Source organism: Streptomyces beigongshangae (genome assembly GCF_019710745.1).
Lineage (GTDB): Bacteria > Actinomycetota > Actinomycetes > Streptomycetales > Streptomycetaceae > Streptomyces > Streptomyces beigongshangae.
In genome coordinates this window covers 89,380-147,050 of the sequence record NZ_JAHKJW010000012.1, presented here as the reverse complement: position 1 = coordinate 147,050, position 57,671 = coordinate 89,380, and the positions used below count along the sequence as shown (strand labels likewise).

Annotated in this window: 33 protein-coding genes and 2 pseudogenes (2 of these 35 only partly in view); 14 read left to right on the top strand and 21 right to left on the bottom strand. The window is 70.1% G+C overall.

Annotated elements, in window-relative coordinates; all coding sequences use genetic code 11:
- The 5 genes from pucL to KM933_RS12070 all read right to left on the bottom strand — a co-directional run.
- Nucleotides 1–618 carry the 5' portion of a factor-independent urate hydroxylase gene (gene pucL / locus KM933_RS12090; protein WP_221351148.1) on the bottom strand. It extends 408 nt beyond the left edge of the window, so the window shows 618 of its 1,026 coding nt (coding positions 1–618); the start codon lies at nt 616–618; the stop codon falls past the left edge of the window.
- Nucleotides 615–1,064, bottom strand: coding sequence for a hydroxyisourate hydrolase (gene uraH, locus KM933_RS12085; RefSeq protein WP_221351146.1), 450 nt, complete (start codon nt 1,062–1,064; stop codon nt 615–617). The genes pucL and uraH overlap by 4 nt, the downstream gene beginning before the upstream one ends.
- The gene (gene uraD, locus KM933_RS12080) at nt 1,061–1,579 is read right to left on the bottom strand and encodes a 2-oxo-4-hydroxy-4-carboxy-5-ureidoimidazoline decarboxylase (protein WP_221351145.1); all 519 of its coding nucleotides are present in this window, start codon (nt 1,577–1,579) and stop codon (nt 1,061–1,063) included. The genes uraH and uraD overlap by 4 nt, the downstream gene beginning before the upstream one ends.
- Nucleotides 1,580–1,743: 164 nt before the next feature.
- Nucleotides 1,744–2,055 (bottom strand): helix-turn-helix domain-containing protein, encoded by a 312-nt coding sequence (locus KM933_RS12075; RefSeq protein ID WP_221351247.1) that lies wholly within the window; start codon nt 2,053–2,055, stop codon nt 1,744–1,746.
- Between the two features lie 53 nt (nt 2,056–2,108).
- Nucleotides 2,109–2,360: a thiamine-binding protein gene (locus tag KM933_RS12070; RefSeq protein ID WP_221351143.1), complete on the bottom strand. Its 252-nt coding sequence runs from the start codon at nt 2,358–2,360 to the stop codon at nt 2,109–2,111.
- 269 nt (nt 2,361–2,629) lie between these two features.
- Here KM933_RS12070 and KM933_RS39225 point away from each other — a divergent pair.
- A pseudogene (locus tag KM933_RS39225) lies at nt 2,630–3,291 on the top strand (NAD-binding protein).
- Nucleotides 3,292–3,582: 291 nt separating this feature from the next.
- Here KM933_RS39225 and KM933_RS12055 read toward each other — a convergent pair.
- A pseudogene (locus KM933_RS12055) lies at nt 3,583–4,589 on the bottom strand (thiamine pyrophosphate-dependent enzyme).
- Between the two features lie 300 nt (nt 4,590–4,889).
- Between KM933_RS12055 and KM933_RS12050 the strand changes: the two are divergent.
- On the top strand, nt 4,890–5,813 hold the full coding sequence (locus KM933_RS12050) for a hypothetical protein (RefSeq protein WP_221351141.1): 924 nt from the start codon (nt 4,890–4,892) through the stop codon (nt 5,811–5,813).
- Between the two features lie 48 nt (nt 5,814–5,861).
- The gene (locus KM933_RS12045; protein WP_221351139.1) at nt 5,862–6,404 is read left to right on the top strand and encodes a GNAT family N-acetyltransferase; all 543 of its coding nucleotides are present in this window, start codon (nt 5,862–5,864) and stop codon (nt 6,402–6,404) included.
- 368 nt (nt 6,405–6,772) lie between these two features.
- Here the strand turns inward: KM933_RS12045 and KM933_RS12040 are convergent, their stop codons facing one another.
- Nucleotides 6,773–6,976 carry a hypothetical protein gene (locus KM933_RS12040; protein WP_221351137.1) on the bottom strand — a complete coding sequence of 68 codons (204 nt, stop codon included), beginning with the start codon at nt 6,974–6,976 and terminating at the stop codon, nt 6,773–6,775.
- Nucleotides 6,977–7,182: 206 nt separating this feature from the next.
- On the opposite strand from KM933_RS12040, the gene KM933_RS12035 reads away from it, so the two are divergent.
- The gene (locus tag KM933_RS12035) at nt 7,183–7,953 is read left to right on the top strand and encodes an FMN-binding negative transcriptional regulator (protein WP_260333404.1); all 771 of its coding nucleotides are present in this window, start codon (nt 7,183–7,185) and stop codon (nt 7,951–7,953) included.
- 125 nt (nt 7,954–8,078) lie between these two features.
- Here the strand turns inward: KM933_RS12035 and KM933_RS12030 are convergent, their stop codons facing one another.
- On the bottom strand, nt 8,079–8,648 hold the full coding sequence (locus tag KM933_RS12030; protein ID WP_308013357.1) for an LmbU family transcriptional regulator: 570 nt from the start codon (nt 8,646–8,648) through the stop codon (nt 8,079–8,081).
- A gap of 778 nt (nt 8,649–9,426) precedes the next feature.
- Between KM933_RS12030 and KM933_RS12025 the strand changes: the two genes are divergently transcribed.
- On the top strand, nt 9,427–10,620 hold the full coding sequence (locus KM933_RS12025) for an IS701 family transposase (RefSeq protein ID WP_221351134.1): 1,194 nt from the start codon (nt 9,427–9,429) through the stop codon (nt 10,618–10,620).
- Between the two features lie 71 nt (nt 10,621–10,691).
- Here the strand turns inward: KM933_RS12025 and KM933_RS12020 are convergent, their stop codons facing one another.
- The gene (locus KM933_RS12020; protein ID WP_221351131.1) at nt 10,692–12,932 is read right to left on the bottom strand and encodes an MMPL family transporter; all 2,241 of its coding nucleotides are present in this window, start codon (nt 12,930–12,932) and stop codon (nt 10,692–10,694) included.
- Nucleotides 12,933–13,822: 890 nt separating this feature from the next.
- Between KM933_RS12020 and KM933_RS12015 the strand changes: the two genes are divergently transcribed.
- Entirely contained in the window at nt 13,823–14,665 is an 843-nt protein-coding gene (locus KM933_RS12015) for a DUF4097 family beta strand repeat-containing protein (RefSeq protein WP_221351129.1), read from the top strand.
- A gap of 636 nt (nt 14,666–15,301) precedes the next feature.
- Nucleotides 15,302–15,814: a hypothetical protein gene (locus KM933_RS12010; RefSeq protein ID WP_221351126.1), complete on the top strand. Its 513-nt coding sequence runs from the start codon at nt 15,302–15,304 to the stop codon at nt 15,812–15,814.
- A gap of 91 nt (nt 15,815–15,905) precedes the next feature.
- Here the strand turns inward: KM933_RS12010 and KM933_RS12005 are convergent, their stop codons facing one another.
- The 5 genes from KM933_RS12005 to KM933_RS11985 all read right to left on the bottom strand — a co-directional run bounded on the left by KM933_RS12005 (nt 15,906) and on the right by KM933_RS11985 (nt 44,176).
- Nucleotides 15,906–17,102 (bottom strand): NAD(P)/FAD-dependent oxidoreductase, encoded by a 1,197-nt coding sequence (locus tag KM933_RS12005; protein ID WP_221351124.1) that lies wholly within the window; start codon nt 17,100–17,102, stop codon nt 15,906–15,908.
- A 9-nt stretch (nt 17,103–17,111) separates the two neighbouring features.
- Nucleotides 17,112–18,305 carry a cytochrome P450 gene (locus tag KM933_RS12000; protein WP_221351122.1) on the bottom strand — a complete coding sequence of 398 codons (1,194 nt, stop codon included), beginning with the start codon at nt 18,303–18,305 and terminating at the stop codon, nt 17,112–17,114.
- A 112-nt stretch (nt 18,306–18,417) separates the two neighbouring features.
- A complete protein-coding gene (locus KM933_RS11995) occupies nt 18,418–19,617 on the bottom strand; it encodes a cytochrome P450 (protein WP_221351120.1) in 1,200 nt (399 codons plus the stop codon).
- A complete protein-coding gene (locus tag KM933_RS11990; protein WP_221351118.1) occupies nt 19,614–38,069 on the bottom strand; it encodes a non-ribosomal peptide synthetase in 18,456 nt (6,151 codons plus the stop codon). Before KM933_RS11990 ends, KM933_RS11995 begins: the two co-directional genes overlap by 4 nt.
- Entirely contained in the window at nt 38,066–44,176 is a 6,111-nt protein-coding gene (locus tag KM933_RS11985) for a non-ribosomal peptide synthetase (protein WP_221351115.1), read from the bottom strand. The genes KM933_RS11990 and KM933_RS11985 overlap by 4 nt, the downstream gene beginning before the upstream one ends.
- Before the next feature lie 376 nt (nt 44,177–44,552).
- Between KM933_RS11985 and KM933_RS11980 the strand changes: the two genes are divergently transcribed.
- The 6 genes from KM933_RS11980 to KM933_RS11955 are packed head-to-tail and all read left to right on the top strand — an operon-like array spanning nt 44,553 to nt 48,766.
- Nucleotides 44,553–44,882 (top strand): cupin domain-containing protein, encoded by a 330-nt coding sequence (locus KM933_RS11980; protein ID WP_221351113.1) that lies wholly within the window; start codon nt 44,553–44,555, stop codon nt 44,880–44,882.
- 16 nt (nt 44,883–44,898) lie between these two features.
- Nucleotides 44,899–45,438 carry a type 2 periplasmic-binding domain-containing protein gene (locus KM933_RS11975; RefSeq protein WP_221351112.1) on the top strand — a complete coding sequence of 180 codons (540 nt, stop codon included), beginning with the start codon at nt 44,899–44,901 and terminating at the stop codon, nt 45,436–45,438.
- On the top strand, nt 45,435–46,181 hold the full coding sequence (locus tag KM933_RS11970; RefSeq protein ID WP_221351110.1) for an RraA family protein: 747 nt from the start codon (nt 45,435–45,437) through the stop codon (nt 46,179–46,181). Before KM933_RS11975 ends, KM933_RS11970 begins: the two co-directional genes overlap by 4 nt.
- Nucleotides 46,182–46,207: 26 nt before the next feature.
- Nucleotides 46,208–47,179: a quinone oxidoreductase family protein gene (locus KM933_RS11965; RefSeq protein WP_221351108.1), complete on the top strand. Its 972-nt coding sequence runs from the start codon at nt 46,208–46,210 to the stop codon at nt 47,177–47,179.
- Between the two features lie 55 nt (nt 47,180–47,234).
- Nucleotides 47,235–47,510: a chorismate mutase gene (locus KM933_RS11960; RefSeq protein ID WP_221351106.1), complete on the top strand. Its 276-nt coding sequence runs from the start codon at nt 47,235–47,237 to the stop codon at nt 47,508–47,510.
- Nucleotides 47,507–48,766: a 3-deoxy-7-phosphoheptulonate synthase gene (locus tag KM933_RS11955; RefSeq protein WP_221351104.1), complete on the top strand. Its 1,260-nt coding sequence runs from the start codon at nt 47,507–47,509 to the stop codon at nt 48,764–48,766. Before KM933_RS11960 ends, KM933_RS11955 begins: the two co-directional genes overlap by 4 nt.
- 88 nt (nt 48,767–48,854) lie before the next feature.
- Here KM933_RS11955 and KM933_RS11950 read toward each other — a convergent pair whose 3' ends face one another.
- The 4 genes from KM933_RS11950 to ddaH all read right to left on the bottom strand — a co-directional run bounded on the left by KM933_RS11950 (nt 48,855) and on the right by ddaH (nt 53,724).
- Nucleotides 48,855–49,631, bottom strand: coding sequence for a thioesterase II family protein (locus KM933_RS11950; RefSeq protein ID WP_308013356.1), 777 nt, complete (start codon nt 49,629–49,631; stop codon nt 48,855–48,857).
- Between the two features lie 32 nt (nt 49,632–49,663).
- Nucleotides 49,664–52,291, bottom strand: coding sequence for a non-ribosomal peptide synthetase (locus KM933_RS11945; protein ID WP_221351101.1), 2,628 nt, complete (start codon nt 52,289–52,291; stop codon nt 49,664–49,666).
- A gap of 113 nt (nt 52,292–52,404) precedes the next feature.
- Entirely contained in the window at nt 52,405–52,650 is a 246-nt protein-coding gene (locus KM933_RS11940) for an MbtH family protein (RefSeq protein WP_308013355.1), read from the bottom strand.
- Nucleotides 52,651–52,839: 189 nt separating this feature from the next.
- Nucleotides 52,840–53,724, bottom strand: a complete 885-nt coding sequence (gene ddaH / locus KM933_RS11935; protein WP_347355171.1) for a dimethylargininase — start codon at nt 53,722–53,724, stop codon at nt 52,840–52,842.
- A 222-nt stretch (nt 53,725–53,946) separates the two neighbouring features.
- Between ddaH and KM933_RS11930 the strand changes: the two genes are divergently transcribed.
- A complete protein-coding gene (locus tag KM933_RS11930) occupies nt 53,947–55,293 on the top strand; it encodes a lysine N(6)-hydroxylase/L-ornithine N(5)-oxygenase family protein (protein ID WP_221351100.1) in 1,347 nt (448 codons plus the stop codon).
- A gap of 113 nt (nt 55,294–55,406) precedes the next feature.
- Here the strand turns inward: KM933_RS11930 and KM933_RS11925 are convergent, their stop codons facing one another.
- From KM933_RS11925 to KM933_RS11915, 3 genes are all read right to left on the bottom strand, one after another.
- Nucleotides 55,407–56,252 (bottom strand): DUF4097 family beta strand repeat-containing protein, encoded by an 846-nt coding sequence (locus tag KM933_RS11925; protein ID WP_221351098.1) that lies wholly within the window; start codon nt 56,250–56,252, stop codon nt 55,407–55,409.
- Nucleotides 56,253–56,399: 147 nt separating this feature from the next.
- Complete coding sequence (locus KM933_RS11920) at nt 56,400–57,215, bottom strand: ABC transporter permease (protein WP_221351095.1); 816 nt, start codon at nt 57,213–57,215, stop codon at nt 56,400–56,402.
- A protein-coding gene (locus tag KM933_RS11915) for an ATP-binding cassette domain-containing protein (RefSeq protein WP_221351093.1) crosses the window boundary here: on the bottom strand, nt 57,212–57,671 show its final stretch. The gene runs 506 nt beyond the window's last position; only the last 460 of its 966 coding nucleotides appear in the window; its start codon lies off the right edge, out of view; the stop codon is at nt 57,212–57,214. The genes KM933_RS11920 and KM933_RS11915 overlap by 4 nt, the downstream gene beginning before the upstream one ends.

The following is a 57,671-nucleotide window of genomic DNA, read 5'->3' as shown; positions in this document are numbered from 1 at the left end:
GTCCTTGACGTAACCCCGGAACTCGGAGTCCGTCGAGTTCAGCACCACCAGGTCCTCAAGGCCGGACACGACCTCCCACGAGGAGCCGTCGTACGTGATCTGCGCCAGGCGGGTCTCCCGGCCCTTGCGGACGAAGGAGTGTTCCGGCCGCTCGGCGCGGGTGGGTTCCGCGCCGGCGGATCGGACATCGGCGGATCCCGCGCCGGCGGATCCCGTATCTCCCGTATCTCCCGTATCCACGGATGCCGTATCGGTCCCGGAGGCTCCGATGCGCTCCCAGGCGTACTCCTCGATGCGGACGCGCGCGGCCCTGATCGGCTCCTGCGAGGTCACGAAGTGCCGGGCCAGGTGGATGCCGAACTGCTCGGCGGACTCGATGCCGTGCTCCTTGGCGAAGGCGTACACCGTGTTCCTGGCGGTGTCCGTCGGCAGGACGTTCGCGTTGGAACCCGAGTAGTGGGCCTCCTCCATGTCACCGCTCAGGGCGACGGAGACGTTCAGGTCCTTGATGTGGTGGGTGGCGCCGTCGCGGGTGATCCTGACGACGCGGCTCTCGGCCTTGCCGTACTGGTTCTGGGCCAGCACCGCCGGGCGGGCGGGACGGGAAGGAGTGGTCATGCCTGCCAGCTCCCTCGGTATACGGAGTAGCCGAACGGGTTGAGCAGCAGCGGTACGTGGTAATGCTCGCCGGGACCGACGGCGAAGGTGACCGTCACCTCGGGGAAGAACGCCCGCGCGGCACCGCTGTCCCGGGGCGCGGGGCCGTCCTGCCGCGCAGCGGCCCGCTCCTGCTCGAAGTACGCCTCGTGGTACGCCCCGAAGTAGGCCTCGACGGCGAAGTCGAGCCGTACGTGCGTGGTGCCCTCCGGCAGGGCCGGCAGGTCCTTGCACCGCCCCTCCGCGTCGGTCGCGGAGCCGCCCAGCACCTGCCAGTCGTCCCCCTGCCCCTCCCGGGCGGACCCGCCACCGCGGGCCGCGAGGCGGACGGCGACGTCCGCGGCGGGACGGCCCGCACTGGTGTCCAGGACGTGCGTGGACACGGAAGCGGTGGTGTCGGTGCTCATACGGGGGCGTCCTCTTCGACGAGTCGGGCGAGCCGGATGCGGTTGATCCTGCCCAGTTCGGTGCGCGCGATCTCCCGCTCCCGCTCCGGCGTGTTGCCGATCCGCTCCTTGACCGCGTCGCGCATCCGCTCGCCGGTGAGGCCGGTCGCGCAGATCAGGAAGACATGGCCGAACCTCTCCTGGTACTCCAGGTTCAACTGCAGTGTCTCCGCCCTGAGTTCGGCAGGGACGTCCGTCATGCCGCGCTGTTCGCGGGACGAGACCGGGTCGCCCGGCGCGGGCCGTCCGATCGGCGGATGCCCGGCCAGCGCCTCCGCCAGGTCGGCGTCGGTCAGGCCGGCCGTGACGGCGTCGCTCCACGCGAGGAGTTCGTCCGCGGTGGCGTAAGGGCGCCGGGCGAGCAGTCCGCCCACCCATGCCGTCGAGGTGCACAGCTCGCGGAGGGCCGCGTGGGCCGCGCGCTCCTCCACAGCGTTGAACCGGGCGAGGCCGCCGGTTGTCGTGCTCGACGTCACGGGGTGCCTCCGATGCCTTGTGCTGGACGGCTGGACGGCTGCGGTCAGCTAACGCCCCCGGAAACACCGCGTCAACACTTTGTTGAAAAATCCGGGCGGCAGACCCGGCGAACGGAAGGGAAGGGAAGGGGACGGAATCGTAGTTGCGGCCGCTTGTCAGCCGCTCAGATGCCCTTCTCGCGGTTCAGGTAGTTGTAGATGGTGAACCGGCTGACCCCGAGGGCGACCGCGACGGTCTCCACGCCGTGCCGCACGGAGAAGGCTCCGCGCACTTCGAGCATCCGTACGACTTCCTGCTTGGCCTTGCGGTCCAACTCGGCCAGGGACTTGCCGTGTTCGCGTTCCAGGGCGGCCAGGATGCGGTCCAGCGAGTCGGCGAGCCGGGGCAGCCGGACGGCCATGACGTCCGCGCCCTCCCAGGAGAGCACGACGTCGTCGGGTCCGGCCTGGCCGGGCGACAGCATCTCAGCACCCATGGCGTCGACGAGCGGCTTGACGGCCGAGATGAAGGGGTCCTCCGCCGATTCGGTCACCGCTCCCCCTGCCCGATCACGTTGATCTGCAGGGAGACCCGGGTGGCGCCGGCGTCCAGGGCATTGCGCAGCAGCGCGTCGACCGCCGTGAGCACCGGATCCGCCCCGCCCTCAGCGGTGTTGCCGAACGGGCCGACCTCCACCGCGTCCAGCTCGGCAGACTCCAGGACCTCGCGGGCGGCCAGCGCGTGCGGCGGCACCTCGTCGAGGTCGAACGGCTCCGTCGTGAACTCCACCCTCAACCGCACCGCGCCCCCATGGCATCGCTCCGACCCGTGTCTCCCGACGGCCGCGACCCGGCCCGGCCGGCCGCAAGGCGACCCTAGCCCACCGGGGAGCCGCCTTCCGGCCACCGACGGGCCCCTCCCCCGCTCGGGTGCCTTCCGCGCCGACCCCTCTTGACAAGGTCCGCCCGCGCGGACAGCCCTTCCATAAGATGGAGAAAAACTTCCATTATACGGAATCAATCATCGAACCGGCCACGGAGCCACTCGTCACGGAGGGAGCGTCCACCCTCATGCCAGGTCTCTCGGCGGAGGCAGCCGCAGCGCACCGCTTCGACGTCAACCTGTCGATCCTCTTCACGGAACTCCCCCTGCTGGAGCGCCCCGCGGCCGCCGCCGCGGCGGGCTTCACCGCGGTCGAGCTCTGGTGGCCCTGGCCCGGCTCCCCCACCACCGGCCGGCCGAGCCGGACGCTCCGAGGACGGCGATCGAGGACGCGGGCGTACGGCTCACGGGCCTGAACCTCTACGCCGGACGGCTGCCGGGCCCGGACCGGGGCGCGCTGTCGATCCCCGGGGAGGAGTCCGAGCGGTTCCGCGCGAACATCGACGTGGCGGCGGACTTCGCGGGATCGCTGGGCTGCGGAGCCCTCAACGCCCTGTACGGCAACCGCGTCGACGGCGTCGACCTGGAGGCGGCCCTCGACGTCCTGAACGGCGGGCTCACCGGCTCGACCGTGCTGACGCGCAAGAGGGACGACTTCCCTGACCGCGACTTCGGGCCGGGCTTCCGGATCGACCTGCACCACAAGGACATGGGCATTGTCACGGACGCCGCCCGCGGGCGGCGTGGTCGCCCAGCTCGTCGCCTCCCTGCGCGCCCGGGGGGGGACGGCGGCCTGGACCACTCCGCCCCGCTGCGCGCGGTCGAACGCCTCTCCGGCACCCGGGTCTGACGCCCTCCCCCGGGTCCGACTGCCGGACCCGGCCGCCGGTCCCGACCGTTGAGCCCTTGGGCGGATGTACGTTCACGGTTGTACGCCCGCGTGCGTAGGACGGCTACGGAACCCTCAAATCAACCTCTGAACATGGTCCGAGGGCTTCAACTCCCCGTGGTGCAGGGCACATTCTCTACCACGAGGGGCCCGCCGGCACGGGGGCGGCGGGCCCCACACGGGGGAGCACGGGGGAGCCGGGTCCGGTCCGGCCTCGGCTCTGTCCGCGTGGCCGGCGCCGCCGGTCCGCGGTCAGATCTCCAGGGCCTTGACCGGCGCCTCCAGGGCCCTGATCGACGTGGGCGCGTGGCCCGGTTCGGTGGCGATCTCCTCGAACTCCACGACCTCGCCGATGTCGTTGGTCGTGGACATCGAGATGTCGGTGACGCGCTCCAGGACCACCTCGACCACCACCGGGACCTGGAACCGGGCCGCGAGCTTCTTCGCCCGCTCGAAGGCGGCGCCCAGTTCACCCGGGTCGGTGACCCGGATCGCCTTGCAGCCGAGTCCTTCGACGACCTTGACGTGGTCGACCCCGTACACGCCCAGTTCGGGCGAGTTGATGTTCTCGAACTCCAGGTTGACCTGGAAGTCGATGTCGAACGCCCGCTGTGCCTGGCGGATCAGGCCCAGATAGGCGTTGTTGAGGAGCACGTGGACGTACGGGATCCGGTGCTGGGCCCCGACGGCCAGTTCCTCGATCATGAACTGGAAGTCGTGGTCGCCGGAGAGCCCGACCACCTGCGCCCCGGGATCGGCCCTGGCGACGCCGGGCGCGGCCGGGACGGTCCAGCCGAGGGGACCCGCCTGTCCGCAGTTGATCCAGTGGCGCGGGTGGTGGACGTGCGGCGGCTGCGCGCCGGCGATCTGCGCGAGGCCGATGGCGGTGACGTAATCGACGCGATGTCGACGGCCTGGAAGTCCCCCTTGTGGAGCACGGAGGTCGGGGCCTGTCCCGTGACGCACAGGATCGGGACGGAGTCGCCGGTCGCGGAATGCAGACCGGTGATCATGTCGGTGCCCGCGGGGCCGGAGGTCCCGATGCAGACACCGATGTTGCCGGGCGCGGTGCGGGTGCAGCCCTCCGCCATGTGGGAGGCGCCCTCGACGTGGCGGGCCAGGGTGTGGCCGATGCCGCCCGCGGCCCTGAGCTCCGCGTAGAAGGGGTTGATCGCCGCGCCCGGCACACCGGACGCGTGGGTGACGCCCTCACGCTTGAGGATCTCGACTGCCGCGCGGGCAGCGGTCATACGAGCCACTGAGTACTCCGGCCTCGACTGTCGGATCCGGGCTCCCGTCGCGCCCCGCGAAAGCACCGGGCTTCGCCTTGATTCCGCTTCGATTTCGCACTGATTCCATAATACGGAAAGTAAATTCTACTATCTGGAAATAATGCAGGTCGGGGTGCGGGGGGCGTCAAGAGCGGGCGACCGGTGTGCGGGCGGGGCAATCCCGGGGTCTCCGATCGATTCGCTGCCGGAGGGGGGAGTTCCGGAGGACGATGGAGGAGCCGTCCCCGTGTGGTGCCGGCGTCACGGTGTCGTGTTCTGGAGAGGGTCATGGCCGAGAGCGTGCCGGTGAGGTGTCCGGCCTGCCGGCGGGAGCACGTCTACGCGGTGCCGACGTACCCGTGCGCGTGCGGTGCGCCGGTCGTGCCCGTGCTGGATCCGCGGGCGCGCCCCGAGTCCGTCACCCACCACACCTGGGACGAGGACTGGGTGCCGATCCCCTGCGGTACCTGCGGACGGGCGGACCAGTGGCCCCGGCCGGAACTGGGGTGCCCGTGCGGGACGGTGCTGCGGGTGCCGCTGGCCGATGCGGACGGGGACGCGGATGCCGGTACCGCCACCGGCACCGGGGCCGGAGCCGGCGAACGCGTTCCGCAGACGGGGACGAAGACCGGGGACGCCTCGGACGCGGCCTCCGGGGGCGCGAACGCGGATCAGGATCAGGATCAGGACCAGGACCAGGAGCGGAGTACGGATCAGGATCCGGAACGGAGTACGGATCGGGACCCGGGCCACCGTTCGCCCCCGAAGCCCCGGCGCCTGCCCGCCGCCCTCGCCCTCCCCCGTACCGAACCGGCGTCCCGTGCCGCGTCCCGTGCCGCCTTCCAGCCGGTGACCATCCGGACGGCCCGGGACGCGGTGACCGCCGCCGCGCTGTACCTGCGCTGGCTCGGCTACCAGGACATCCGGCGGGCCGACCAGCGGCCGCCCTCCGGGATCGGTCTCGCCGCCCGCGGGATCGTCGCCCAGGTCGACCCGACCGTGCGCCCCGCCTCCCCACGGGACGTGGAGTGCCTCTGGCTGACGGCGATGACGGAGTCCGCGGGCTGTGTCTACTTCTCGCTGGCCGGCTACGAGAAGGACGCCCGCACCTGCGCCGACTCGCTGGGCGTCCCCCTGTTCGTGCTGGACCTGACCGGCACCCCGCAGCCGGCGAACAGCCTCGCCGACGAACTCGTCGCGACCGGCGCCTGAACACCGCGATCCGGACCAACTCGCCCTGCCGGGAGCATAATTGACTCCATGACCGTCAGAGCGGCCACTTCCGCCGACCTCCCCCTGCTCCAGGACATCGAACGTGCCGCGGGCGAGCCCTTCCGCATCTTCGGGATGCCGGAGATCGCCGACGACGAGCCCCCCGCGCTCGATCTCCTGCAGCGCTACCGGAGAGCGGGGTACGCCTGGGTCGCCGAGGACGCGGCCGGCCCGCTTGTCGCGTACCTGATCGGTGAACCCGTGGACGGCGCCTTCCACATCGAGCAGGTCTCCGTCCACCCGGACGCCGCGCACCGGGGCGTGGGCCGCACCCTGATCACGTACGCCGCCGAGCGCGCACGCGGGCAGGGACTGACCGGTCTCTCCCTGACGACCTTCGCCGAAGTCCCCTGGAACGCGCCCTACTACAAGCGGCTCGGCTTCCGGGTCCTGGCCGAGTCCGAACTCACCCCGGGACTGCGGAGGATCCGGGCCGCGGAGGCCGAGCACGGCCTGGACCGCTGGCCCCGGGTGTGCATGTACCTGCGGGTGGAGCCGCGTCGGCAGCCCGCCCGGCGAACACCGGAGTAAGCACTCCGGCGCAAGGACTCCGGGCCCCGGACTCCGCGGTCCTCGCTCTCGTCCGCGCCCCCGCCCCGCCCGCGCCTCCGCGCCGGTCCCTGGATGCGCGGATGTGCGGATGTTCCGTATTGGGCGGGCCGCGGGTCGGCTCCTACCGTGAACCCCACCCCCCGCAGGTCGACGCACCGCCCCGGTGCACCCCACCGGCACCCCGAGGAGAACCGTGCCCGGGCCCGCCCCCGCCAGGAAGGCGGTCGCCGCCCCCTCCGGCCCGTCGTCCCGAACACACCCTGAGCGCGTGGACGCCTCAGACAGAAGCCGGGGGCGTCGCGGGCCTCTCCGAGCGGCCCGCAACGCCCCCTTTCCACGCGGTCGGCTCACCTGGCGCCGCGCTGATGGTGGTGCAGCGGTGCGGCGCTGTCGGGGTCGAAGCCGGAGGCGTCCTTGCCCCGCACGGCGGATCGGCAGTCGCCCGGCAGCACGCAGGACCGGCAACGCACGGCGCAGACCGAAGAGGCCGTCCCGGACGCGCACCACGACAGCGACGACCGCCGGCGGACGGTGGCTGCTCGGCGATCCATGGATCCTTTCTTCATACGCGCCTGTTTCCTGCCCGTTCTCCACGAGCTCCTTCCCCGGATCGAAGGGGACTGTTTTTGTTTTGCGGTACCCGCTGTGCGTAGGAACTCACCACGAACCGCTGCGCCCCGGCCCTCCCCTTTCCGCTGTGCAAGAGATTTCGAGTCGAGCCCTCCGTTCATTGCGCCGGAGACGACGGAGGGCCACGATGGAGAATCTCACTGTCCCGCCAACAGGACAGTACGGTGGATTCGTCAATCATTCGCCACATCATTTCCGCGCCTCAGGGCTGCAAATTCACTGGCGTTGCCACACGACGAAAGGCGAGTGCTATATGTTCGTCCCCGGACACTATCGAGAATCAGACGTCTCGTGGATGGTCGATCTTATGCGCGAGAACCCGCTGGCGCTGATGGCCAGCAACGGATCTTCCGCCGACGGACCGTTCGCCACCCACCTTCCCGTCATCACCGACCCCCGCTGGGAAGAACTCCCCGCCCCCGACCTGGCGGGCATGCCCCTGCTGGGCCACATGAACCGTGCCAACCCGCACTGGGCCGCGTTGGACACCGGAACGGTCATCCTGCTGACGTTCACCGGACCGCACGCCTACGTCTCACCTGCCGTCTATGGCGTCACGCCGGCCGCCCCGACCTGGAATTTCACCTCGGTGCACGTTCACGGAGTGGTGGAGAGGATAAATTCAACAGAGGATACGCTGGGCGTCGTGCAGGCGACGGTGCGGGCCTTCGAAAAGGAATTCGGCGAGGGCTGGGACATGAGTGAATCCGTCGATTATTTCCGCAAGATAGTCCCCGGCGTGGGGGCTTTCCGCGTCCGGGTGACCAAGGCCGAGGGGATGTTCAAGCTCAGCCAGGAGCAGCGTTCCGAGGTCCGCGAGCGGGTGGTGCGGTCCTTCGCCGCGCGTGGCTGCACCCGGCACGCACAGACAGCGGATCTCATGAGCCGTCTGCCGTGACGGTCTTCGGCATGTCGCGGGGTCCGCACCCCTGGCTTGTGCGGACCCCGTGACTTCCACCGCCCCGGACGGGCACCTCCGCCTGCCCCCGACGCGGCCGTACATCACCGGCGCGCGTGAACCGGTCATTCGGAGGGCGGTTGCCGCTCGGCCTCCTGCAACACCCGCGCGGCGGCGGCATCGAGCGTGGCCGTCACCCACTCCCCCAGCTCGGTGCCGGCCTGGGCCGCGGCCTTGTGCCACCACTGCAGCCGGTTGTCGGGCACGGCAAGCTGACGCGTCGCCGCCCCCGTGCGCGTCTCCTGCGGGGTGAGCTGACGCCGGGCCCGAATGGCGTTGCGCAGTTGCTTCGTGCTCCACTTCATCCGCTCGGCGCGGTCGAGCCAGGTCTCCTGATCGTCGACGGGCATCGACGCCAGTTCCGCGTGGTGCTGGAAGCTGAGCGCGGACCGACGCCGGTGCAGCTCGAACCGCCGGGAGACCCAGGCGTAGTTGCGCAGCGTCTGGTACTGCAGTCCGGCCGCTCGGATGCCGCGCTCGTAGCGGTCGGCGTAATGGTCCTTTCCGTACACGAGCCAGTCCCCGAGCCACCAGGACGACGAGTTGAGCAGCCCGGAGAGCTGACGCCCGGCGCGTTCCCACTCCTCGAAGGCGAGCCCCGCAGGTATGTGCAGCCCCACCTTTGTGGTGAGCACCTGACCACGCCGGGACCCTGTCCCGTTGGCTCTTCGGGTTCCCGATACTGCTTCGGCATTCCTGTCGAACGCGAGCGCCTTGGACTCTTCGTAATCCTCTACCCGATTCGCCATTACGCCTCCGTTTATACGCGCGTATCAGCCGAGCGGTCCGCGGTGTCTCCCCAGCGAAAACGGAAAGCATTCACCCCGTGTCTTGCGCAGCCATACCGAAAGCAGCGGTCATCTTCTGCAGATAGTCACGGCCGAACCGAATAGGACCGGACATTCCACCGGTTTCCTCAGAGGTCGGAACGGTCGACCGCCGCCCTCCCGAGTAGATCCCCGGCATCGATGCAAGTGCAAGGATCTTGGCGCCATCGACTACTACTTTGCAGAGTCCGAACGACCTTCAGGGCAATGGTCTGGTCCACTGATTGGCGTGATTGATGACATCCGCCGGGCGCTGCGGCACCCGGGCGGCCACCGCAAAGGATCACGATCCGCCGGGAATGCCGCCCTGCCCCTCTCCACCACAACCTCGGGCAGGACGCCGCATATCCCAAAAATCCGCAAGTCGCAGCCGTACGACCACGGTGCCCGACAACCGCGGCAACGAGGAGGCGAGCCGTACGCCACTGGAAGGTATGAGCGAAATCCAGCCGTCATCGCACCGCGGGACCACATGCCATCCGAGGCGCCAGAACAAGTCAGCCAGCCTACCCAGTGGCGCCACGCCGGAGGGCGACCTAGACTCTCCCCGCACAGCGCTCAGTAACGTCGGGGGAGTTATTGTGGCATGAATGCGACTCAAGCGCATAATTTGCCGCCTTCACGAGGGGCGGCCTACGCCATCGGTTCGGAATTATCTCTGGACCATTTCAGTAACACGATCTTCAAGAGCTTACGCCGGACCGATCAGCGTAGGTGGGCGCACACCTATCTGAAGGGACTGCTCGTCACTCCGGGCAAGAAGTCGGTGCGTCGACTCGCCACCGCCGTCTCCCGCGATCCGTCCGTCGTGCAGTCGCTGCGCCAGTTCGTCAGTCTCAGCCCGTGGAGTTTCGACGAGGTCATGGAGGAACTGACCCACTGGGTGGCGGGCCGTCACCCCGAGCCCGTGTGGTCCATCGGCCGGGTCGTCCTGCCCAAGCGGGGCAACCGGTCGGTGGGTGTCCACCGCTACTTCGACCTGCCTTCGGGCCGAACGCTCAACTGTCAGCTGGGGCTGGGCTCCTTTCTGAGCGCGGGCGGCGCCCAGGTCCCCGTCGACTGGTGCCTGTACCTGTCGACGGCCTGGACGCAGGACCCCGAGCGGCGCAGGGAAGCGCGTATACCTGACTCCGAGGAGTACCGGCCGCTGTGGGCGCACACGCTCCGGCTCGTCGATCGGCTGTCGGCCCGGACGAACTCCATGTCCTCCGTCGTCCTCGTCGACATGAGCGACGAGCCCGGCGTGCGGCACCTGCTGCACGGACTCCTCAAGCGCCGACGTGACTTCGTCGTCGCGGTGCCGCCGCACCTGGCGGTGCTGCCCGCCGGCGGGGGCGCCCCGGCACCGGTGAGCGCGAGGGCCTGGGTCTCCGCACAGAGCCCGGAGACCGCTCTCGTCCACCTGCCCGGGAAGCAGCAGCGCACCGCGCACCTCCAGACGTCCCTCGTCCACCTGCCGGGGGGTTCTCAGAGCAGTTCCCCCGGACCTCCCTACCGACTCTTCACCGAGGTGGACTCCGCCCGCGCCCCGGGCCCGCTGTGGCTCACCAGCCTGGCCCACCACACCCTCGCGGAGGCGGGCTCGATCGCCGCGTCGCACGCCGGGACGATGACCGTGATCGGTTCCATGGAACGGGATTTCGGGCTGCTGGACTTCGAGGGACGTTCGTTCCCCGGCTGGTACCACCACATGGCCCTCGTCTCTGCCGCGTACACCTACCGGCGCCTGTACGGGTTCACCGCCGAGCCGTCCCGCAACACGGCGCAGCGGATGCTGTAGCGACGCGGCGCGGCTTCCCCCCGCTCGCGGGGGCCGGTTCCGCGACACGGCGGTCCGGCCCCTGCCGGGCGTCAGCGGCTGTACTCGTCCTCCCGGACCGTGCGCCGGTTCCGCGGGGCTGCGAGCTGACGCGACAGCCGCTCGCCTTCGACATCCATGTCGGGCAGCATCCGGTCGAGCCACTTCGGCAACCACCACGCGCGGTCGCCGAGCAGGGCGAAGAGCCCCGGAATGATGGCCATACGGACGACGAAAGCGTCGAAGAGGACCGCCAGAGCGAGCCCGAGGCCGACCATCCGTACGAAGTCGTTGTCCTCCATGATGAATCCGGAGAAGACGCTCGTCATGATGAGCGCCGCCGCGGCGACCACACGGCCTCCGTACCGGAAACCGGTGACCACCGCCCGGTGGGTCGACTCCCCGTGGACGTAGGCTTCGCGCATCCGGGACACCAGGAAGACCTCGTAGTCCATCGCGAGGCCGAAGACGACGCCGATCAGGATGATCGGCATGGTGCTCATGATCGGGCCCGGTTGGTCGACCCCCACGATGTCGGCGAACCAGCCCCACTGGAAGATCGCCACGATGGCACCGAGCGCCGCGGAGACCGAGAGCAGGAATCCGAGAGCCGCCTTCAACGGCACGAGGAACGACCTGAAGACGAGGATCAGGAGCAGGAAGGCGAGACCGACCACGAGGCCGAGATAGGGCAGCAACGCGTTGTTGAGGGTCTTGGAGAAGTCGATGAACATGGCTGTCTGCCCGCTCACCAGGACCTCGGCGCCGTGGGTGCGCCCGGCACCGGCGAGGTCGTCGCGCAGGTTCTTGACCAGTTGCTCCGTCTTGCCGTCCGTCGGCCCCGTGTCCGGAATGACGTTGATGATCGCGGTGTCACCCGCTTTGTTGGGGGTCGGCGGGCTCACCCGGGCGACGCCGGGCTCGTCGGACAGCCTGGCGGCCACGTCCTCTCCCACGGACTTGGCGTCGTCGGCCTCGACGGTGACCGTCAAGGGGCCGTTGAAGCCGGGACCGAAGGAGTCCGACAGGATGTCGTACGCCTTGCGCTGGGTGGTCTCGGGAGCCATGGTGCCCTCGCCGGGCAGGCCGAGTTCCAGCCGCGTCGCGGGAGCGGCCACGACACCGAGACCGAGAATCCCGAACAGCAGTACGGCGACGGGGCGGCGCAGGACGAAGCCCGCCCACCGGGCACCCAGGTTCGGCCGCTGTCGGGCAGCTCGTTTCGCGGCCTTGCGGCGCTGCCGCTTCGACAGTGACTTGCCCTTGGCCTGCTTGCGGTCCCGCCGGTTCAGCACCCTGTACGGGGCGAAGCCGAGCAGCGCCGGCACGAGGGTGACAGCGATCAGGACGGCGACCGCGACGGTACCCGCCGCGGCCAGACCCATTTTGGTCAGGACCGGGACGTTGACGACGGTGAGGCCGACGAGGGCGACGATGACGGTGAGGCCGGCGAAGACCACGGCGGAGCCCGCGGTGCCCACCGCCCGCCCGGCGGCCTGCTCGCGCTCCCGGCCCTCGGCCACCTCGGTGCGGTAGCGGGAGACGATGAACAGGGCGTAGTCGATCCCCACGGCCAGGCCGATCATCATGGCCAGGGTGGTGGTGGTCGAGGACAGACCGAGCGTGCTGCCGAGGGCGCCGATCACGGAGACGCCGATGCCGACCCCCACGACGGCGGTGAGCAGCGGCATGCCCGCCGCCACCAGCGAGCCGAAGGTCACCAGCAGGATCACGGCGGAGACGCCGATGCCGATGATTTCAGCGGTGCCCTCCATCGTCTGCTCCACGGGGACCGCATCACCGCCCATCTCGACCTCGAGTCCGTCCGCGCGGGCTTCGTCGGCCGCCGCGAGAAGGGCGTCATGCGCCTCGTCGGACATTTCCGCGGCAGCGACGTCGTACGTGACGACCGTGTAGGCGGTTGTGCCGTCCTCGCTGACGGCGTCCGCGACGAAGGGGTCCGAGGTCCTGACGACCTGCGGAGCCTTCGACAGGTCGGCGACGAGAGCGGCCACCTTCTTCTTCGTCCCGGGACCGGAGACCTTTTCGTCCTCCGGCGCGCGGACCACCACTCGCGCCGAGGCACCGTCCGCGCTTGCCGCCGGGAACTTCTCCTCCAGCAGGTCGAAAGCTTTCTGGGACTCCGTACCCGGCATGGAGAAGGTGTCGGCGGGCGGGGGTGGTGCGGACGAGGCGGCGCCTGCCGCCCCGATCAGGACGAGGAACCACAGCAGAACAGTGAGACCTCGTCGCCTGAAGGCGAAGCAGCCGATTCTGCAGAGCAAGGTGGCCAATGTGATCCAACTCCTGTGAGTACGCACCAAGGACGAGATGTGCCGAAAGGGCTCGGGACGCAACGGACGGCATCGGCTCGGTCGGGGCGGACCAGGTCGCGTGAGCGGTCGCGCGGATCGATGGGCAGGAAGGAACGGCGGGCAGCGGTCACCGCCCGGCTCACGCTGCCCCCCTGCTCGGTACGCACGCCCCGGTAGGGGGTGACGCGACGAGGTGTGCGAGTAGGTCGACCGAAATACAGAGCAATTACAGAGCAACCATAACGCCATGATGGCACCATCTGGCACCACTCCTGCTATCAACTTGCGTCTCCCTGGCTCACATTGCACAGCGCCGAGACGCCGGACGCGCGGCCACCCCTCCGCATCCCGACTGCGACCTGTGGATACGTCCCGACAGGCGGAGGGGGCAACGGGCAGGTCACAGCCTCACGTTGACCGAAAGGCATCGGTCGTGGGAACTCGCGATCAGGACACCGCTCCCGAGCGCCGCCCCCGCGTCCGTGACCGATTCCGCGCGCTGCCAACCGGGGTTCCGAACCCGTTCGACCCAAGCAGCCCATTGCGGCGCTAATGTGGCACCGCATGGCGTCAGTAGAGAATTGCGCCCCGCAGCTCGAGGCGACCCCCACCGGCTCTCTCCAGGTCTGTCGAGAGGGGGACCCGACGGTGGGCGGCAAGAGGTGGACGGGTACCGGACGCGGCAGACGAGTGGTGGGGTACGGAGCGTCCGGCTCGCCGGGGGCGGGCCGGGATCCGGCCGTGCCCCCGGCCGTTCGGGCCCGCGCCCCGGGTTCCGGGGGGACTCCGCGGCGAAGCGTGGTCCTGCGTCGTTCCGGTTGCCGTCTGCACCAGGCCGACGGCCGCAGATATCCCGAAGGCGGCTCGCCATGCCGACGTTCGACACGCCCGCACCCGTCCGAGTAGTACTCGACCTCGAGTTCGGCCAGGTCCGGATCGTCGCGAGCGACCGGTCCGAGACGACGGTGGAGGCGTACCCGCGCGACAGCGACGACCAAGACGACCTGCAGGCCGCGGAGCAGCTGCGCATCGAGTACGCCGACGGCCGGTTGCTCGTGAACGTCCCGGAACCCGGAGGGAGCGGGGGTGCGGTTCTCGTGGTGATGGCCGTGCCGACGGGATCGAGCCTGCACGGCCAGGGTACGGCGGCGGACTTCCTCGGGGTGGGGGAACTGGGCAAGTGCGATCTGAGCACGGGACTGGGCCACATCAGGCTCGACCGTGCCGACAGTCCGCGGCTGGCCGCCTCCCTCGGCGACATCACGGTCGCCTACGCGACGGGCAGCATCGAGGTCACGGCGGATCGCAGCGACGTCCGCCTGGGGCAGATCGAGGGCGGAGCCACGATCAGGGCGAAGGGCGAGGGCGACGCAACCGTGGGAAGGGCGCACGGAGCCGTCCGTCTGCACGCCGAGAAGGGGGCCATCAGGATCAGCCGGGCGCACGCCGATGTGGACGCACGGACGATCCAGGGGGACATCGACATCGGGGAGGTGGTGCGGGGGTCCGTCGTCGCTGCCACCACGTTCGGCAGCATCCGGATCGGGGTGGCCCGGACCAGCGGCACCCGCCTGTCCCTCGACTCCGCCACAGGCACCGTCTACACGTCCCTCTCACTCCTGGAGACGGGAGTGCCGGCCGACGAGGTCGTGCACATCCAGGCCCGAACCGTGATCGGCGACGTCGTGGTGGAACGGGCCACTACGGAATGAGTCCCACCGGTCCCGGTCCGGCGCGCTGCGCCCGCCAGGACCGGCGTCATGCGGTCAAGCCTCCGGCGGACCGGGCGTTTACATCAGAGCCAGGGAAGTGCCATAATGGCGCCAACACTTTGGCGCCACGCATGCCGACCCATGGCATGGGATCCGGATCGCCACGGGGACGCAGAGTGAGGACGGCCCCGCCGAGTTCAGGCACCGGTGCCCTTCGCACCGGTTCACCGGTGCTGTTGCCGCGGGCCCCGGAAGAGGACATCCCCCGCTCTCCGGGGCCCGCACCCATGCAGCCGGACCGGCACTCGACGGCCGGGCACGGACCCGGTGGAACAGTCCGGCGGCCTTGTCCGAAGACACCCCGCCCCGACTCCGGGACGACCGCCTTGCTCTTCGCCGCGACGACAGCTGCCGGCTCTCACGGCGCATGGCATTCGGTAGCGTCAAATGGCGCTATTGCAAGCCACAATGGCGACGGATCAGTCCGACGCAGTTGGCATCCGGTGACCCGGCAGCCTGCGGAAGGATGCCCTCCCCCGACCGGGGAGTGGCACGTTTCACCTGAACAAAGGGGTTGCGCATGATTGTTGGCCAGGCAGGTGCCGCGCGGCGCAATCAGCATGCCATGATGGTTCCATGGAACTACGGGAGTATGTCGAGCCCCTGCGCGAAGAGCTGGTCGCAGCGTTCGCAGCAGGAGATGCCGAGACCCGCGCAGTTGCCGAGCGACTCATCGCTCCACTGGAGTCGGCCGTCCGACTCACACTGCTCAAGGTCCTGTCGGCCGCGGCCGACGAGATCACCCGGAGCCTGGCACCCGGCTCGGTGGACCTCCTCCTGCGGGGGATGGAACCCAGTTTCGTGGTGACGCCCCCGCCGGACGGCAACGCCCCCGCAGAGAACGCCATGGACGCGGCCGGCGACGCGGCCACCGAGTGGTCGGCCGGAGCATTCAATGGCGCCGGAAATGGCGCCACGGCCCGGATCAACTTCCGTCCTCCCCAGGCGATGAAGGAACAGATCGAGGAAGCGGCGTCCCGGCAGGGCATCTCGGTCAACGCGTGGATGGTTCGGGCCTCCGCCGCAGCACTGGCCAACAGCAGACGAGCCCCTCGCGGCAGGCAGCAGTTCAACGGCTGGGTGCGGTAGTTCCCACGAGGCGTACGCACACCGGACGCACGGACGTCCGGCAGTGGACGTCGTCCTCCGCCGCCACTCGCCGGACGCCACCGTGCTCCGTTCAGCTGGACGCCATGAGATCGAGCAGCTCGGGCGTGACGAACTCGTCCGCCGGACAGGCGCCCGACATCGCCGAGAAGTAGCGATCGGTGAGTTCGGCGCTGCTCCCGATCGCCCGGAGCAACTCGATCTGGTGCTTGCCGGCCGCCAGCGCGGCGGTCGCAAGCGTGTTGCGGTAGTCGGTCACCAGCATGTCATGGCGCAGTGCGGCGAACCTGCTGAGCGCATCGCTGAGCCGCTGCGGTTCGTGCACCCCGTCACCGATGCAGTCGACGAGCAACTGCACCTGCCGAAAGGCGTCCGTGATGCCTCGTGCGGTGATGGAGTCCTTGTGGTGCCCGGCGTCCCCCACAAGCACCCACCCGGGACCGGCGGCCCTGCGGAAGAAGTTGCGCTGGTCGCCCGTTCCGTGCAGACGTTCGAGCATACGGCCGCCGACCATCTCTTCACGCAGTTCCGGCGCGGTGTGCTCGACCGCGGAGAGAAGCGCTTCGAGTCCGTGGCCGCGCAGCTGCCCGAACCGGTGCTGCGGGAAGTACGCACCGACCAGCGTCGCACCGCCGTTGGTCGGAATGGTCCCCACCCAGCTCCCGGGCGCCTCATGGAGCCGGAACCGCTGCGGCAGGTCCGACCAGTACGTGTAAAAGGCACAGGTCAGTTTGGGCTCCTCGGTCTCGAAGGGCGCCCCGACCCTGGCGGCCACGGTGGACCGCATCCCGTCCGCACCTACGACCAGGGGCGCGCGCACGGTGTACTCGGTTCCGCCCGTCCGTACCCGTACCCCGGTCACCCGGTCACCGTCGAAGACCAGATCGAGCACGGTGGACTCGTCCCGGAACTCGGCGCCCGAGTCGACCGCGGCCTGTACCAGGACCGGGTCGAGGAGGTACCGACGGGGTGCGAAGGCGGTCCGCACCCCGTCGACGGCCCAGGAGCACCCTTCCAGCCGGACATCGGCCACGGTGTAGCTGACCCGGTCGATCGGCGGACACCCGGTGGCGACCACCTCGGGCAGCACGCCCCACCGCTTGAGCAACGCGCCCCCGGGCTGATGGATGAGCAGGGTGGACAGCGTGTCCCGGGGGAAGCGCGCGCGTTCCAGCAGCAGGACCCGGTACCCGATACGCGCCAGGAGCATGGCGGTCGGAGATCCGGCGACGCGGGCGCCCACCACGATGACGTCGTACGTGTTGTTCATCGGGGACGGCTAACGGCGCACGCGCAGCGGCAGGGTCCACACCCCGGTGAAGTCGGGTGAGGTGAGGAACTCCGGTGCGCGGTCGTGGTCGACACGTAGCTCGGTGAACCGGTCGAGCAGGATGTTCAGCGCGACCCGTCCTTCCAGACGGGCGAGCGGGCCGCCCAGGCAGAAGTGGATGCCGTGGCTGAATCCGAGGTGCTGGTTGGAGGTGCGGGACAGGTCGAAGGTGTCGGGGTCGGTGAACCGGCGTGGATCCCGGTTCGCGGCGGCGAGCCACACTTCGATCATCTGGTCCTTGGGGATGTGTGTGCCACCGAGTTCCACGTCGGCGTTGGTCGCACGGTAGGCGGAGGCGAGCGGGCTCAGATAACGCAGGGATTCCTCGATCGCCGGCGGTACCAGGGTCCGGTCCTCACGGACCCGCGCCAGCTGCTCCGGGTACGCGTCCAGGCACAGCAGCGTGTTGCCCAGCAGCATGGTGGTGGTGATGTGTCCGGCGAAGAACAGCAGACTGGCGAAGTTGACCACTTGGTTGTCCGTGAGCCGCTCGCCGTCGACCTCGGCCTGGACCAGGTTGCTCAGTAGATCGTCCTTGGGGTTCCTGCGCCGGTCGGTGACGTGTTCGAGCAGGTAGTCGTTCATTTTCCGCTGGTCGTCACGCTGGCTGGCTATCGAGCGGGTCTGTTCCCCGTCCTCGTCCTTGGTCTTGATCTGGCCGCGTTCGGCGAGGCTGTCGTCCGCCCACTGTTTGATCAGGTCCCGGTCCTCCCGGGGGGTACCGAGGAGGTCGGCGATGACGATCATGGGCAGCGGATAGGCGATGGCATCGACCAGATCGAACTCGTCGGTGTCCAGTTCGTCGACCAGCCCCTCGGTCACCTCCGCGATGGTGGATTCCAGGTCGGCCACCGTCTTGGGAGTGAACGCCCGGCTGACGAGGGTGCGAAGGTTCTTGTGCTCCGGCGGGTCGAGCTGGGTCAGGTTGCCGTCGAAGTCCCACTGTTCGGCCCCGGGTACGAACCTGCGGGCGACGTCGGACGAGTAGGTCGCCGGGTCACCCAGTACCGTGACCGCCTCGGGGTACCCGTAGACGTGCCACATGCCCGTCTCGTCGTCGAACTCGACCGGCCGGCCCGGTCGCTCACCACGCAGCCACTCATGGCGCGGGTGGACGTTCCACAGGTCAGTGATGGCGTTCATCGGACTCACTTTCGCTCAGGGGTTGGCGTGGGTACTGCGGTCGTCCGGTGCCCTCCCGCCGGGCCGGCCGTCCCGGCGTTCGGCGGGTGCGGTCACGGTGTCCCTCGGCGGCTCAGGCAGGATCGACGGTGACGTGCAGGTCCTGGACGCCGATCAGGTCGTGCGAGGGAATGAACGTCGGCGGCCTGTGCGGATCGAGGCCGATCCGGGGATAGCGGTCGAAGATGATGTCCAGTGCGACGCGGCCCTCCAGCCGGGCCAGAGGAGCACCGAGACAGAAGTGGATGCCGCGGCCGAAACCGATGTGCGGATTGGGGTCGCGGGTGACATCGAAGGCGTGCGGTTCGGTGAACTGGCGGTCGTCCCGGTTGGCCGCGGCGCACCAGACCATCACCATCCGCTCGGCCGGGATCCGCTTGCCGGCCAGCTCGGTGTCCGTGTTGGTCGCCCGGTAGACGGCCGAGACCGGCGTCATGAACCGGTGCACCTCCTCGAAGGCGGTGGGCACCAGCGAGCGGTCGGCCCTGGCCCTGGCCTGCTGGTCGGGGAAGGCGTCCAGGCACAGCACCGCGTTGGCCAGCAGCATCGCCGTGGTCGTGTGCCCTGCGACCAGCAGCAGGTTGCCGATTTTGGCGATCTGGTGGTCGGTCAGCCGTTGTCCGTCGACCTCGGCCTCCACGAACCGGGTCAGCAGGTCGTCACGCCCGCGCTTGCGGCGCTCGCGTGCGTGCTCGAGGAGGTACTCCGTGATCCGTTCGGATGCCTCGAGCTGGGCGCGGGCGTCCTGAGCCTGCTTCTCCGGGTCGTCGGACAGGTCGAACCGTCCGTTCGCGGCCATCATGTCGTCGACCCACTGCTTGAACAGCGGGTAGTCGTCGGCGGGTACGCCGAGCAGCTCGGAGATCACGATGATCGGCAGCGGGTACGCCAGTTCGGCCACCAGGTCGAACCGGTCCCGGCCCTGGAGCCGGTCGATCAGCTCGTGGGTGATCTCGGCGACGCGGGGTTCCAGGTCGGCGACCACCCGGGGGGTGAAAGCGTGTGCCGTCAGTTTGCGCAGTTCGCGGTGGACCGGCGGGTCGAGCTGGAAGAGGTTGCCCTCGGCGAACTGCTCGCCGCCCTCCGGCGCGAATCGGCGGGCCGTCTCCGACGAGTAGACCTCTGTGCCGCTGAGGACCTCCAGCGCTTCGGGGTAGCCGTACACGTGCCAGATGTCGGTGGCCTCGTCCCGCCACACCGGTTCGCTCGGCCGTTCTCCACGCATCCAGAAATGTCTGGTGTTCCCGGCCCACTGGTCCGCGAGCAAGGTCATGAGTTCTCCTCCGGGGTCGGAGCGGACTGGGTGGTCGCCAGCACCGCGGTGATGGCCCGGCAGATCTCGGCAACCGGGCCCGGCAGGTGCATGTCGATGTGCTTGCAGTGGATGTCGTGTTCACTCACCGTTCCGGTGACGTGCGCCGACCACAGTCCGGCGTAGGACTCGTCCTTGTCCTCGGTGGCGTTGCAGAACAGCACGTCGCCTCGGAACACGGGGGACTGGAAGTCCTTCAGCATCCGCATGTGCTCGACCATGATCGCCGACGTACTGTCCACGAGGGATCGTCCGCCGCCGCCGGACTGTCCCGCCAGCGCCGGCAGATGGCGGCCGAAGAAGTGCCGCGCCTCGTCCAGGCCCAGGATCTCGTTGTCGGCGAACCACGAGGCGGGAACGCAGTCGAGCAGGGCGAGGACGTCCACCCGGTGTCCCCTGGCCTGCAGTTCGGCAGCCATCGCGTGTCCGAGAGTGCCTCCGAGCGAGAGTCCGATCAGGGTGAACGGCCCGTCCGGCTGCACACGCAGGACCTGGTCCACGTAGTCGTCGACCATCTCCCCGATCGAGGCGGGGATCGGGTCGCCGGTGAATCCCCTTGCCTGGATCGCGTAGACCGGCCGGTCGTCGGGCAGGTGGTTGAGGTAGCCGAGGTAGGCCCACGACAGACCGATGCCGGGGTGCACGAACCACAGCGGTTCCCGGTCGCCGGTGGTGCGCATGGGCAGCACGACGTCGAAGGGATCGCTGCGGCCGTCGCCGTGCGTACCGGAGGTGAGCTGCTCGGCCAGCCCGGCGACGGTCGGTGACTGGAAGACCGCGTGGATCGGGAGCTCGACGCCGAGGGCGGCACGGATCCGGCCGACCAGCCGGGTCGCGAGCAGTGAATGGCCGCCGAGGGCGAAGAAGTCGTCGTCCGCCCCCACGGCCGGCAGGCCGAGTACCTCGGCGAACAGCCCGGCAACGGTCTCCTGCCACGGCGTGGACGGTGCGCGCCCGCTGCCGGCAGCGGCGTAGTCGGGGGCGGGGAGCATCCGGCGGTCGAGTTTCCCGTTGGGCGTCAGGGGCAGCTCGCCCACGGCCAGCACGGCGGCGGGCACCATGTACTCGGGCAGGTGCTTGCGCACGTGGTCGCGCAGCTCGGCGACGAGGTGCAGGATCCGCCGGGCTCGCACCGGGTCGTTGTGCAGGGTCCTGCCCGGGGCGCCGCCGACGACGGTGCCGGACACCGGCTCCTCCCCCACCGGTCCGCCGGGGAGGAGGATCAGGTCGAAGTGTTCCGGTGTCGTGGTGGGAACCGTCAGGGCGCCCCAGCCGTGCGCGGTCGCCCACGTGTCCGCGTCGACCGGATCGACCTCACCGCCGAAGCGGGCGTTCGGCAGCCCGGTGATCCGCACCGGGCCGTCGGTCCGGTCCCGGCGGAACCGCTCGGCGTCGGCGAACCCGCGCCAACCCCGGCTGGGCGCGTCGGCCACGTCCTGGGTCCGCCCGGTGTGCAGCACGACTTCGTAGCGGTGCCGGGTCAGCTCGTTGTGGTGGTGGCCGGGCTTGAGCCGGATGTCGGCCCCCATGCCGTGTGCACGGGCCCAGTCGTCGAACCAGTCCGGCGCGACGACGAGTTCCCGTTCGGTGAGCACGGCCCGGTCGGCCGCGGCACGCACAGCCGACTCGGCGGCACCCGGCATGCGGCCCCGTGCCACCTCGGTGTGCAACGCATGCAGGGAGTCCGCGTTGCGCACGTCACCGACCACGATCCGGCCGCCCGGGTTCAGCAGTGCGGTGACCCTGTCGAGCACGGTCCGCAGATACCCGATGTCCGGGAAGTACTGCACCACCGAGTTCAGCACCACCACGTCGAAGCGACCCGTGGGCAGGCCGTCGGTCTCGTCGGCGGCCAGGGCGAGCAGCCGCACGCGGTCGGCGAGCCCGGCGTCGGCGCACTGCGCACGCAGGCGGTCGATCACCTCGCCCGAGATGTCCGTGCCCCAGAACTCCTCGACGTGCGGCGCGATGCGCGACAGCAGCAGCGCCGAACCGACACCGATCTCCAGGACCCGGCGCGGGGACGACCGCAGCACCTGCTCGACCGCGGCGTCCCGCCAGGCCGACATGTCGGTGAGCGGGATCGGTTGCCCGGTGTAGGCGGACGTCCAGAGGGCGAAGTCCTCACCCCACTCGGCCCGCGTCGACTCCTCGACCGTGTAGGCCCGGTCGTAGACCTGCCGCCACTCCTCCACCTGCTCGGCCGCGTCGGCGGCCGCACCGGCCGCTTCGTCCGGGACGATGTAACCGACGAGGCGACGGTCGCCCGGCTGGTCCTCCCGGGCGACCACAGCGGCCTGTGCAACGCCCCTGTGCGCGGTGAGTACGGCCTCGATCTCGCCCGGTTCGATCCGGAAACCGCGGACCTTCACCTGGAAGTCGGCGCGGCTGACGTATTCCAGTTCACCGTTCGCCCGCCGGCGGACCAGGTCCCCGGTGCGATAGACGCGGTCGCCCTCGGCGAAGGGGGAGGCGACGAACCGCTCGGCGGTCAGACCCGGCCGGCCGAGATAGCCGCGGGCCAGACCGAGACCTGCTATGTACAGTTCGCCGACCACACCCGGCGGCACAAGTCGCAGGTACCGGTCGAGCACGTAGACCTGGGTGTTGGCGATGGGCGTGCCGATCGAGGGTGCCGTGTCGACGACCGCCGCGCTGGTCGACCAGATGGTGGTCTCCGTCGGACCGTACAGGTTGGTGACTTCGGCGGCGACGGTGCGCAGCCCGTCGGCGAGCGCGGGCGGCAGCGCCTCGCCGCCGACGAGCACGCGCAGGCCGTGCAGCGGCTCCGGGTCGTGTGCAACGAGCGTCTGCCACAGTGACGGGGTCGCCTGCATGGTCGTGACCCCGTGCTGCCCGATGATCTCCAGCAACGCTCCTGGTTCGGTCACCGATTCGGCCGGCGCCACCACGACGGCTGATCCGGCGAGCAGCGGCAGGTACATCTCCAGTGCGGCGATGTCGAAGGCCGCGGTGGTGACCGCGAGCAGCCGGTCCCCCGGCCCCAGCGGGAACTCGTGTGCCATCGCCCCGAGGAAGTTCATCAGCGCCCTGTGGGGGACTACCACGCCTTTCGGCCTCCCCGTGGAGCCGGAGGTGTAGATGACGTACGCCGCGTTGCCCGGTGCCAGGTCGACCTCCGGCGCGGTGGTGGGAAGCCCGGTGAGATCCAGCTCGACGGTGTCGGCGTCGATCACCAGCGCGGGGTCGCAGTCGCCGACGACATGGTCGACGCGCGCGGCCGGGTGCGCCGGGTCCACCGGGACATAGGCGGCACCGGACTTGAGTACGGCGAGCAGGGCCACCGGCAGGTCTGCCGAGCGCGGCAACATCACGACGACGCGGCGTTCGGGACCGGCACCATGACGGATCAGATGGTGCGCCAGCCGGTTGGCGCGGGCGTCGAGTTCACGGTAGGTCAGTGTGGACCCACCGGCGATGACCGCGACGGCGTCCGGCGTCGCCTCCGCCTGCCGGACGAACATCCCGGGCAGCGTGAGTTCGGGTACCGGTCGCCCGGTGGCGTTGTACCCCCGCAGCAGCAGTTCCAGTTCGTCCGGTGTCAGCAGGGCCAGCGACCGCACGGGTTCCTCCGGCGCGTCCGCCAGCTGAGCGAGCACGCGGCCGAGCCGGGCCGCGATGTCCGCGACCACGTCGTCGCCGAACGCGGCGTCCTGGTACTGCAACCCGACCCGCAGCACGGGATCGGCGGACGCCACGACGACCAACGGGTAGTGGGTACCGCTGAGCGGGCGGATACCGGTGACGGTGATGCCCGCGGCATCGGTCGCCTCACTGATGCCGGTGCGGTCGATCGGATAGGACTCGAACAGCACCAGGGTGTCGAACAGCGTGCCGACACCGGTGGCACGCTGGATGTCGGCCAGTCCGTGATGGTGGTGGTCCATCAAGGCCGTCTGCCGTCGCTGCAACGTGGTCAGCACGTCGGCGAGAGTGTCCGCTTCGGTGGTGCGCATCCGGACCGGGATGGTGTTGATGAAGAGGCCGACCATCGAGTCGACGCCCGCCACCACGGGCGGCCGCCCGGACACGGTGGCGCCGAAGACGACGTCGTCACGGCCGGTCAGCACCGACAGGAGCACCCCCCATGCGCCCTGCACCAGGGTGTTCATCGTGATGCCGAGCTCGGCGGCGCGCCGGGCCAGCTTCCGCGCCCGTTCCCTCCCGAGCGGCACCTCGACCTGCCCCAGCCCGGACTGTGCGTGGTCGTCACCCGCGGCCAGGAGAGTCGGCTCCGTGACCCCTTCCATCTCCTCGGCCCACCGGCGAACCGCCGCCGCGCGATCCTGTCCGGCATACCAGGCGAGGAAGTCCCGGAAGGACCGGACCCGCTCCAACGCACCGGGATCGCCCGAGGACTCGTAGAGTCGCAGCAGGTCACGCATCAGCAGCGGCAACGACCACCCGTCGTACAGCACGTGGTTCGCCGTGAAGACCAGTTCCGAACGCTCGGATTCCATCCGTACCAGTGACATGCGCAGCAGAGGGGGCCGGGCGGGGTCGAAGCGTGTGGCGTGGTCCTCGGCCAGGAACCTCTCGAACGCTTCCTGACGCTCATCGGCGCTGAGCGAGCGCAGGTCGACTTCGGTCCAGGGCAGTTCGACGTCCTCGCCCACCAGTTGCAGCCAGCCGCTGTCCGCATGGGGCACGAAGGCTACGCGCAGGTTCGGATACCGGTCCAGCAGTGCCTGTCCTGCCCGGCGCAGCCGCTCGGCGTCGACGGATCCACTGAGGTGGAACACCAACTGCATGTGGTAGGCGTCGAACGTCGACTGCGCGAGCATGCTGTGGAACAGCAGCCCCGACTGCATGGGGGTCAGTGGCCATACGTCGCGCAGGTCCGGGTAGCGCCGCGCGAGCAGGTCGATCGTGTGCTGGTCGAGCGAGACCAGCGGCAGGTCCGAGGGAGTGAGGCCGCCTGCCGCGGGGTCGGCGACATGACGCGCGAGCCCGGTCAGCGCCTCGGTCCACAGATCCGCCAGTTCCGCCGTCTCGTCCCGGGAGAGCAGGCCGGTGGGGAACGCGAACCGGGCGGCGAGCGTCGGGCCGGCCGCGGTCTCCACCACATACGCGCTGATGTCCACCGTGGCCATGGCCGGCTGGTCGGCGTCAAGATCGGCGAGCAGGCCCAGTGCGTCGCCCGCCACCGACCAACCGGCGTCCGACACCGCTGCGTCGGCGGCGATCCTTCCGAGATAGTTGAACCCGACCTGTCCCATCGGCAGCCGGCTCAGCTCCCGCTCGGTCTCCGGGTTCAGATGGCGGAGCATGCCGTAGCCGATTCCCTTGTCCGGCAGGGAGACCAGTTGTTCCTTGACCGACTTCAGCAGCGCACCGGCCGCGGGCCCGCCCGCGAAGGCATCGGTGACATCGATACCGGCGAGGTCCAGCCGGACCGGGAACATGCTGGTGAACCAGCCGACCGTGCGGGACAGGTCGGCACCGGGCACGATCTGTTCCTCCCGTCCGTGTCCCTCCAGGCGGATGAGCGCCGACGGTTCCACGACTCCGCGGCCGGCCCGCCACCTGGTCAGCGCCAGCGCCAGCGTGGCAAGCAGTCCGTCGTTGACCCCGCCGTGGAAGGCGGCGGGCGCACGGTTCAGCACCGCCTCGGTGACCTGCGTCGAAACCTCGACCACCACGCTGTCCACCGTGGCCATGGTGTCGACCGCCGGATCCAGCGCACGAGAGCCGAGCAACGGGTCCGGGCCGTCCAGGATCTCCTGCCACAGCGGCATCTCCCCGGTCCGCTCGGCCGCCGCGTCGACCAGCGCGTGCGTCCAGCGCCGCACCGAGGTGCCGACCCTGGCCAGCACCGGGGTACGGCCCGCGTGTGCGGTCTGCCAGGCGGTGGCGAGGTCCGGTACGAGGATGCGCCAGGACACACCGTCGACCACGAGGTGATGCAGGACGATCAGCAGCCGGGCCTTGCCGTCCGTCCGGTCGAACCACACGAACCGGGCCATCGCGCCGGCAGCCGGGTCGAGTTGCCCGGTGGCGGCGTCGAGTTCCTCCCCTGCCTGCAGCCGCCAGACGTCGGTGTCCCATGCGGAGTCGCACGGCACCCGGCGCAGCAGCGGCACCGGGTCGACCGACCCCGGCTCGCCGATCACCATGCCGTCGTCGACCAGCCGGGACCGCAGTACGTCGTGCCGGTCCAGTACGGCGCGCAGCGCGGTGACCAGTTCGTCCGCCACCACGCCGTCGGGCAGGTCCAGGATGACCGACATCGCGAACCTGTTGCCGATGCCACCGAGCTCCTGGAGATACCGGGCCACCGGTGGCAGCGGGAGCGGGCCGCTGGCCCCGCCCTCCAGTTCGGCGAGCACCGGCCGCTGTCCCGAGCCGCGACGGCGGGCGGCCACCACCGCGAGTTCGGCGACGGTACGGCACTCGAAGACGTCCCTCGGGGTGATCTCCACCCCGAGGGCACCCGCCCGTGCGACCACCTGGATCGATCGGATGCTGTCCCCGCCGACGGCGAAGAAGTCGTCATCGGTGCCGACCTGGCCGAGACCGAGGACCTCGGTGTACACCCCGACGAGGATCTCCTCGTCCGACGAGCGCGGACCACGGTACTCGGCAGCGACGAACTCGGGTTCGGGCAGTGCGCCGCGGTCGAGTTTTCCGTTGACGTGCAGCGGAAACCGGTCCACGGTCATGATCACCGCGGGAACCATGAACTCCGGCAGCCGGGCGGCGACGAACCGGCGCACCTCGTCACGGGAGACACCCGACACCAGGTCGACATCGGCGTCCAGATCTTCCTGGTGCGCTCCTTCCGGGATGACGTAACCGATCAGCCTGGGCCGGCCCTGGTCGGCACCGTGCACGGTGACCGCGGCCTGGGCGACGCCCGGGTGGGCCGCCAGTGCCGCCTCCACCTCGCCCGGTTCGATGCGGATGCCCCGTATTTTCATCTGGGCGTCACCGCGGCCGACGTACTCCAGGACACCGTGCTCGTCCCAGCGCGCGAGGTCGCCGGTGCGGTACATCCGGCTCCCCGGCGGCCCGAACGGATCGGCCACGAACCGGCCTGCGGTCAGTGCCGTCCGGCAGTGGTAGCCACGGGCGATGTCCCCGGCCACGTAGAGCTCGCCGACAACCCCGACCGGTACCGGTCGCAGGCCGTTGCCGAGGACGTACGCGCGCATGTTGCCGAGCGGGGATCCGATGCGCACCCCGTCGCCCAGCACCGGGAACGCGGTGGCGTAGAAGCTTTCGGTCTGCCCGTACGTGTTCACCACGCGTACGCCCGGTATCGCCTCGCGCACCCTGTTCACGAGGGCGTCGGACAGCGGCTCGCCCGCGAAGACGACTGCGTTCACGCCGATCTTCTCCGGTACCTGGTCCAGCAACTCGGCGAACACCGAGGGCACGCAGCTCACCACTCCGCCCGTCCATCCGCCGCGCTCGCCGATCACCAGTACGTCACGGGCGAGTTCGACGGTGCCGCCCGCGATCAGGGTGGCGAAGACCTCGAACACCGAGACGTCGAAGTTCACCGAGGTGGCCGCGAGCATCCGGGTGGCCGAGTCGATGCCGACGGCGTCGATGAGCTGGGTCAGCCCGTTGACCACGCCCCGCTGGGTGATGGCGGCCCCCTTGGGCGTACCGGTGGAGCCGGAGGTGTACATGACGTACGCGGTGTTGGCCGGCCGCGCCGCCTCGATCACGCCCACGCTGTCCGGACGCGGCCGGTCCAGGTGGATGCGAGGGCAGTCGAACGCCGGGAGAACGTGCTCGGTCGCGGTGTCGGTGATCACCAGTGCCGGCCTGGCCTCACCGAGGATCAGCTCCAGCCGCGCGCTCGGGTACCGGGGGTCGATCGGAAGGTAGGCGCCCCCCGCCTTCCACACCGACAACAGCACGACGACGAGGTCCGCCGACCGCGGCAGTGCGACACCGACCACGGTCTCCGGACCGACACCGTGGCCAGCCAGCTCCGGTGCGAGCCGGTTCGCCAGGCCGTCCAGCTCCCGGTAGGTCAGTACGACCTCGTCGCACTCGACGGCGACCGCGTCGGGGAACAGCTCCGCCCGGCGTGCCACCAGTTCCGCGACGGTCAGGTCCGGGACCGGTACGGACGTGTCGTTGAAGCGGGCCAGTACACGGTCCAGGTCTGCGGAACCCATCAGGTCGATCGCACCGACCGGCTGCCCGGGGGAGGCGACGAGGCCGGAGAGGAGCCTGACGAAGCAGTCGGCGATGCGCTGGGCGGTGCTCCGGTCGAACAGGTCGGTCGCGTACTCCAGCGCGCCGAGGACGCCCCGGCCCGGCAGGTCGGCCATGCTGACGAACAGGTCGAACTTGGCCGTGCCGGTCCGTACGTGTTCGAGGCCGACGGTGAGCCCGGGGAAGGTGAAGTCCTCACGTGTGAAGTTCTGCCAGGCGAACATCACCTGGAACAGCGGCTGGTAGACGGTGGACCGCTCCGGCTTGAGCAGTTCCACGAGTCGCTCGAAGGGGATGTCCTGGTTCCCGTAGGCGGCGAGCGCCCGGTCCCGCACCTGGCGCAGAAGGTCGCCGAAGGTGGGATTGCCGGACAGGTCGGCGCGCAGCACCCAGGTGTTGACGAAGAAGCCGACCAGATCGGTGAGCTGTTCGTCGGTGCGGTTGGCGATCGGCGAGCCGATCGTGAGGTCGTCACCGCCGCCGAGCCTGGACAGCAGTACCGCCAGCACGCCCTGCAGTGTCATCGCCACAGTGGCATCGTTGGCCCGGGCCAACGCCTCGACCCTGCGCATCGTGTCCGCGTCCACGGCGAACTCGACGACATCGCCACGGTGGCTCGCCCTGGGCGGGCGCGGGCGGTCCGTCGGCAACGGCAACGGCTGCGGGACACCGACGAGTTCGGTGCGCCAGTAGGAGCTCTGCGCCGCCATCAGACTGTCCGGGTCGGACTCGTCGCCGAGCAGCTCACGCTGCCACAGTGTGTAGTCGACGTACTGGACCGGAAGATCTTCCCAGTCCGGTGCCGCACCGCCGAGCCGGGCCTCGTAGGCCCTGGCCAGGTCACGGGTCAGCGGGGCCATGGACGAACCGTCGGTGGCGATGTGGTGGATCACCAGTACGAGCACGTGTTCGTCCGGCGCGGACCGCAGCAGGCGCGCCGCCACCGGTATCCGGGCGGCCAGGTCGAAGCGATGACCGGCGGCCGCCACGATGGCGTCGTCGACGTCCTCGGGCAGGACATCGACGACGGGTACGTCGACAACGACCTCCGACGCGGGCAGCACACGCTGGTGGGGGACACCGTCGGCGTCCTCCACGAAGACCGTGCGCAGGCTCTCGTGGCGCACGACCACATCGCGCACCGCCGACCGCAGCGCCCCGGGCACCAGTTCACCGCTCAGCCGCAGCGGGAACGGCGCGTTGTAGGTGGCCGACGGTCCCTCGAAGCGGTCGATAAACCACAGCCGCTGCTGGGCGAACGACAGCGGCACCCGCTCGGGCCGGTCCGTGACCCGGCACAGGGCGGGCCGGACCCGGGAGTCCACCGACAGGTGGCCGGCCAGTTCGGCGACCGTGGTGGCGTCGAAGACCGTGGAGATCGGGATCTCCACGTCGAACGCGGTACGGATCCGGCTGATCAACCGAGTGGCCAGCAGTGAGTGGCCGCCCAGGGCGAAGAAGTCGTCGTCGATGCCCACCCGGTCGAGACCGAGCACGTCCGCGAACAGTCCGCACAGAAGCTGTTCACGCGCGTTGCGCGGACCGCGGCCGGACGACTCGCCCGGCTGATCCGGCACGGGCAGGGCCCTGCGGTCGACCTTGCCGTTGGCGGTCAGCGGAATCTCCCCGACCGCGATCAGGGTGGTCGGCACCATGTACTCGGGCAACCGGGCCCGCAGGCGGTCGTGCACCTCGGCCACGAGCGCGCCGATCCGGCGTGCCCTGGCCGGGTTGTTGGCCAGGTGCGACCGGCCGACGGGGACGAACCCGCCGGCGAGGGCCCGCCCACGGGCGGTCTCCCGGGGGACCAGGACCGCGTCGAAGCACTCCGGTGCCGCAGCCGGGGCCAGTACCACCCCCAGGCCGTGCCCGGTCGCCCACTGCACGAGGTGCTCGGGATCGACCGCCGGTCCCACGGGCAGACCCGACGCCTCGGCGTCACCGGTGAGCCGTGCGTTCGGGATGCCACTGACCCGCAGCAGGCCCTCGTCGTACTGGCGGGCGAGCTCGTCCATCCGGTCCACCTGGTGGCCCCACCGCAGCATCGGCGCCGTGCCGAGGTCGATCACGTCGCCAGCGGCCTTGTGCAGGGTGACCTCGTAGCGGTACCTGGTCAGCTCGTTGTGCGCCGCGCCGCGCTTGAGCCGGATGTCCGCGACCGCACCGTGCCGGGCGGCCCACGCGTGGAACCACTCCGGGTCCAGCACCAGCTCCTCGTCCAGCAGCATGGCGCGCGCGACGGCCGCGCGACGGGCGGTGAGCGGCTCCTGGGGGTGCTGGGCGTGGCGTACCCCGGCGTGGAAGAGCGACAGGGACGCCGCCGACCGGACGTCTCCTACGACGATCCGCCCGCCGGGGGCGAGCAGGTCCACCGCGTGGGCGAGGACGGCATCGAGGTAGCCGGCATCCGGGAAGTACTGGACGACCGAGTTCACCACGATCGTGTCGAAGTGCTGGACCGGCAGCTCGCCGAGCCGGTCGGCGGCTGCCGTACGCAGCCGCACCCGGTCGGCGAAGCCCAGGCTCCGGACCTGCTCGGTCAGCCGGTCGATGACCGGCGCCGAGAGGTCGGTGCCCCAGAACTCGTCGACCTCCGTCAGCAGCCGGGACATCAGCAGACCGGAGCCGACACCGATCTCCAGCACCCGGCGCGGCGACCAGGCCAGGATCTGATCCACCGCGGCCGTCCGCCACTCCCTCATCTGCGGCAACGGGATGGGCGCCCCGTCGTAGCTGGAGTTCCACCCGTTGAAGTCCTCGCCCCAGGCCACGTCCGCGTCCGCGTAGAGGTCGTCGTAGAGCTGCTGCCACTCGCCGACCTGTTCGACGGCACCGGCCGGGTCGGCGACGCTCTCGCCGGGAACCAGGTAGCCGACCAGGCGACGGTCGCCGCCCGCGTCCCCGCTCCACACCACGACGGCCTGGGCGACCTCGTCGTGGGCGAGCATCGCCGCCTCGACCTCGCCGGGCTCGATCCGGAATCCCCGGATCTTGACCTGCGCGTCCCCTCGGCCCCGGAACACCAGTTCTCCGTCGAGGCCCCGGGTCACGATGTCGCCGGTCCGGTACATCCGCTCTCCGGGGGACCCGAACGGGCAGGCCACGAACCGTTCGGCGGTCAGGCCGGGGCGGTGTGCGTACCCGCGGGCCGTCCCGGTGCCGCCGATGTACAGCTCACCGGGCACGCCCGGCAGCACCGGTCGCAGCGCGGCGTCCAGTACATGGGCGCGCATACCGTCCATCGGCCTGCCGATGGGCACCGGGTCGCACACGTCGTCCAGCGACGGCATCGGGTGGCAGGTGGCGAACGTCGTCGTCTCGGTGGGGCCGTAGCCGTCCACGACGGTCAGTCCGGGGCAGGCCCGCATGACCCGCTCGACCGCGGCGGGCCGCACCACGTCACCACCCGTCCAGACCTCGCGGACGCCCGCCAGACAGGCCGGGTGTTCCTCCGCGACGACGCTGAACAGTCCGGCGGTCAGCCACAGCGCGGTGACCTCGTGCTCGGCCACCAGCGCCGACAGCGTCGCGGTGTCCAGCCGTCCGGGGGGCGCCATCACGACCCGCCCGCCGCCCAGCAGCGGGACCCACAGTTCGTAGGTCGAGGCGTCGAACGCCTGCGTCGAGTGCGCCAGCACCCGTTCGTGGGCGCCGCCGTGGTAGTGCCGGTCCTCGGCCAGGCCGACGACCGCCCGGTGCGGCACGGCGACACCCTTGGGGACACCGCTCGACCCGGACGTGTACATCACGTACGCCTGCTGGTCCGCGTGGTGCTCCTGCGGGGGAAGCGGAGCAGCCGACGCGATCCGCCGCGCCGCGGCGGGTTCGTCGAGCAGCAGAGTGGGGCAGTTCCGCCCGAGCAGCCCGGCGAACTCCGCCACCGTCACCGCGAGTCCGGGCCGGGCGTCGCGCAGCATCAGGTCCACGCGGTCGGCCGGGTAGGCGGGGTCCACCGGCAGGTAGGCGCCGCCCGCCTTGAGCACGGCCAGCAGGGTCACGACGAGGTCGGCGGACCGCGGCAGGGCGACCCCGACCACCGTCTCGCGAGTCACGCCCTGCGCGGCGAGCACCGCTGCGAGCCGGTCGGCCCGGGCGTCCAGTTCCGCGTAGCTCAGCACGGTGTCACCGAAGACGACGGCTGCGGCGTCCGGGGTGGCCGTGGCCTGCGCGGTGAACCGCTGCGGGATCGACTGTCCCGCGGCGGCGCCGGCCGTGCCGGGGGCCCTGCCGTGCTCCGCCGGCCCGGAGAGGTCGACCTGGGCCACCCGGGTGTCCGGGTCGGCGACGAGCTGCTCCAGCACCCGTGCCACGAGGGCCGCGAAGGTCTCCACGGTCCGGCGGTCGAACACCTCGTGCTGGTACTGCAGGCCGACACGCAGCCTCGGGTCACCGAACGCCATCACCACGAGCGGGTAGTGGGCGCCGCTGAGCGGACTGACACCGGTGACCCGGAAGCCCGCGGCGTCGTTGGCCTCCGCGAGCGCGACCGAGTCGATCGGGTACGACTCGTAGCCGACCAGGGTGTCGAACAGCACGTTCAGCCCGGTCGCCCGGTGGAGGTCGAGCAGCCCGTGGTGCTGGTGCGCCAGCAGCGCGCCCTGGCGGCGCTGCAGCTCGGTCAGCAGGCCGCGAAGGGTCTGCGCCGGCCGGCAGTCGACCCGCACCGGCAGCGTGTTGATGAACAGTCCGATCATCGAGTCCATGCCGGCCACCTCGGGTGTCCGGCCGGACACGGCGGCGCCGAAGACCACCTCGGTGCGCCCGGTCAGGTAGCCGAGCACCAGGGCCCAGGCGCCCTGTACCACGGTGTTCATCGTCAGTCCGAGCTCGCTCGCCAGGCGCTCCAGAGCCTGCGCCCTGTCCGCGCCGAGCGGGACGTCCACCTGACCGATACCGGAGGTGGCGGGCTCGTCGGGCCGCCGGGTGACGAGCAGGGTCGGTTCCTCGATGCCGGCCAGTTCCCGTGCCCAGGCCGCCGCCCCGGCCTCGTGGTCCTGTGTGCCGAGCCAGTGCAGGAAGTCGCGGTAGCCGCGCACCCTGGGCAGTCCCGAATCGTCCCCGTCGGACGCGTAGAGGTGGAGCAGGTCCTGCATCAGCAGCGGCACGGACCAGCCGTCGAACAGCACGTGGTGGGCGGTGAGCACCAGTTCGGACCGGTCCGGTCCGATGGTGACCAGGGTGAGCCGCAGCAGCGGGGCCGCCGCGAGGTCGAAGTGCGTGGCGTGCTCGTCGTCGAGCAGCGCGTCGAGGACCGCCCCGCGTTCGGCTTCGGCGAGTGCGCCGAGGTCGACATGGCGCCACGGCAGGTCGACCCGGTCCTGCACGACCTGCACCCGGTCTCCTGCCGCGTCGCGGGCGAACGCGACCCGCAGGTTGGGGTAACGGTCGAGCAGCGCCTGCCCGGCACGACGCGTCCGGGCCGGGTCGACGGGGCCCTCCAGGTGGAACACCAGCCGCATCCGGTAGGCGTCGAAGCCGTCGTCCGCGAGCTGAGCGTGGAACAGCAGGCCGGACTGCATCGGTGTCAGCGGCCAGACATCGCGCAGTCCCGGGTAGCCCTGCTCCCAGGCGGTGATCTCGTGCTGGCTCGCGGACACCAGTGACAGGTCCGACGGCGTCAGCCCACCGGCGCCGGGCTCGGTCGCGTGCCGCGCGAGGCCGCGCAGGGCCTGCTCCCACATCCCGGCCAGCTCGTCGACGTCGTCGCCGGTCAGGATGTGGGACGCGTAGTCGAAGCGCGCCAGCAGCGCCGGGCCTTCCGCGGTGTCGGTGACCAGCGCGTGCACGTCGAGCACCGAGAGCGCGGGCATGGCGGGATCGGGCTCCGCAACGAGGTCCGTGGTGCCGTCGGCCTGCAACCAGCCGAGGTCGTGCAGGTGCCGGGGCATATCGGTGGCGGAGTAGCGCCCCAGGTAGTTGAATCCGACCTGGGGCGACGGGTAGCGCCGCAGGACCGGCTCGGTGTCCGGGTTCAGGTACCGCAGCAGTCCGTATCCGATGCCCCGGTCCGGCACTGCACGCAGTTGCTCCTTCACCGCCCGGACCGCTTCTCCCGCCTGCCGGGTACCGGCGAACGCTCCGCTGATGTCGATCTGGCCGAGGTCGAGCCGCGCCGGGTGCATCACGGTGAACCAGCCGACCGTGCGGGACAGGTCGGTGCCCGGGACGATCTGCTCCTCGCGGCCGTGGCCCTCGACGTTCACCAGCAACGAGAGGTCCGCCGAGTCGCCTCGGCCGCGACGCCATTGCGCCATCGCCATCGCCAGGGCGGTGAGCAGGCCGTCCTGGACGTCGCCGTGGTAGGCGGTGGGCAGTGTGGTCAGCAGGTGCTCGGTGACCGGGGCGGGCACCTGCCGCCACACGTGGCCGACCGTCGACATCACGTCGATCGCCGGGTCCAGCGGGCGGGCGCCGAGGGTGGCGTCCCCCGACCCGAGGATCGCGCGCCACTTCGGCAGTTCGGCGGTCCGCCGCGGCGAGTTGGCCTCCGTCACCAGCGCGTGTGCCCATCTGCGCATCGAGGTGGCGACGGGCGGCAGCGTGACCGTGTCGCCGTCGCGCACCTGCTTCCAGGCGACGGCCAGATCCGGCAGCAGGACGCGCCAGGACACCCCGTCGACGACCAGGTGGTGCAGCACGATGAGCAACCGTCCCGTCCCCTGCGGCGGGGCGAACCAGACGAACTGGGCCACGCATCCGTCCGCCGGGGCAAGTCGTCCGGTGGCGGCGTCCAGTTCGGCCACCGCGCGGTCGTGCCAGTCCTGGTCCCAGGGAGCGTCCCATTCGACCCTGCTGACCAGGGGAGCCACGTCCACCTCGCCCGGAGCGGCGACCACGAGGCCGTCCGGCACCAGCCGCGACCGCAGTGCGTCGTGGTGGTCGGTGACGGCGGTGAGCGTGGCCAGCAATCCGTCCCGGTGGATACCCGCCGGCAGCTCGACAACCATGGACATGGCGAAACGGTTCACGTCGCCGCCGAGGTGAAGCACGTGCCTCGCCACCGGCGGAAGCGGCAGCCAACCGGTTCCGCCGCCCTCCAGCTCGGCCAGCACCGTCCTGCCTCCGGCCACCACTCCCGCCGCCCTGGCCGCGAGTTCCGCCGCCGTCCGGCACTCGAAGACGTCCCTCGGCGTGATCTCCAGACCGGCCGCCTTGGCGCGGGACACGATCTGGATCGAGCGGATGCTGTCCCCGCCGAGGGCGAAGAAGTCGTCGTCGACGCCGACCCGCTCGATTCCGAGCACCTCGGCGTAGAGGCGGGTGAGGATCTCCTCGTCGGGCGTGCGCGCCGCGCGGTACTCCCCCGCGCCGAACTCGGGTTCCGGTAACGCCGCCCGGTCGAGCTTGCCGTTCGGGGCCAGGGGGAGACGGTTCAACAGGACGAAGACCGAGGGGACCATGTACTCGGGCAGCCGTTCTGCGGCGAACCGGCGCAGGTCCCGGGCGGAGAGCGCGGCCGTCAGATCCACGTTCAGGTCACCGAGGCTGTCCACGTCGCCGAACCCCTGGTCTCCGGCGGCGACCGGGACGACGTATCCGACGAGGTGCTTGCCCGACCCGCCCTCGTGGGCGGTGACCACGGCCTGCGCGACGCCGGGATGTGTGGTGAGCGCGGCCTCCACCTCGCCCGTCTCGATGCGCACGCCGCGGATCTTGATCTGGGTGTCGTCGCGGCCGACGTACTCGTGGACCCCGTCCTGGCCGACCCGGACGAGGTCGCCGGTGCGGTACATCCGCGCACCGGGCGGGCCGAACGGATCGGCCACGAACCGGGAGGCGGTCAGTCCGCCGCGGCCGTGATAGCCGCGGCCGATGAGACCCGCGACGTAGAGCTCACCGACCACGCCGGGCGGTACCGGCCGCAGGCCCGGGCCGAGGACGTAGCACCGCATGTTGTCCAGCGGCGTTCCGATCGGGGCGGCAGGGCGCTCCCCGTCCTCCCCGCCGTCACCGGTCGCCGTGAAGGTCGTGGCGTAGAAGCTCTCGGTCTGCCCGTACGCGTTGACCACCCGCGCCTCGGGCGCCGCAGCGTGGATCCGGCGCACCAGCGAGGTCGGCAGCGCCTCGCCGGCCAGGACGACGGTCGGGGCGCCGATGTCCCCGGCCACCTGGTCGAGGACCTCCGCGAGGACTGACGGCACGGTGCTGACGACGTCGCCGGACCAGCCGCCGCGCTCCCCGATGACGAGTCCGTCGCGCACGATCTCGACACAGCCGCCGACGGAGAGAGGGGTGATGATCTCGAACACCGACACGTCGAAGTTGACCGACGTCGCGGCGAGTACGCGCGAGCCCGTGCGCACACCGATGACGTCCGCGAGTGCGCGGACGCCGTTGACCACCCCGGCGTGCGTGATCACGACGCCCTTGGGCGTGCCGGTCGAGCCCGACGTGAACATGACGTACGCGGCGTTGTCCGGGGCGGCCCTGTCGACCGGACCGTCGTCCGCCGCGTCGACGTCCTGGTCGAGCAGCATCAGCGGCACGTCCGCGGCGGGCAGCGCCGACGAGCTCGCGCTGTCGGTGAGGACCAGCTTCGGCCGCGCGTCGGCGAGTATCGCGCCCAGCCGTCTGCCCGGGTACTGCGGGTCGATGGGCACATAGGCGGCACCGGACTTGAGGATGCCGAGCATGCCGACCACCAGGGCGGCCGTCCGCGGCAGTGCGATGCCCACCAGGTCCTCGGGACCGACACCCCGGCCGGTCAGTGCGTTCGCCACCCGGTTGGCGCGTGTGCGCAGCTCGCCGTAGGTGAGCGGGACGCCCTCGCTGATCACGGCCACCGCGTGGGGGTCGGCGTCGGCCCGCACGTCGACGAGGCCGGGGACGGAGAGCGCGGGGACGGCGGACGTGGTGCCCGCGAACTGCGCGAGCAGCAGGTCGCGCTCGGCAGCGGTCAGGGTGTCCGCGCGGGACACCGGCAGGTCCGGTACCTCGGCCAGGTGCCGTACCAGGTCCAGGTACCGCGCCACGACACCCGCCGCGGTCCCGCGGTCGAACAGGTCGGTGGCGTACTCCAGGTAGCAGCGCAGGCCCCCGGTCTCCGGGTCGGGGAAGAGGTTGAACTCCAGGTCGAACTTGGCCGTACGGGTGTCGAGCACCTCCAGCCGCGCGGACAGGTCCGGCAGCTCGATATCGATGGTGAAGTCGTCCTCCCAGGTGAACATCACCTGGAACAGCGGGTGGTACGCGGTGGACCGCTCCGGGTTCACCAGCTCGACCAGGCGCTCGAAGGGGGCGTCCTGGTTGTCGTACGCGCTGAGCGCCTTGTCCTTGACCAGCTCCAGCAGCTGACCGAACGACGGGCCGCCGGACAGGTCGGCACGCAGCACCCACGTGTTGACGAAGAACCCGACCAGGTCGGCGAGCTGGTCGTCGGTACGCCCTGCGATCGTCGAGCCGATGGCGATGTCGGTGCCCGCTCCGAGGTGCTGGAGCAGGGCCAGCAGGCCCGCCTGCATCACCATCGGCACGGTCACTCCGTGCGCCCGCGCCAGTGCCTCGATCGCCGCCAGTTCGGAACGGCTCAGCGAACCGCCGGCCACGTCGCCGCGGTGGCTGGGAGCCGGCGGCCTCGGCCGGTCGAGCGGGAGCCTGGTCGGCTGAGGAATACCGGCCAGCTCCTGGCGCCAGTACTCGGCCTGTTTCGACAGCAGGCTCTCCGGGTCCGTCTCGTCGCCCAGCATCTCCCGTTGCCACAGGGTGTAGTCGACGTACTGGACGGGGAGTTCCGGCCAGTCCGGCGCCTCGTCCCGGACCCGTGCGGTGTAGGCGGCGGCCAGGTCACGGGCCAGCGGCGCCATCGACTCGCCGTCACTGGCGATGTGGTGGATCACCAGCACCAGTACGTGCAGCTCCGGGCGGACGCGAAGCAGCGTGGCCCGCAGCGGCAGGTCCACCGCGATGTCCAGTTCCTGCCCGGCAGCCGACACGACCGCCGCCTCCAGATCCGGTTCGGCCACGTCGATCACGGTCATGTCTACGACCGCCTGGTCGACGGAGAGCACCTCCTGGCACGGCACGCCCTCGCCGTCCGTCACCATCAGGGTGCGCAGGCTCTCGTGCCTGGCGACGACGTCGTGCACGGCGGCACGCAGTGCCGGAGCGTCGAGACGGCCCTCCAAGGTGAGCCGGAACGGGACGTTGTAGGTCGCCGACGGCCCTTCGAACCTGTCGACGAACCACAACCGCCGCTGTGCGAAAGACAAGGGGATCACGACTGGCCACTCCTGTTCATCCGGCGCAGACCTGGCCTGGTGGACTCGCCGGCTTCCCTGACCGCACGCGCCAGGTCGACGATGGCGGAGGACTGGAAGATGGTCCGGATCGAGATGGTGACGCCCAGTTCCTTGCGGATACGACTGCTGAGCCGCGTCGCCGTCAGAGAGGTCCCGCCCAGTTCGAAGAAATTGTCGTCGAGGCCGATGTCCTCGACCTCCAGCACCTCCGCGAACAACGCGCACAGCGCCGCCTCGTGCCGGTCGCGCGGCGCCCGGTGGACGCGCTCCGCCCGTTGCGCCGAGGACAGCGCGGACACGTCGACCCTGCCGTTCGGCAGGCGGGGGATGTACGTCAGGAGGACGATCTCGTCCGGAATCATGCAGCGGGGCAACCGGCCGGCTGCGAATCCGGTCAGTTCACCGGTGTCCACACCCGTACCCACCACATATGCCGTCAGGTTCGGGCCGCCGGGCCCGGTCCCCGCCACCACGGTGGCCTCCACCACCTCCGGGTGCCCGGCCAGCGACGCCTCGACCGCCGGCAGGCTGATCCGCACACCGTCCACCGTCACCTGTCCGTCGGTACGGCCGAGGTGCTCCAGAACGCCGTTCCGCCCGCGACGCACCGGCTCACCGGTGCGGAACATACGGGATCCGTTCGGGCGGAACGGATCCGGGACGAACCAGGCCGCGGTCGTCGCGGACCGGCCGTGATAACCCAGCCCGAGTGTCGGTCCGGAGACGTACAGCTCGCCGACGGCCCCCGGTGGCGCGGGGCGGAGGGCGTTGTCCAGCACGTAGAGCCGTACGCCCGGGGGCGGTGGACCGAACCGGAGCTCGTCGGTCACCTGCTCATCGGGATACAACGAGGCACCGTGCGTGTGACCGCCCTCGCTCGTGGCGTACACGGCCGCCCCCTTCGTCAGGTCGTCCCGCGCGCCGGGACCGGCGGCGATCTCCGATCCGTCTCCGACGCACACCGCGCCGAGCACGTCGGTCAGCCACAGACCGAAGTCACCCGCGACACCGGTGATCGGGCCGGTGTTCGGCGAACCGTGTTCGACGCGCGCGGCGAGCACGGCGTGGCTGACCTCGACGGTCCGGCGGTCCGGATGTCCCCAGACCGGCAGCAGCGCAGCGATCCGGCCCGGGTGCACCGGCTCCGGCGCGCCGGCTCCGGCCGCCGGCACGGGCAGGTGGGTGAGCACCAGGTCCGCGTCGTCCTCCGCCGCCACCAGGCAACCGCCCGCGCGCATCACCGCGAACAGCGCGATCACGAGATCCAGCGAGGGCGGTATGCGAATCGACACCGTGGTCCGCGGTGCGACACCGCGGCCGGTCAATGCCAGCGCCACCGCGGTGGCCCTGCGGTCGAGCTCCCGGTAGGTCAGCGAGTCCTCGTCGCACCACGCCGCGAGAGCGTCGGGGGTACGCGCCGCCCGCGCGGCGAGCAGCGCGGGGATCGTCGTCCGGACGGGCACGGACTCCTCCGCGACCGGGTTGCCCCGCTCGGTCGCCGAGAGGACGTCCACGGCACCGGCGCGCATCGCCGGATCCTCCGCGAGCTGGCGCAGGATCCGGGAGAACCTGGCCGCGATGTCGGTTGCGGCCGTCCGGTCGAACACGTCCCGCCGGTACTGCACGCAGGGCCGCAGCGGACTGTCGGATTCGGCGAACACCATGAGGGCCAACGGATAGTGGCTCACCGTGAAGGAGCGGATCCCCAGCACCCGCAGTCCGGCCGCCCGGCCCGCGGCGGCGATGCCGGTCCGGTCGAGTGGGAACGACTGGAAGCCGACCACCGTGTCGAACAACGCTGTGATGCCGGACGCCTGATGCAGCTCACTGAGTCCATGGTGGTGGTGGTCGAGCAGCGTGGCCTGCCTGCGCTGCAGGTCGACGACCAGTTCGGCGAGCGTACGGGCGGGATCGCAGTCCAGGCGGACCGGCACCGTGTTGAGCAGCATGCCCACGATCGCGTCCACGCCCGGCACCGCGGGCGGGCGTCCGGAGACGACGGCTCCGAAGACGACGTCCCGCCGACCGGTCATCCTCGACAGCAGCAGCGCCCACGCGGTCTGGACGAGGGTGTTCACCGTCACCCCCAGCCGCGCGGCACACGCGGCGACCGCTTCGGACTCCGCCGCCGAGAGCGGGGCGTCCACCTGCCCCGTTCCCTCACCGCCGTCGGCACGGTGTCCGCCGCCGATCAGCGTCGGCCCGTCGACCCCGTCCAGCTCACGCGCCCATGCGGCCGCGGATTCGTTCGGGTCCTGCCCGGCACGCCACTCTAGGAAGTCCCGTTGGCTGCGTTCCTCCGGCAGTTTCGCGGAGTCGGAACCGAGGTGCAGCAGCAGTTCCCGCACGATCAGCGGGATCGACCAGCCGTCGACGACCGCGTGGTGCGCGGTCAGCACCAGGTCCGCCGCATCGGGCCCGCTGCGGACGAGCGTCATTCGCAGCATCGGCGGCACCACGGGGTCGAAGTGCTCCCGGAGGTCGTCGGCGAGCAGCCGCTCGAACGCGGCCACGCGCGTGCCCTCCTCCATGCCTCCGTGGTCGACCACGCGCCACGGCAGATCGGCGTCGGAGAGGATGAGCTGAACCGTCTCTCCTCGGCTGTCGGGCGCGAACACCGACCGCAGCCCCGCGTGCCGCGCCAGCAGTCGCTGCCCGGCCGCGCGCATGCGCGCCGGATCGATCGGTCCCGACAGCCCGAGGACGTACTGCACCTGGTACGCGTCGAAGCCCGAGCCGGCCTCCATGCTGTGGAACAGCAGGCCCGACTGGAGAGGCGTCAGCGGCCAGACGTCGACCAGGTTCGGGTGCTGCTGCACCCACCCGTCCAGATCGGCCTGCGTGACCGGCACCAGGCCCACGTCAGAAGGCACCAGCCCGCTGGCACCGGGGGTGAGCGCGTGACGGGCCAGTCCGTCCAGCGCGGTACGCCACAGGTCCGCGAGCTCCTGCACCTCATGGCGGGCCAGGACGCCCGGCGGCGCGGTGAACACCGCCTGCAACCGCGGCCCCTGGTCCGTCTCCATGACGCTCGCGTTGATGTCCAGTTCGGCCGGCGCGGGCATCTTCGGATCCTGGCCGGCGTCCAGCTGACGGAGCAGGGGCACGTCGACCCGGCTCCAGGCCCCGGCGTCCGCCAGGGCGAAACGGCCGAGGTAGTTGAAGCCCACCTGCGCCGTCGAACACTCCTCGAGCACCGCCGCGGTGCCGTCGTTCAGGTGCCGCAGCAGTCCGAACCCGATGCCTCTGTCAGGCACTGTCCGCAGGCGCTGTTTGGCCAGCATGACGGCCCGGCCCGCAGCCGGGCCGCCGGTCAGCGCGCCGGCGACGTCGACACCGGCGAGATCGAGGCGGATCGGGTACACGGTGGTGAACCACCCCAACGTCCGCGACAGGTCGGCTCCCGGTACCACGCTCTCCTCCCGGCCGTGCCCCTCCAGCCGGACCAGCACGGACGACTCGGTCTCCCCCCGGGCCTGGCGCCGCGCGACCAGCGCCAGTGCCAGCGCGGCCAGCAGCCCGTCCATCACCTCGCCGCGGAACACCGACGGCACGGTGGTCAGCAGCGCCTCGGTGACCGGGACCGGCACGGTCACGGACACTTCGACCAGGGCGCCGACCACATCGGCCGACGGGTCCAGCCGGCGCGCGCCGAGCAGCGGGTCCGGCCCGTCCAGGATCGACCGCCACATCGGCAGTTCGGCCAGCCGCCGCGGGTTACGTCCCTCGTCGGCCAGCGCATGCGCCCATCTGCGCATCGAGGTGCGCACCTCGGGCAACCGCGGTTCCCGCCCTTCGTGGACGGCGGCCCACGCGTCGGCCAGATCGGACTGCAGGATGCGCCAGGACACCCCGTCGACGACAAGATGGTGCAGAACCACGAGCAACCTGCCCGGCCGGCCGTCGAACCAGACGAAGCGGGCGACGGCCCCCGAGGACGGATCCAGGGCGGCGGCGGCCCTGTCCAGCTCCCGCGCCAGTGCCTGGTGCCAGGCGGGTCCGGACGCGTCGACACCGTCGACCCGGTCCACAGCGGGCGGAACCGTACCGGTGGGCGCCACCTCGATCTCGTCCCCGACCAGACGTGCCCGCAGCATGTCGTGGTGGTCCAGCACGGTCTGCAGGGTCGCGGTCAGGGCCGCCTCGTCGATCCTTTCGGGCAGGGACAGCACCATCGCCTGCAGGAAGCGGCCGAATCCCGGGCCCCAGCCCCGGATCCACCGCGCGACCGGCAGCAGCGGCATCGTCCCGGTGCCGCGGCCGTCGAGTTCGGCGAGCGCAGTGGTCGGCCCCACCACTGACCGCGTTGCCACGAGTTCGGCCAGGGCGGCCACCGTCCGCCGCTCGAAAACGTCCCGGGCACTGATCTGCACACCGCTCCCGCGCACACGTGAGACCACCTGGATGGACTGGATGCTGTCGCCTCCGACGGCGAAGAAATCGTCGTCGACGCCCACCTGCTCGAGCCCGAGCACCTCGGCGAACTGCTGCGCGAGTGCCGCTTCCGTCTCGTCGCGTGGCGCCCGGTACGCCGTCTGCCGCTGCCGGGGCTCCGGCAGCGCCGGGAGATCGGGCTTTCCGTTGGGGGTGAGGGGAATCCGGTCCAGTTGCACGAACGCCGCCGGAACCATCGGCGCGGGCAGGAGCCGCGCGGCGAACGCGCGCAGGTCACCGACGGAGAGAACCGGTTCGAGTGCCAGGCTTCCGTAGGAGTCCCTCGGCACGCCGGCCGACCGCTCCGCCCGTTCCCGCGGCACGACGTAGGCGACGAGCTGCTTGCTCGACCGTGTCTCACGGACCACGACCACCGCGTCCGCGACACCGGGATGTCCGGCGAGAACGGCCGCCACCTCATGGGTCTCGATGCGTACACCGTGGATCTTGACCTGGGTGTCGGCCCGGCCGCGGAAGACGAGGGTGCCTTCCGCCGACCATGTCGCCAGGTCCCCGGTGCGGTACATCCGGCCGCCGGGCGGACCCGACACGTCCGGGACGAACCGGGCCCCGGTCTCCCCCGGGTTGCCCGAGTAGCCGCGGGCCAGCAGGGGACCGGACACGTACAGCTCGCCCACGACGCCGGGCGGGGCCGGACGCAGCGCGGCGTCCAGCACGTACACCCGCGCACCCGTGACAGCCCGTCCGATGGTCGGTGTCCGGCCGTCGGCGACCAGCGGATCGCTCATGGTGGCACACACCGTGGTCTCGGTGGGGCCGTACGCGTTGATCATCTTCCGGCCGTCCGCCCATGCCTCGACGAGATTCGGCGTGGTCGCGTCCCCGGCGACCACCAGGTACTCGACGGCGGGCATCGCTCCGGGCGGGAGCGTGGCCAGCACGGGTGGCGGCAGCGTCACATGGGTGATCTGACGGTTCGTCAGAGTCTCGGCGAGCGGGCCACCCGGGGCGAGAGCCGCGTCATCCGCCAGCACCAGCGTCCCGCCGGAGAAGAAGGCCATGCACAGCTCCCACACCGAGGCGTCGAACCCCGGGGAGGCGAACTGGAGTATCCGGCTGCCCCGGGTGACGCCGAGCCGGCCGGAGTGCGTGGCGGCCAACCCCGCGAGTCCGCCGTGGGTGACCACCACGCCTTTCGGCCGACCGGTGGAACCCGACGTGTAGATGACGTAGGCACTCTGCGCGGGCCGCGGGAACCCCGGCACCGGGACGTCCCCGTCGAGCTCGTCGAGACCGAGAACCCGCGCCGTCACCCCGGGCAGGTCCGTGAGGGCGGACCTGTCCACCAGTACCAGGGTGCAGCCGGATCCGTTGATCATGTACACGAGACGTCCGACCGGGTGCGAGGTGTCCAGCGGGAGGTACGCCGCACCCGCACGCAACACCCCGAGCACCGCGACCACCCAGTCCACCGACCTGCGCGAGGCGACCGCGACAACGGACTCGGCCCGCACACCGGACGCGAGCAGCCCACTCGCCACCCGTTCAGCCCGTTCGTGCAGCTCCCGGTAGGTCAACGACTCGGTGCCGGACTCCACGGCCACCGCATCGGGCACCGCCGTCACCCAGTGGTCGAACAGCTCCGGAAAAGATCGTGCGCCACCGTCGGCACCGGTGCCCGCTCGTCCCACGGCCCCTCCCCCCACGGTTCCTCCCTCAACGATGCAGTGCGGCGATCTGCGCGGATTCCCACTTGTGCGCCCTGGCGGAGTAATCGCTTCGAAACCCGCGCAAATTGACCACCTAACCTGGTTTTCCCAGCATATGAAAACGATCGGTCAGGCTGTCAAGGAATGGACGCCAACAGCCTTCCAATAGTCGGCGGATGACCGCGGAAAGCTTGCCGGGTGTCCCGTTGCCGGGACACCCGGCGGTACGCTCTCCTCATAAACCCAGGGGACACATATGAGAATTTCGCCCCCTCTTCGAAATTCTTTGACCCCTTCGAGGAAAACTCCCCCAGAATTGTTCCGGCGGTATCACGCCGCGCCCACCACAGGAGTGATGATGGCAGCGAAGAAGCACCGTTCCGGCACATCGGTGATTACCGACATGTTCCCGAAGGGACGTGTCGAATTCATTCACGGCGACACGATGACGGTCACCCTGTGGCAGTTCGACCAGGGCGGCGACGTGCCGGTTCACCAGCACCCCCACGAGCAGATCGTCCATTGCCTGGAGGGCACGTTCGAGGTGACGGTCGACAAAGAGGTCGTCGTGCTCGGGGCGGGCGAATCCGTGGTCATCCCCGGCGGTGTCGACCACTCCGCACGTGCGCGGACCGCCGCCCGGGGAATCGACATCTTCCATCCCGTACGCGAGGACTACCGACGTTGAAGCGAAGGGAACGTTCATGCCGAACAACGATCGCCATCTGAACGTCCACACATTGGGGCCGACCGGCACGAACTGCGAAGCGGCCGCACACCACTATCTGAAGCAGCACGACTACAAGCAGGGAAGCGTCGTCCTGTACGACACTCTGGAAAACGCGGTCGACGGCGTCATGGCCGACCCGTCCGACAGCGTACTGCTCGGCTGCGTCGTCTACCCGAAGCTCAACGAGATCGTCTTCCGGAACCTCAAGTCGATGTCGCTGCACGAATGCTTCATGATGCCGACCCATCGAATGGTGCTCGCCGCGCGCGAGGGCAGTCCCTTGCGGACGGTGCTGAGCCACCCCGCGCCGGTCGACCTCATAGAGAACCGCGGCTACGACATCCGGTTCGTGACGAGCAACGCCGCGGCCGCGCTGGGGTGCTCCGCCGGCGGGGCGGACGCGTGCATCACCACCGGTGTCGCCGCCGAGGCGAACGGTCTCGAGATCGTCGAGGACTTCGGTCCGGTGCAGATGGGCTTCAGTATCCACGTACCCCACGGGACCACGCTGTGACCGCGGACACCGGCGTCCAGCGGGCCGGCACCGGGGCACCGCTCGACGAAACCCACGCCCTGCTGGCGAGAGCGGTGCACGAGCACGGTGTCTCCACTCCTGCCGTCGCGGACGTACTGGACGCGCTGGGAATCACCAACCGTGTGCTGGACCCGCGACTGCACCGGGTGTCGGGCGATCACCGGATGTTCTTCGGCGCCGCGTACACCGTCAGCTGGGTGGCGGTGCGAAAGGGCGCGAGCATCGTGGCGGCCTCGCCGAGCACCTGGCAGGAGGTCCGTGACTTCCTGGTGCCCCAGGTCATCGACGGGCGGGGAATGGTCTACGTCGCGGGTTCCGGGCCGCTGGTCACCGACGCCGCGCTCGCGGGCGGTCTGTCCACGACCTATCTGCTCGAACAGCTGGGATTCGAAGGGATGGTGCTGGGCGGCGCCGTCCGCGATCGGGACGTCGTCGGGCAGAGCACCCGTCCGGTCGTCGCGAGCAACTTCGTCCCCACCGACACCCAGGGTGCGTACCGCGTCGAGTCGGTCGGCAGCACATGCCTGATCGATCACGTGCTGGTGCGCACCGGCGACTGGGTCCTCTCGGACGGCAACGGCACGGTGGTGGTGCCGGCGGCACGGCTGCACGAGGTGCTGGCCGCCGCCACGGCCACCGGTCGCACCGAGCAGGACGTCCTGCGGCGCATCCGGGCCGGCGAGCGGCTGCCGGGCATCATCGACGAGGTCGGCACCATCTAGTCCTGACACCAGAGAAGGAGGCCGCAATGCGCGCGGTCGTGGTACACCGGCACGGCGGACCCGAGGTGCTGACACCCACCGAGTGGGCTCCCCCGGTCGCCGGCCCCGGCGACGTGCTCGTCGATGTCGCCGCCATCGGCGTCAACTATCACGAGACCTATGAACGAAGCGGCCTCTACCCACGCGAACTGCCGTACGTCCCCGGACGTGAGCTGGCGGGGACCGTGGCGGCCGCGGGGGCGGACGTCAGCGGCCTCGCAGTGGGCGATCTGGTGGCCACGGCTGACGTGCCGGTGCCCGGCGCCTACGCCGAACAGGTGGTGCTGCCCGCCGACCGCGTCGTCCGGGTGCCCGTGGGAGTGAGCGCGGAACAGGCCGCAGCAGTGCTGCTGCAAGGGCTCACGGTCCACGCGCTCATTCATGACAGCCATCCCGCACAGCGAGGCGAGACGGCCCTGGTGCACGCCGCAGCGGGCGGCGTCGGGCTGCTGCTCACCCAGGTGCTGCGGTCGCTCGGCGTCCGCGTCGTCGGCACCGTGTCCACCGCGGCGAAGGAGAAGGCGGCCCGGCAGGCGGGGGCGCACGAGGTCATCCGTTACACGGAGACCGATTTCGTCACCGAAGTCGGCAGACTCACCGGCGGCGAGGGGGTGGACGTCGTCTACGACGCGGTCGGCAGGACGACCTTCGAGGGCAGCATCGCCTCCCTGCGTCCCCGGGGCACCCTCGTCCTCTACGGACAGTCCAGCGGCAAGGTACCGCCCGTCGACCTGAGCACCGGCACACACGGCTCGATCAAGCTGACCCGCCCCTACCTCCCCGACTTCATCGCGACCTCCGACGAACTCCAGGCCCGGAGTGCCGCGGTGTTCTCCTGGATCCTCCAGGACGATCTCGACGTCCACGTCGGACAGCTCTACCCGCTGGCCGACGCCGGCACCGCGCAGGCGGACCTCCAGCAGCGCCGCACCATCGGAAAACTGCTGCTGACTCCCTGACCGGGGACCGTGCGCATCCGACCCATGGCAACAGCACAACACAAGGGGGCAAGGCGTGTTGAACTCAGGGAACGAAGCGTTCCCGGAACTGCACATCCGACTGTCCGCAGGGCAGGCGCGTACCGACATCGACAACCTCGACCTCGGCATCATCAGCCTGCTGCGGATGCGCCGTGAGGTGTCCCAGCGCATCCAGCAGGCCCGTCTGCAGGCCGACGGGCCGCGGACCGACGCCGATCGGGAGAGTGACGTCATACGGGTGTACCGCTCCTCCTTCGGGGACGGTGGCGACGAGGTCGCCACCGCCGTCCTGCGGGTCTGCCGGTCGTGACCGCCGCGGCAAGCACCGCGCGCAGTGCCCCCGACCCGCCGTACGCGCCCGGGGCGCACCAGCAGCCGCACTGGCCCGAGCCGGGCGAACTGACGGAGGTGGTGCGTACGCTGGGCAGCCTGCCCGCGCTGGTGTCACCGGACGACTGCGACGAACTCCGGCTGCGCCTTGCCGCGGTGGCTCGGGGCGAGGGGTTCCTGCTCCAGGGCGGCGACTGCGCGGAGCTGTTCGCGGGGCCGCTGATCGAACCGACGAGGGACAAGTTGCGCTGCCTCGCGGACATGGCCGCAGTGCTGTCCTCCGGCTCCGGGCTGCCGACACTCACCGTCGGCAGGCTCGCCGGGCAGTACGCGAAACCGCGCTCGACGTACACCGAGACCAGAGGCGACCGGGTACTGCCCGTCTACCGGGGCGACGCGGTGAACGACCTGCGCTTCGACGCCAGGGGCCGGACCCCGAACCCGCAACGTCTGCTCGCGGCGTACCGGGCTGCGAACCGTGTCCTGTCCGACATCCGGCGGCTCCGCAGCAGGAACCACACGCTGTTCACCGATCTCGGCGGCGACTTCTTCACCAGCCACGAAGCCCTGCTGCTGCCGTACGAGAGGGCACTCGCCCGGGCCGTGCCGGTCTCCGGGCGGGAGTACGGCCTGTCCGGTCACCTGCTGTGGATCGGTGAGCGGACCCGGCAGCCCGACGGGCCGCACGTGGCCTTCGCGGCGAGCGTGTGCAATCCGGTGGCGGTCAAGCTCGGACCGACCGCGACCCGCACGGACGTCGCGGAACTGGTCGAGCTGCTCGACCCGCACCGGGAGCCGGGCCGGCTGGCGTTCATCACGCGCCTCGGCGCGAGTGCGGTGCACGACCTGCTGCCCCCTCTCGTCGACGAGGCGCTCACCCTCGGCTCGCCGGCGATCTGGGTGTGTGATCCGATGCACGGCAATACCTTCACCACCGCGGACGGCATCAAGACCCGTCGGTTCGAGGCGATCTGGACGGAGGTCCGTGGGTTCATCGCGGTCCACCAGGCACTGGGCACTCACCCGGGCGGCCTGCACCTGGAGCTGACCAGCCGTGACGTGACCGAATGCATGGACGCCCAGGTGCCGGGACGTGAGTTCCGTCTCGACCTGCGGTACGAGACGGCCTGCGACCCCCGGCTCAACGGCAGCCAGGCCCTGGAACTGGCCCGGTTGGCCGCACCGTTGCTCCGTCCGAGGACGGAACTGATGCGGGACGCCGTCACGCTCGGCTGAACGCACTTCCCTGGTCCACCGGCAAAGACGCCGCACGGGCGGATCCGCCCGTGCGGCGTCTTTGCCGGTTCCGGTCCGGCCGGTGGTGCTACGTCCCCAGGAGGGTCCGGCTCACGAACCCGGGGACGTTGTTGCCCTGCTCGGTCAGGTAGAAGTGACCGCCGGGGAAGACCTCGGTCGTGAACGGTGCCGAGGTGTACTCGCTCCACCCCTCGACGGTTTCCAGCGGCGCCCGCCAGTCGGACTGCCCGACCAGAGCGGTGATCGGGCAGTCCAGCGGGGGCACGAGGGCGATGTGGTGCCTCTCCCAGAGCTGGAAGTCGGCAAGGACAACCGGTACCAGTTCGTCCATGACCTCCTGGTCCGCGCTCACCTCCTCGTCGAATCCCCCGAGGCTGAGCACGGCGGCGTGGAACTCACGCTCAGGGAGGTCGTGCAGCTTCGGACCCGTCCAGATCACCTCCGGCGTGGACTGCGCGGACACGAACAGCCGGCTCGGCCGGGGACCGCCCTGCAGTTGCAGCGCTCTCGCCACCTCGTAGGCCAGCAGCGACCCGCAGGAGTGCCCGAAGAAGGAGAACGGCCCGTCGAACGCGGGGCGCAGGTCCGCGACGATCTCCTTCACCAGTCGGCCCACGTCCGTGATCGGGTCCTCGGCGAGCCGGTTCTGCCGGCCCGGCAACTGCACGGCCGCCAGTTCGATGTCGGCCGACAGCCTGCGCGCCCAGTTCGCATACGCGTTGGCGCCGCCGCCCGCGTGGGGGAAGCAGACGATCCGGTGCCGTGCCCCGGGCTGCCGCGCACGCCACAGGTATCGGTTCTCGGGAACCAGACGTCCCTTGAGGCCAGGTCTTTGTGTGCGCACAATGCCCTCCGCGCATGTGGAGCCAGCAGGATTCAGTCGACGGGTGCGGTGTCCGCCGCCGCCTCGTCGCTCAGCGCCGCGATGGTCTGGAGGCGGAACAACGCCTTGGCCGAGATCGGCACGCCCGCCGCCCGGGCCTTGGCGACGACCTTGATCCCCAGGATGGAGTCGCCGCCGAGCTCGTAGAAGTTGTCGGTCACCCCCACGCGGTCGAGGTCGAGCACATCGGCCCAGATGGCGGCGAGTACGCGCTCGTCGTCCGTACGAGGCGCGACGTGGTCCTCGGTGTCCGCGACACGCTCCGGGGCCGGCAGCGCGGCCCGGTCGACCTTGCCGCTCGGGGTGAGCGGAAAATCGTCGAGCAGGACGACAGCCGCGGGGACCATGAACTCCGGGAGCCGGTTCCCGACGAAATCCCGCAGCGCGGCCGGTTCGGGCCGGTGCCCCGGCCCGGGGCGGACGTAGCCGACGAGGCGTTTGTGCTCACCGTCGTCGCGTGCGATCACCACTGCCGCTTCGACCTCCGGATGCTGCTGGAGCACGAGCTCGATCTCGTTCGGTTCGATCCGGAAACCGCGGACCTTGATCTGACGATCCACCCGGCCGACGTACTCCAGCGTGCCCTGCGGCGACCACCGCACCAGATCACCGGTGCGGTACAGCCGGTCCCCCCGTCCGGTGCCGAAGACGTCGGGCAGGAAGCGTTCCGCCGTGAGACCGGGACGGGCCAGGTATCCTCGCGCAACCCCTGGCCCGCCGATGAACAGTTCACCGACCACACCTGTCGGCACCGGGTTCAGCCGTTCGTCGAGCACATGGACGGTGGTGTTCACGACCGGCCGGCCGATGGGCACCGTACGGTGCCCGTCGACCCGCTCCACCAGGTGCCAGGTGGCGAAGGTGGTTGTCTCGGTGGGCCCGTAGCTGTGGATCAGACGCCCTGGCGGACCAGCCGCCAGCACCTGTGCCACTCGGTCCGGATTGACCGCCTCACCACCGAAGAGCAGGTGGCGCAGCGTTGCGAACGCATCGGGCCGCGCGGCGGCGACCTGGTTGAACAGCGCTGTCGTGAGCACCAGGGTGCTGATGCGGTACCGGGTCAGCGCCTTTGTCAGCGCCACCGGGTCGAGCATCGTGTCCTTGTCGACGACCACCATCCGGGCGCCCGCGGCCAGCGGCGCCCAGATCTCGAAGGTCGCCGCGTCGAAGCTCGCATCGGCACCCTGGGCGACCACGTCATCGGGTCGCAGCGGGATGTAGTCGGCCTCGCACAACAGCCGGGTGATCGAACGATGCTCGACCACTGTTCCCTTCGGCCTGCCGGTCGAGCCGGACGTGTAGATCACGTACGCCGCGTCACGCCCGGAGACCGCGAGGTCCGGCGGCACGGCGGGCTGGGCGGCCAGTTCCCGTTCCAGCTCGTCGAGCACGACGAAGCCGGCGTCGGTCGCCTCACGCAACTTCCCGACCAGCCCTCTCTGCGTCACGCACACCGACGCGTCGGCGTCGGCGAGCATGAAGCCCAGCCGTTCTGCCGGGTACCCGGGGTCCAGCGGCAGATAGGCGCAGCCGGCGCGCAGGACGGCGAGCAGTGCGGTGACCAGTTCCGGGCCACGCGGCAGGCACACGGCGACGACACCGCCCCGCCGGGTTCCGCCGGACACCAGCAGATGAGCCAGTCGGTTGGCTGCGGTGTCCAACTGTCCGTAGGTCGTCGAGCCTGCGCCGGCGACCACGGCGACCGCGTCGGGCTGCGACCGGGCCCGCTCACCGACCAGCTCGTGCACGCAGGGCCATACCGGCAGGTCCACCTGGTTGACGGCCCACTCGCCGAGCAGTGCGTGCCGCTCCTCCTCGCCCAGCAAAGGAAGGTCGCCCACCGGCGTCACCGGATCCCGCACGGCGGCGGCCAGCAGCACCGTCAGGTGCCGGGCCATCCGCTGGACGGTGGCCGCTTCGAACAGTTCCGGGTCGTAGACGAGGGCGCCGGCAAGCTCACCCGTACCGGTCGGCCGGCAGTCGATCGTGAGGTCGAACGGCTGGGGCGTCTCGGCCGCGCCGGCATCCCGCAGAACCACCAGCACCGGTGCGGGCGGGGAGCCACGATCGGTGCCACTGGGCGTCGACGTGTTCACGGAGTCTGCGAAAGGCAGGTCCGCGTTGGCCATCGCTTCCTCGACGAGCTGCACGTTCTGTTCGGCCAACCGCATGAACGCGGCGTCCGCCCGGACGGCCGACCGCAGGACGACGGCATTGGCGAAACGGCCGTCCGGACGGCCCGGCAGACGGCCGGTCGCCATGGTGGCCAGCGGAATGTCCTGCTGCCTGCCGTAGCGGGAGAAAAGTACCTGGGACGCGGAGAGCAGGACGGTGAACAGTGTTCCGCCGACTCTGCTCGCCAGGGCGTCCGCTTGCTCGACGATCTCCGCAGGCACCCGGAACCCGGCGACGGCGCGCGCCGTGCCCGGCGCAGTCGGCCGTGGCCGGTCGGTCGGCAGTCGCAGTACCGGAAGACCATCGAGCCGATGTGCCCAGTAGGCATGCTGTTCAGCGAGGTGAGCCTCGGTGAGCCGGTCACCCGGCCCCGTCCCCTCACCGGTGCCGGCACCGCGCGGATCGCCGTCGGGCAATGCATCGGATTTCAGCAGACCCTCGGACATGTCATCCTCTCCCTTCGCTCTCATTGCCCACGGTGATTCCGCCAGGCAGCGTTTGGGAGGCATCCGAACACCGGGGACGGCTTCCGCTCCCATTCCGCGGATCGGGCGCGTACTCAGCGGACAGAATCAACGCCCTGGCTCTCCTGCGCAGCCATGGCATCGCGAAGGCTTCGCGGGCGGAGGTCGGTCCAGTGCTCCTCGATGTGGTCGAGGCACTGCTGCCTGCCGTCCTCGCCGAAAACGACCCGCCACCCGTCCGGAACCGGCGCAAACGTCGGCCAGAGCGAGTACTGCTCCTCGTCGTTCATCAGCACGAAGAATCTGCCGTCGGCATCGTCGAAGGGGTTGTCACCGCTCACCGGTCATTCCTTTCATTGCGTTTCAGAACAAATGGGCACAGTCCGATCGATTCGAAACGTTAGCGGTCCGATCGCGATCACTCAACCGGAATGACACTTCCCGAGGAATTCCGATCCGGCTCTCGACTGTCCCGTCGCCAGGACAGCCATAAGTTCTCGACGAGCCCTTTCCTGCGTCATCGTCATGATTTACGCGTTTTCGGTCTCCCGCTTCGGACTGTGCGGAATCGCCAGAGGTGCACGGAGCTCCAGAACGCAGCACTTGGCACCTCCTCCGCCTTTCAGCAGCTCGGTCATGTCAATGCCGACGGGAACGAACCCTCGTTCCCGTAGTTGGCCCGGCAGCCGTTCGGCCTGCTGAGGAATGATCACGTGAAGGCCGTCGGACACGGCGTTGAGACCGAAGACCTCGGCGTCGTACGCATCGGCCAGGATGGCATCGGGAAACTGTTCCGCAAGTAACGCCCTGCTCTGCGGAGAGAAAGCCCCGGGATTGTACATGATCTCATTTTCGTCGAGCACGGCAAGAGCTGTGTCGAGGTGGTAGTACCTTTCGTCGACCAGTGTCAGACCTAGCACCGGCTTGCCGAAGAACTCCTGCACTTCGCCGTGCGCCTTCGGTTCGCTGCGGAAACCCGTGCCGGCCAGGAGAACGTCGCCCGCATACAGGAAGTCCCCCTCGCCCTCGTTGACGTACTCTGCCTGCCGGAAATCCCAGCCGCGTATCCGGAACCACTCCAGATATGTCGCCGACTCGTCCGCCCGCTGTTCGTGACGGAATCGGGCGACCAGCGCACGGCCGTCCACGACCGTCGCACCGTTGGCGGAATACACCATGTCCGGCAGGCCGGCGACGGGCTCCACCAGCTCGACCGTGTGTCCCAGGTCGACCAGCAGGTCGTGCAGCGTTTTCCATTGGGTGAGTCCGCGCTCTGTGGAAGTGGGGCGCGAGGGGTCCATCCACGGATTTATGGAATAAGAGACGTCGAAGAAGGTCGGCTCGCACATAAGATAGTGGCGTGGCCGTGCGGTTCGCTTCTGAGTGGTTCCTCCACCGCTGCTGTTCTGCCGCACTCCGTTCCCCTTTCCTCGTTCGACCGAGAACGATGACTCGATCACACTTCCGTGATCGGAAGAATATACACGGACAACGTCGTGGATCTACACCTGTATTCGTGTCCTGCCGACAGGACACGAACGCCTTGAATGATTCATTGGGCAGGTCTAGGTTGGCCTGGACCGACGGTGGTTGAAGATCGCTCGGACGTGGTCCTCCAGGGATGCGGAGAATTCTCTATGGGTAACCGTGAACATGAGACGTACGACGTGGTTGGTGTCGGTTTCGGTCCGTCCAACCTGTCGCTCGCCGTCGCCCTGCACGAGCGCCGGACCGACTCCCCGGGGCGGGATATAAGCGCCGCCTTCTTCGAACGTCAACCCACGTTCAGTTGGCACCGCAATATGCTGCTGCCGTCGACGACCATGCAGATATCCTTTCTCAAGGATTTGGTCACTTTCCGCAATCCGACGTCGAGTTTCAGCTTCATCGCCTATCTGCACGCTTCGGGTCGGCTGGCCCAGTTCGTCAACAACCAGGACTTCTTCCCCACGCGTCAGGAGTTCCACCAGTACCTGGAATGGACGCAGGAACGCCTGGCTCACCTCGTCACATACGGCTCCGACGTGACGTCGATCCGGCTGCCGCAGGACGGGGGTCCACAGCCTGCCGACCATCTGGAGGTCGAGGTCCGGGACGTCGCCGGCCGGGGCACCCGGGTGATCAACGCACGGAACGTCGTCATCTCGACGGGGCTCGTTCCGAGCATGCCCGACGGAACGCAGTGCGACGAGCGGGTCTGGCACAGCTCCGAGTTCCTGCAGAAGTACCGCCTGATGAATCCGGCGGAGCTACGGCGCGTGGCGGTGGTCGGGGCGGGCCAGAGCGCAGCCGAGATCACCCGCTTCCTCTACGACGAGCTGCCGCACGCCCAGGTGTGGGCCGTCATCCCTTCGTACGGTTACTCCGTGGCGGACGACACGCCCTTCGCCAACCAGGTGTTCGATCCGAAGGCGGTCGACGACTACTACTTCGCAACCGCCCGGACGCGCGAGTCCTTCTGGCGCTATCACCGCAACACCAACTACTCGGTCGTCGACGACGAGGTGATCAGGGATCTGTACAAGCGCTCGTACGACGACGACGTACGCGGCGACAAACGACTGCACCTGCTGAACCTGACCAGGGTCTCCGGCGTCAAGCGCGCCGACGCCGAAACACGGGTCTCCCTCCATACGGGACTCGACGGCGACGTGTACGAGCTGGACTTCGACGCCCTGGTCTGCGCGACGGGCTACGACGCGATGGAACCCGCCGGCCTGCTCGGCGACCTCGACCGCCTCTGCCTGCGGGACGAGGACGGACGGTACCGAGTAGGGCGGGACTACCGCATCGCCACCGGTCCCGAACTGCTCTGCGGGCTCTATCTCCAGGGCGGCACCGAGCACACCCACGGACTCACCTCGTCACTGCTGTCGAACATCGCCGTACGCAGTGGTGAGATCGCCGACTCGATCTCCGTCGGTCTGGCGCGGCGGAGTGCCGGCCGGGCGATCCCCGTCGAGGTCGGTCACGAAGGGGGCTGAGCAGCGAAGCCGGAGGCCGGGACCGGCGCCGTGCCCCGGCGCCGGTCCCGGCCTTCTGTCAGGCGGTACGACCGAACGGAGGTGTCCTCCTTGCTCTTGCTGCCCGGAGCCGTTCACAGGGCGCGGTGGATCGTGATGTCTCCGTAGGAGGTGTGTGCCTGTACATCGATCGATTCCCCGGGCGCCTCGTCGGCACCGTCCAGCGTGTTGTTCACCCGCCCGTATCCGGTGGCCAGGTCCAGCCTCGCCGGACGGCCCGCACCGATACCGACCTCCAGATCACCGGACGATGTCTTGAGCACGACCGCACCGCAGGTCACTTCGCTCACCCGGATGCTGCCGTTGGCGGTCTCGGCATCGGTCTTGAGACCCGAGGGGCGGTCGACGCAGATGTCGCCGTTGGTGCCGCGGACATGGAGGTCGCCGGTGACCCTGCCGATCTCGGTGCTGCCGTTGGAGTTCTTGACCGCGGCCGCGCCGTCGATCTCCCCGATGCGGATCCGCCCGGTCGCGGTGCTGATCTCGGCGTCGCCGTCGACCCGTCCCACGGTGATGTGGCCGCCGGCCGTGCCCAGGTGCAACGGACCGATGTGATCGAGTTCGACATGTCCGACGGATGTCCTGAACCTGCACTCCCCGAGGCGGCCGGAGCAGCGCAGGTCCCCCACCGATGCCTTGCCGCGAACGTGTGAGCCGGCGGGCAGCACGATCGTCACGTCCACCGAGCGGGTCTTCCGGGAGAAGTCGATCGTCCGGGGTTTCGGTGTCCTGATCGTCAGTACACCGTTGTCGTACTCGACGCTTGCCCGGCCGGATGCCTTCATGTCCGAGCCGTCGGTCCCGTCGGTCGGCTGCACCTCGACGATGGTGTCGGTCCGGTCCTCGGCGGTGATCTGCACGTCGCCGACACCGATTTCCAGAGTGACGGAGATCGGTTCGGGAGTATCGAAAACGGGCATGGCTTTCCCCTCTCGTGATGTCCGGCAGGCATCCCGGAACGACGGGACGAGCGGGACATCGGCTGCTTGGTCGGCTCCAGCTGCTCGGAAACGCGTATGCCGGCGGTATCCGCTGTGCCCCGGGGGGCGCCCTCGGGAAGTCCGCTTCTACCGGATGGACCTGCGGTTGTACTGAGCCAGCGCCCAGACGTAGCCGAGCAGGGCGATCGCGCAGCACCAGGCGGCAGCGGCCAGGATGTCGTCGCCGGCGGGCGTGCCGTCGAGCAGGCTCCTGACGGACTCGATGAACGGTGTGAAGGGCTGGTACTCCGAGAACCAGCGCACTCCGTCGGGCATCGAGTCGGCCGGGACGAAGCTGCTGCCCAGGAACGGCAGCAGAACCAGCGGCATGGGCAGGTTGCTGGCGATCGTCGCGGAGTTCGCGAACGTGCCGATCGCCACGGCCAGCCAGCTCAGGGCGAAGGCGACCATGGTGAGCACACCGGCCACGCCGAGCCAGTCCACGGCGTCCGCGGCAGGCCGGTAACCGAGCAGGAGGGAGATGGCCAGCACTCCGGCCATGCCAAGGAGGGTCTGGATGATGGCGCCCGCGACATGGCCGGTCAGCACCGCGCCGCGAGCGATGGCCATGGTCCGGAAGCGCGCGATGATTCCCTCCGTCATGTCGGTGTTCACCGAGACGGACGTGCCCTGGGCACCGGCGGCGACCCCGATGAGGAGGATGCCCGGGACGACGTACTCGAGGTAGGCGTCGGTCCCGCCGGTCCCGATACCGGCCCCGAGGGTGTTGCCGAAGACGTACACGAACAACAGCAGGAAGATCACCGGCAGGGCTACGACGACGATCACCTGGGACGGGTCCCGCTGCATCCGCCTGAGGTTGCGCCCGAGCATGGTGAGCGCGTCGCTGAACGGGTGTGAGGCCGTACTGCGCGCGGCCGGAGCGAGGGTGGCGCCGCTCATCGGGTGACGCTCCTTTCCTTCTTGCCGGTCGTGCCGGTCAGCGCGAGGAACACATCGTCGAGATTGGGGGTCTGCACGGACAGGGCGAGTGGTTCGATCCGCGCCCGGTCCAGTTGGTCGAGCACGGTCCGGATCGAATGCGTGCCGGTGGCCTCCATGGGAACGGTGAGGGTGAGCGTCCCCTCCCCGCGTGTCGACCGCGGCACCGCCCGGATCGCGGCGTCGAGGGTGCCGGTGTCGGGGAAGCGCAGTTCGATGCGGCCGCTGCCGATTCGGGCCTTGAGCTGGTCGGCGGTGCCTTCGGCGGCGATCGTGCCGCCGTCGAGCACGGCGATCCAGTCGGCGAGCCGGTCTGCTTCCTCGAGGTACTGAGTGGTGAGGAAAACCGTGGTCCCCTGGGCCACGACGTCGCGGACGATGTCCCACATGGCCTGCCGACTGCGGGGATCCAGGCCG

Coding starts and splice junctions, on each gene's coding strand:
- uraH (WP_221351146.1), bottom strand. CDS start 1,064: ATGAGCACCGACACCACCGCTTCCGTGTCCACGCACGTCCTGGACACC.
- KM933_RS12075 (WP_221351247.1), bottom strand. CDS start 2,055: ATGGGTGCTGAGATGCTGTCGCCCGGCCAGGCCGGACCCGACGACGTC.
- KM933_RS12050 (WP_221351141.1), top strand. CDS start 4,890: ATGGCCGAGAGCGTGCCGGTGAGGTGTCCGGCCTGCCGGCGGGAGCAC.
- KM933_RS12045 (WP_221351139.1), top strand. CDS start 5,862: ATGACCGTCAGAGCGGCCACTTCCGCCGACCTCCCCCTGCTCCAGGAC.
- KM933_RS12040 (WP_221351137.1), bottom strand. CDS start 6,976: ATGGATCGCCGAGCAGCCACCGTCCGCCGGCGGTCGTCGCTGTCGTGG.
- KM933_RS12035 (WP_260333404.1), top strand. CDS start 7,183: ATGGAGAATCTCACTGTCCCGCCAACAGGACAGTACGGTGGATTCGTC.
- KM933_RS12025 (WP_221351134.1), top strand. CDS start 9,427: ATGAATGCGACTCAAGCGCATAATTTGCCGCCTTCACGAGGGGCGGCC.
- KM933_RS12015 (WP_221351129.1), top strand. CDS start 13,823: ATGCCGACGTTCGACACGCCCGCACCCGTCCGAGTAGTACTCGACCTC.
- KM933_RS12010 (WP_221351126.1), top strand. CDS start 15,302: ATGGAACTACGGGAGTATGTCGAGCCCCTGCGCGAAGAGCTGGTCGCA.
- KM933_RS12005 (WP_221351124.1), bottom strand. CDS start 17,102: ATGAACAACACGTACGACGTCATCGTGGTGGGCGCCCGCGTCGCCGGA.
- KM933_RS12000 (WP_221351122.1), bottom strand. CDS start 18,305: ATGAACGCCATCACTGACCTGTGGAACGTCCACCCGCGCCATGAGTGG.
- KM933_RS11995 (WP_221351120.1), bottom strand. CDS start 19,617: ATGACCTTGCTCGCGGACCAGTGGGCCGGGAACACCAGACATTTCTGG.
- KM933_RS11980 (WP_221351113.1), top strand. CDS start 44,553: ATGGCAGCGAAGAAGCACCGTTCCGGCACATCGGTGATTACCGACATG.
- KM933_RS11975 (WP_221351112.1), top strand. CDS start 44,899: ATGCCGAACAACGATCGCCATCTGAACGTCCACACATTGGGGCCGACC.
- KM933_RS11965 (WP_221351108.1), top strand. CDS start 46,208: ATGCGCGCGGTCGTGGTACACCGGCACGGCGGACCCGAGGTGCTGACA.
- KM933_RS11945 (WP_221351101.1), bottom strand. CDS start 52,291: ATGTCCGAGGGTCTGCTGAAATCCGATGCATTGCCCGACGGCGATCCG.
- KM933_RS11930 (WP_221351100.1), top strand. CDS start 53,947: ATGGGTAACCGTGAACATGAGACGTACGACGTGGTTGGTGTCGGTTTC.
- KM933_RS11925 (WP_221351098.1), bottom strand. CDS start 56,252: ATGCCCGTTTTCGATACTCCCGAACCGATCTCCGTCACTCTGGAAATC.
- KM933_RS11920 (WP_221351095.1), bottom strand. CDS start 57,215: ATGAGCGGCGCCACCCTCGCTCCGGCCGCGCGCAGTACGGCCTCACAC.